55 protein-coding genes (1 of these 55 cut by a window edge) are annotated in these 57,671 nt (G+C 42.8%); 23 read left to right on the plus strand and 32 right to left on the minus strand.

Features of this window, described 5'->3' with window-relative positions; all coding sequences use genetic code 11:
• Positions 1 to 319: 319 nt before the first annotated feature.
• From ACY3FQ_RS13105 to ACY3FQ_RS13130, 6 genes are all read left to right on the plus strand, one after another.
• Positions 320 to 1,222: an MlaA family lipoprotein gene (locus ACY3FQ_RS13105; protein WP_201950093.1), complete on the plus strand. Its 903-nt coding sequence runs from the start codon at positions 320 to 322 to the stop codon at positions 1,220 to 1,222.
• 98 nt (positions 1,223 to 1,320) lie between these two features.
• A complete protein-coding gene (gene gigA / locus ACY3FQ_RS13110; RefSeq protein ID WP_078388698.1) occupies positions 1,321 to 2,289 on the plus strand; it encodes an RsbU family protein phosphatase GigA in 969 nt (322 codons plus the stop codon).
• A 112-nt stretch (positions 2,290 to 2,401) separates the two neighbouring features.
• Positions 2,402 to 2,923, plus strand: coding sequence for an anti-anti-sigma factor GigB (gene gigB, locus ACY3FQ_RS13115; protein WP_087011570.1), 522 nt, complete (start codon positions 2,402 to 2,404; stop codon positions 2,921 to 2,923).
• Positions 2,924 to 2,946: 23 nt separating this feature from the next.
• A complete protein-coding gene (locus tag ACY3FQ_RS13120; protein ID WP_114836808.1) occupies positions 2,947 to 3,771 on the plus strand; it encodes a carbon-nitrogen hydrolase family protein in 825 nt (274 codons plus the stop codon).
• A gap of 344 nt (positions 3,772 to 4,115) precedes the next feature.
• Positions 4,116 to 4,541, plus strand: coding sequence for an organic hydroperoxide resistance protein (locus ACY3FQ_RS13125; RefSeq protein ID WP_078388700.1), 426 nt, complete (start codon positions 4,116 to 4,118; stop codon positions 4,539 to 4,541).
• Positions 4,542 to 4,823: 282 nt separating this feature from the next.
• Positions 4,824 to 5,237 carry a hypothetical protein gene (locus ACY3FQ_RS13130; protein ID WP_489774160.1) on the plus strand — a complete coding sequence of 138 codons (414 nt, stop codon included), beginning with the start codon at positions 4,824 to 4,826 and terminating at the stop codon, positions 5,235 to 5,237.
• A 46-nt stretch (positions 5,238 to 5,283) separates the two neighbouring features.
• Here the strand turns inward: ACY3FQ_RS13130 and gspE are convergent, their stop codons facing one another.
• Positions 5,284 to 6,771: a type II secretion system ATPase GspE gene (gene gspE, locus ACY3FQ_RS13135; RefSeq protein ID WP_126037922.1), complete on the minus strand. Its 1,488-nt coding sequence runs from the start codon at positions 6,769 to 6,771 to the stop codon at positions 5,284 to 5,286.
• Between the two features lie 114 nt (positions 6,772 to 6,885).
• On the opposite strand from gspE, the gene ACY3FQ_RS13140 reads away from it, so the two are divergent.
• Complete coding sequence (locus ACY3FQ_RS13140) at positions 6,886 to 7,698, plus strand: DUF432 domain-containing protein (RefSeq protein ID WP_039890186.1); 813 nt, start codon at positions 6,886 to 6,888, stop codon at positions 7,696 to 7,698.
• A 9-nt stretch (positions 7,699 to 7,707) separates the two neighbouring features.
• Positions 7,708 to 8,631 (plus strand): mechanosensitive ion channel family protein, encoded by a 924-nt coding sequence (locus tag ACY3FQ_RS13145; protein WP_004692251.1) that lies wholly within the window; start codon positions 7,708 to 7,710, stop codon positions 8,629 to 8,631.
• A 49-nt stretch (positions 8,632 to 8,680) separates the two neighbouring features.
• Here the strand turns inward: ACY3FQ_RS13145 and ACY3FQ_RS13150 are convergent, their stop codons facing one another.
• Entirely contained in the window at positions 8,681 to 11,377 is a 2,697-nt protein-coding gene (locus ACY3FQ_RS13150) for a DUF2339 domain-containing protein (protein ID WP_489774428.1), read from the minus strand.
• A 162-nt stretch (positions 11,378 to 11,539) separates the two neighbouring features.
• On the opposite strand from ACY3FQ_RS13150, the gene polA reads away from it, so the two are divergent.
• Complete coding sequence (polA, locus tag ACY3FQ_RS13155) at positions 11,540 to 14,305, plus strand: DNA polymerase I (protein WP_005400736.1); 2,766 nt, start codon at positions 11,540 to 11,542, stop codon at positions 14,303 to 14,305.
• A 140-nt stretch (positions 14,306 to 14,445) separates the two neighbouring features.
• Here the strand turns inward: polA and ACY3FQ_RS13160 are convergent, their stop codons facing one another.
• The 5 genes from ACY3FQ_RS13160 to ppx are packed head-to-tail and all read right to left on the minus strand — an operon-like array spanning position 14,446 to position 19,561.
• The gene (locus ACY3FQ_RS13160; protein WP_004979206.1) at positions 14,446 to 15,015 is read right to left on the minus strand and encodes a YggT family protein; all 570 of its coding nucleotides are present in this window, start codon (positions 15,013 to 15,015) and stop codon (positions 14,446 to 14,448) included.
• 25 nt (positions 15,016 to 15,040) lie between these two features.
• Positions 15,041 to 15,871: a pyrroline-5-carboxylate reductase gene (gene proC / locus ACY3FQ_RS13165; RefSeq protein ID WP_004692257.1), complete on the minus strand. Its 831-nt coding sequence runs from the start codon at positions 15,869 to 15,871 to the stop codon at positions 15,041 to 15,043.
• Between the two features lie 28 nt (positions 15,872 to 15,899).
• Positions 15,900 to 17,246: a tRNA lysidine(34) synthetase TilS gene (tilS, locus tag ACY3FQ_RS13170; protein WP_005400737.1), complete on the minus strand. Its 1,347-nt coding sequence runs from the start codon at positions 17,244 to 17,246 to the stop codon at positions 15,900 to 15,902.
• The gene (locus tag ACY3FQ_RS13175; protein ID WP_005400738.1) at positions 17,183 to 18,007 is read right to left on the minus strand and encodes an acetyl-CoA carboxylase carboxyltransferase subunit alpha; all 825 of its coding nucleotides are present in this window, start codon (positions 18,005 to 18,007) and stop codon (positions 17,183 to 17,185) included. Before ACY3FQ_RS13175 ends, tilS begins: the two co-directional genes overlap by 64 nt.
• A 30-nt stretch (positions 18,008 to 18,037) precedes the next feature.
• The gene (gene ppx, locus ACY3FQ_RS13180) at positions 18,038 to 19,561 is read right to left on the minus strand and encodes an exopolyphosphatase (RefSeq protein ID WP_004692262.1); all 1,524 of its coding nucleotides are present in this window, start codon (positions 19,559 to 19,561) and stop codon (positions 18,038 to 18,040) included.
• 263 nt (positions 19,562 to 19,824) lie between these two features.
• On the opposite strand from ppx, the gene trxA reads away from it, so the two are divergent.
• The 3 genes from trxA (at position 19,825) to ACY3FQ_RS13195 (ending at position 22,419) form a co-directional block, all read left to right on the plus strand.
• On the plus strand, positions 19,825 to 20,151 hold the full coding sequence (trxA, locus tag ACY3FQ_RS13185) for a thioredoxin (protein ID WP_004692264.1): 327 nt from the start codon (positions 19,825 to 19,827) through the stop codon (positions 20,149 to 20,151).
• Between the two features lie 330 nt (positions 20,152 to 20,481).
• Positions 20,482 to 21,750, plus strand: a complete 1,269-nt coding sequence (gene rho, locus ACY3FQ_RS13190; protein ID WP_004692266.1) for a transcription termination factor Rho — start codon at positions 20,482 to 20,484, stop codon at positions 21,748 to 21,750.
• Positions 21,751 to 22,161: 411 nt separating this feature from the next.
• Positions 22,162 to 22,419 (plus strand): hypothetical protein, encoded by a 258-nt coding sequence (locus ACY3FQ_RS13195; RefSeq protein ID WP_005400740.1) that lies wholly within the window; start codon positions 22,162 to 22,164, stop codon positions 22,417 to 22,419.
• A gap of 140 nt (positions 22,420 to 22,559) precedes the next feature.
• Here the strand turns inward: ACY3FQ_RS13195 and ACY3FQ_RS13200 are convergent, their stop codons facing one another.
• The 3 genes from ACY3FQ_RS13200 to pheS form a co-directional block, all read right to left on the minus strand.
• On the minus strand, positions 22,560 to 22,856 hold the full coding sequence (locus tag ACY3FQ_RS13200) for an integration host factor subunit alpha (protein ID WP_004649746.1): 297 nt from the start codon (positions 22,854 to 22,856) through the stop codon (positions 22,560 to 22,562).
• Entirely contained in the window at positions 22,853 to 25,234 is a 2,382-nt protein-coding gene (pheT, locus tag ACY3FQ_RS13205; RefSeq protein ID WP_005400741.1) for a phenylalanine--tRNA ligase subunit beta, read from the minus strand. Before pheT ends, ACY3FQ_RS13200 begins: the two co-directional genes overlap by 4 nt.
• A gap of 137 nt (positions 25,235 to 25,371) precedes the next feature.
• Positions 25,372 to 26,352, minus strand: coding sequence for a phenylalanine--tRNA ligase subunit alpha (gene pheS, locus ACY3FQ_RS13210; RefSeq protein WP_004979194.1), 981 nt, complete (start codon positions 26,350 to 26,352; stop codon positions 25,372 to 25,374).
• Between the two features lie 157 nt (positions 26,353 to 26,509).
• Here pheS and ACY3FQ_RS13215 point away from each other — a divergent pair, with 157 nt between their 5' ends.
• Positions 26,510 to 27,526, plus strand: coding sequence for a hypothetical protein (locus ACY3FQ_RS13215; RefSeq protein ID WP_005400743.1), 1,017 nt, complete (start codon positions 26,510 to 26,512; stop codon positions 27,524 to 27,526).
• A 61-nt stretch (positions 27,527 to 27,587) separates the two neighbouring features.
• Here the strand turns inward: ACY3FQ_RS13215 and ACY3FQ_RS13220 are convergent, their stop codons facing one another.
• From ACY3FQ_RS13220 to rpmI, 4 genes are all read right to left on the minus strand, one after another.
• Positions 27,588 to 27,800 carry a KOW domain-containing RNA-binding protein gene (locus ACY3FQ_RS13220; RefSeq protein ID WP_004692273.1) on the minus strand — a complete coding sequence of 71 codons (213 nt, stop codon included), beginning with the start codon at positions 27,798 to 27,800 and terminating at the stop codon, positions 27,588 to 27,590.
• Positions 27,801 to 27,929: 129 nt separating this feature from the next.
• Positions 27,930 to 28,481 (minus strand): P-loop NTPase family protein, encoded by a 552-nt coding sequence (locus tag ACY3FQ_RS13225; protein WP_005400744.1) that lies wholly within the window; start codon positions 28,479 to 28,481, stop codon positions 27,930 to 27,932.
• Between the two features lie 152 nt (positions 28,482 to 28,633).
• Entirely contained in the window at positions 28,634 to 28,993 is a 360-nt protein-coding gene (rplT, locus tag ACY3FQ_RS13230) for a 50S ribosomal protein L20 (protein WP_004692276.1), read from the minus strand.
• An 11-nt stretch (positions 28,994 to 29,004) separates the two neighbouring features.
• Complete coding sequence (gene rpmI, locus ACY3FQ_RS13235; RefSeq protein ID WP_004278281.1) at positions 29,005 to 29,199, minus strand: 50S ribosomal protein L35; 195 nt, start codon at positions 29,197 to 29,199, stop codon at positions 29,005 to 29,007.
• Positions 29,200 to 29,420: 221 nt separating this feature from the next.
• On the opposite strand from rpmI, the gene ACY3FQ_RS13240 reads away from it, so the two are divergent.
• Positions 29,421 to 30,674 carry an MFS transporter gene (locus ACY3FQ_RS13240; RefSeq protein ID WP_005400745.1) on the plus strand — a complete coding sequence of 418 codons (1,254 nt, stop codon included), beginning with the start codon at positions 29,421 to 29,423 and terminating at the stop codon, positions 30,672 to 30,674.
• Positions 30,675 to 30,778: 104 nt separating this feature from the next.
• On the plus strand, positions 30,779 to 31,510 hold the full coding sequence (locus tag ACY3FQ_RS13245; protein ID WP_010325944.1) for an energy transducer TonB: 732 nt from the start codon (positions 30,779 to 30,781) through the stop codon (positions 31,508 to 31,510).
• Between the two features lie 104 nt (positions 31,511 to 31,614).
• Here the strand turns inward: ACY3FQ_RS13245 and ACY3FQ_RS13250 are convergent, their stop codons facing one another.
• The 3 genes from ACY3FQ_RS13250 to ACY3FQ_RS13260 all read right to left on the minus strand — a co-directional run bounded on the left by ACY3FQ_RS13250 (position 31,615) and on the right by ACY3FQ_RS13260 (position 33,074).
• Positions 31,615 to 32,043 carry a YqaA family protein gene (locus ACY3FQ_RS13250; RefSeq protein ID WP_005400747.1) on the minus strand — a complete coding sequence of 143 codons (429 nt, stop codon included), beginning with the start codon at positions 32,041 to 32,043 and terminating at the stop codon, positions 31,615 to 31,617.
• A gap of 1 nt (position 32,044) precedes the next feature.
• On the minus strand, positions 32,045 to 32,338 hold the full coding sequence (locus ACY3FQ_RS13255; protein ID WP_039890203.1) for a hypothetical protein: 294 nt from the start codon (positions 32,336 to 32,338) through the stop codon (positions 32,045 to 32,047).
• A gap of 115 nt (positions 32,339 to 32,453) precedes the next feature.
• Positions 32,454 to 33,074 carry a glutathione binding-like protein gene (locus ACY3FQ_RS13260; protein WP_078426838.1) on the minus strand — a complete coding sequence of 207 codons (621 nt, stop codon included), beginning with the start codon at positions 33,072 to 33,074 and terminating at the stop codon, positions 32,454 to 32,456.
• A 325-nt stretch (positions 33,075 to 33,399) separates the two neighbouring features.
• Here ACY3FQ_RS13260 and ACY3FQ_RS13265 point away from each other — a divergent pair, with 325 nt between their 5' ends.
• Positions 33,400 to 33,852 carry an Hsp20 family protein gene (locus ACY3FQ_RS13265; protein WP_489774165.1) on the plus strand — a complete coding sequence of 151 codons (453 nt, stop codon included), beginning with the start codon at positions 33,400 to 33,402 and terminating at the stop codon, positions 33,850 to 33,852.
• A gap of 162 nt (positions 33,853 to 34,014) precedes the next feature.
• Here ACY3FQ_RS13265 and infC read toward each other — a convergent pair whose 3' ends face one another.
• Both infC and thrS read right to left on the minus strand, forming a co-directional pair.
• Positions 34,015 to 34,566: a translation initiation factor IF-3 gene (infC, locus tag ACY3FQ_RS13270; protein WP_078425166.1), complete on the minus strand. Its 552-nt coding sequence runs from the start codon at positions 34,564 to 34,566 to the stop codon at positions 34,015 to 34,017.
• Between the two features lie 5 nt (positions 34,567 to 34,571).
• The gene (gene thrS / locus ACY3FQ_RS13275) at positions 34,572 to 36,494 is read right to left on the minus strand and encodes a threonine--tRNA ligase (protein ID WP_005400751.1); all 1,923 of its coding nucleotides are present in this window, start codon (positions 36,492 to 36,494) and stop codon (positions 34,572 to 34,574) included.
• 509 nt (positions 36,495 to 37,003) lie between these two features.
• On the opposite strand from thrS, the gene ACY3FQ_RS13280 reads away from it, so the two are divergent.
• Complete coding sequence (locus tag ACY3FQ_RS13280; protein WP_005400752.1) at positions 37,004 to 38,647, plus strand: acyl-CoA synthetase; 1,644 nt, start codon at positions 37,004 to 37,006, stop codon at positions 38,645 to 38,647.
• Between the two features lie 79 nt (positions 38,648 to 38,726).
• On the opposite strand, the gene yjgA is transcribed toward ACY3FQ_RS13280, so the two are convergent.
• From yjgA to mazG, 9 genes are all read right to left on the minus strand, one after another.
• Positions 38,727 to 39,260: a ribosome biogenesis factor YjgA gene (gene yjgA, locus ACY3FQ_RS13285; protein WP_005400753.1), complete on the minus strand. Its 534-nt coding sequence runs from the start codon at positions 39,258 to 39,260 to the stop codon at positions 38,727 to 38,729.
• A 2-nt stretch (positions 39,261 to 39,262) separates the two neighbouring features.
• The gene (locus ACY3FQ_RS13290; protein WP_010325935.1) at positions 39,263 to 39,532 is read right to left on the minus strand and encodes an HPr family phosphocarrier protein; all 270 of its coding nucleotides are present in this window, start codon (positions 39,530 to 39,532) and stop codon (positions 39,263 to 39,265) included.
• Positions 39,529 to 40,380 (minus strand): RNase adapter RapZ, encoded by an 852-nt coding sequence (gene rapZ / locus ACY3FQ_RS13295; RefSeq protein WP_005400754.1) that lies wholly within the window; start codon positions 40,378 to 40,380, stop codon positions 39,529 to 39,531. Before rapZ ends, ACY3FQ_RS13290 begins: the two co-directional genes overlap by 4 nt.
• Before the next feature lie 26 nt (positions 40,381 to 40,406).
• The gene (gene panC, locus ACY3FQ_RS13300) at positions 40,407 to 41,249 is read right to left on the minus strand and encodes a pantoate--beta-alanine ligase (protein WP_005400755.1); all 843 of its coding nucleotides are present in this window, start codon (positions 41,247 to 41,249) and stop codon (positions 40,407 to 40,409) included.
• A 3-nt stretch (positions 41,250 to 41,252) separates the two neighbouring features.
• Complete coding sequence (gene panB, locus ACY3FQ_RS13305) at positions 41,253 to 42,062, minus strand: 3-methyl-2-oxobutanoate hydroxymethyltransferase (protein WP_004692301.1); 810 nt, start codon at positions 42,060 to 42,062, stop codon at positions 41,253 to 41,255.
• 36 nt (positions 42,063 to 42,098) lie between these two features.
• The gene (gene folK / locus ACY3FQ_RS13310) at positions 42,099 to 42,587 is read right to left on the minus strand and encodes a 2-amino-4-hydroxy-6-hydroxymethyldihydropteridine diphosphokinase (protein ID WP_279691841.1); all 489 of its coding nucleotides are present in this window, start codon (positions 42,585 to 42,587) and stop codon (positions 42,099 to 42,101) included.
• Positions 42,584 to 44,053: a polynucleotide adenylyltransferase PcnB gene (gene pcnB / locus ACY3FQ_RS13315; protein ID WP_279691839.1), complete on the minus strand. Its 1,470-nt coding sequence runs from the start codon at positions 44,051 to 44,053 to the stop codon at positions 42,584 to 42,586. Before pcnB ends, folK begins: the two co-directional genes overlap by 4 nt.
• A gap of 137 nt (positions 44,054 to 44,190) precedes the next feature.
• Positions 44,191 to 44,589, minus strand: coding sequence for a ComEA family DNA-binding protein (locus ACY3FQ_RS13320; protein WP_005400758.1), 399 nt, complete (start codon positions 44,587 to 44,589; stop codon positions 44,191 to 44,193).
• An 18-nt stretch (positions 44,590 to 44,607) separates the two neighbouring features.
• The gene (mazG, locus tag ACY3FQ_RS13325) at positions 44,608 to 45,369 is read right to left on the minus strand and encodes a nucleoside triphosphate pyrophosphohydrolase (protein ID WP_005400759.1); all 762 of its coding nucleotides are present in this window, start codon (positions 45,367 to 45,369) and stop codon (positions 44,608 to 44,610) included.
• Positions 45,370 to 45,487: 118 nt separating this feature from the next.
• On the opposite strand from mazG, the gene ACY3FQ_RS13330 reads away from it, so the two are divergent.
• Positions 45,488 to 46,255 (plus strand): SDR family oxidoreductase, encoded by a 768-nt coding sequence (locus tag ACY3FQ_RS13330; protein WP_005400760.1) that lies wholly within the window; start codon positions 45,488 to 45,490, stop codon positions 46,253 to 46,255.
• Between the two features lie 40 nt (positions 46,256 to 46,295).
• Here the strand turns inward: ACY3FQ_RS13330 and ACY3FQ_RS13335 are convergent, their stop codons facing one another.
• Genes ACY3FQ_RS13335 through cysM form a run of 4 tightly spaced genes read right to left on the minus strand, consistent with a single transcriptional unit; the run spans position 46,296 to position 51,804 of the window.
• A complete protein-coding gene (locus ACY3FQ_RS13335) occupies positions 46,296 to 48,602 on the minus strand; it encodes a RelA/SpoT family protein (protein WP_004979149.1) in 2,307 nt (768 codons plus the stop codon).
• 33 nt (positions 48,603 to 48,635) lie between these two features.
• Complete coding sequence (rlmD, locus tag ACY3FQ_RS13340) at positions 48,636 to 50,024, minus strand: 23S rRNA (uracil(1939)-C(5))-methyltransferase RlmD (RefSeq protein WP_005400761.1); 1,389 nt, start codon at positions 50,022 to 50,024, stop codon at positions 48,636 to 48,638.
• Positions 50,025 to 50,030: 6 nt separating this feature from the next.
• Positions 50,031 to 50,852: a 3'-5' exonuclease gene (locus tag ACY3FQ_RS13345; protein WP_058868955.1), complete on the minus strand. Its 822-nt coding sequence runs from the start codon at positions 50,850 to 50,852 to the stop codon at positions 50,031 to 50,033.
• A gap of 22 nt (positions 50,853 to 50,874) precedes the next feature.
• Positions 50,875 to 51,804: a cysteine synthase CysM gene (gene cysM / locus ACY3FQ_RS13350; protein WP_279691832.1), complete on the minus strand. Its 930-nt coding sequence runs from the start codon at positions 51,802 to 51,804 to the stop codon at positions 50,875 to 50,877.
• A gap of 153 nt (positions 51,805 to 51,957) precedes the next feature.
• Here cysM and ACY3FQ_RS13355 point away from each other — a divergent pair, with 153 nt between their 5' ends.
• The 5 genes from ACY3FQ_RS13355 to rsfS all read left to right on the plus strand — a co-directional run.
• On the plus strand, positions 51,958 to 54,771 hold the full coding sequence (locus ACY3FQ_RS13355) for a GacS-like sensor histidine kinase (protein WP_279691830.1): 2,814 nt from the start codon (positions 51,958 to 51,960) through the stop codon (positions 54,769 to 54,771).
• A gap of 113 nt (positions 54,772 to 54,884) precedes the next feature.
• Positions 54,885 to 55,673, plus strand: a complete 789-nt coding sequence (locus ACY3FQ_RS13360; protein WP_005400765.1) for a crotonase/enoyl-CoA hydratase family protein — start codon at positions 54,885 to 54,887, stop codon at positions 55,671 to 55,673.
• A gap of 34 nt (positions 55,674 to 55,707) precedes the next feature.
• Positions 55,708 to 56,583: an NAD(P)-dependent oxidoreductase gene (locus ACY3FQ_RS13365; RefSeq protein WP_005400766.1), complete on the plus strand. Its 876-nt coding sequence runs from the start codon at positions 55,708 to 55,710 to the stop codon at positions 56,581 to 56,583.
• Positions 56,584 to 56,598: 15 nt separating this feature from the next.
• The gene (locus ACY3FQ_RS13370; RefSeq protein ID WP_489774170.1) at positions 56,599 to 57,393 is read left to right on the plus strand and encodes a hydroxypyruvate isomerase family protein; all 795 of its coding nucleotides are present in this window, start codon (positions 56,599 to 56,601) and stop codon (positions 57,391 to 57,393) included.
• A gap of 75 nt (positions 57,394 to 57,468) precedes the next feature.
• A protein-coding gene (gene rsfS / locus ACY3FQ_RS13375; RefSeq protein WP_004692321.1) for a ribosome silencing factor crosses the window boundary here: on the plus strand, positions 57,469 to 57,671 show its 5' portion. It continues 202 nt past the right edge of the window; only the first 203 of its 405 coding nucleotides appear in the window; the start codon lies at positions 57,469 to 57,471; its stop codon lies beyond the right edge, outside the window.

The following is a 57,671-nucleotide window of genomic DNA, read 5'->3' on the forward strand; positions in this document are numbered from 1 at the left end:
AGTTTTGTTAATTATTTTTAAACTTATTCAAGACTTCCAGATTCTACCGCTTGGGCTAAATCCTTGTTTCTCAACAAGTTTTAATCAACATCACCGCCGATGGATGTGCATTCTACAGTATTTCCAAACCAACACAACCCCCTTTATTCAATTTTTTATAAAAAAACTTCCACTTGTTTATTTATTCAGCAAAATGGCGTTTTTTTACTAACATTTCTTAAAATTTGATTTAACAATGAGCAATAAAGAGCTGTTAAGATAGTTAAAACATTATTTTTTTAATTCACCTGCTGATTATAAAGTTCCGGAACTCTTTTATATGCAACACATTCGCCACTTATGTGCTGGTCTACTCTTTGTAGGCTTTACAACATTTGCATTTGCTGAAGATGTAGCGCCTGCGGCTGCCAGCGAAATAGATACCAGTGCTGATCCGCAAACAGCTCAATCTTCTTCGCTTAAAGAATTAAAGAATATTAAAGCAAAAGATTTAAAAGTAGATGCCAATGCAGCACAACCTGATAATGTAAAAGATCCGCTTCAACCTTTAAATAGACAAATTTTTGCCGTCAATGATGCTTTAGACGGTGCGATCGTTCGCCCAATTGCGGTGGAATATAAAGAAAAGATCCCTTCTCCGATTCGTGACTCTTATAGTGGCTTTCGTAAAAACCTCGGTGAGCCTTGGAATGCGGTAAACCAACTTATACAAGGTCGTCCCGGCCGTGCCGCAAAAACTTTAGGTCGATTTACCATTAATACGGTAACTACTTTAGGTTTTGCAGATCCTGCTTCGCGCTTAGGTTTAGAAACTGAAGATGAAAACTTTGGTACGACTCTTGGCTATTGGGGGGTTCCATCTGGCCCATACCTAGTACTTCCTGTTTTTGGGCCAAGTACTTTCCGTGATGGCTTTGGCTTGGTTGTTGATGGCTATGCGCGCCCACAAAGATACATATTAGAAGATGAAGAAGGCCTGTATTGGGCGGAACAGGCTTTACGTGGTATTGATGTACGATCACAACTGATTGATATTGAAGGTGCGATTCAAGGCGACAAATACTCCTCAATTCGTGATATTTATTTACAACGTAAAAACTTCATTATTGCTGAGAAAAAAGGCCAAGAAGCTGAAGGAATGTTTATTGATGAGGTCGGTGATGATGATTCTTCTAGCTCTCCATCAACCAATGAATCGCATCAAATGCTAGATACGGAATAACAATGTATTGCAGCTAGAGTTGAATTTTTTTTCTCTAGCTGTAATTTGCTTGTTATAGTAAAGCAATAGCTTAATGCTAAGGATAAGCCATTTTTTTTATGTATTTCATTCAACCTTCTCGCCATATTCCATATTTAGAACAGGTGCTAGACACACTACCAAGTGTGCAAATGATTCGCATAGAAGACATTGATCTTTATGACCCGACTATTATTGCTATTGCCGATATCCAAGATTATTTAGATTATAAATGGACACTGCCTACCATTGTCCTTGCCTTTGAAAATGAAGGTAGTGCTTTAGCCCAAGCTTGGGAACTCGGTGCTTTAGCAGGTTGGATGTGGAATAAACTCCCCAGCAATCCTCAACAATCCTTACTCAAAATTGATGCACAATATAAACGCAATCAAGACAGTCGCGATCTGCCTTCCGCAGCAGAATTACAAAAGCGACTTTTACCAAATCCTATAGAACTCCAAAACTACACCGTTGAAACGTTTTTTCAGCCTTCTGCTTATTTGTCTGGAGACTGGTTTGATTATTGGAAAATTAGCGATAAAGAAGTGATGTTCTATTTGGCTGATGTATCTGGTCATGGGGTCACCAGTAGTTTATTAACCTCTTGGATGGCGGCTTTTCATGGTCGTGCCAAAACACCGCGTGGGTTAATTAAGAAACTCAATGGCATGTTGGTTCAAGAGAATATTGAAAAGCACATCACCATGATTGCAGGGATTTTAAACCTCGAAACCCATCAACTTCGTTGGTCGAGTGCAGGACATTACCCCCCCGCAATTATCTTTGAGCCAAATCAAGCTCCTAAAATATTACATACCAGTAGTTTTCCTTTAGGCCTTACTGAAGAACTGGAAGTTGAAGAGCATGAATGTGTACTCAACCGTCATGCCCGCTTCATTATTTGTTCCGATGGCGCACTCGAACCCTTCAATGGCGGACTGAATGATCAGTTCACACAATTGGTCTATCATTTGCAAAATCAATCCTTTGAAGCACCAGAACATGTTGCAGACGATATTGCTATATTAAGTTTACGTCGAATGAATTAACTAAATTATCAATAACTTATTACAATATCCTATCTTCTAAGACTGTTAGATACTTGAGTAAGTATTTGCCCTATGGGATAATTTCCTATCCTTCTCTGCAAATGGCATTTATATGTCAACAGGTCATGTTGAATATGCAAGCTTGAATGGAACGCATATTTTTAAGCTTATTGGCGAAGTGCGTGCCCAATCTTGTATCAGTCTAGACAAACTTTTAAACCGTATTGAACAACAGTCAAATGTTGTTGGTGCAATCGTAGATTTAACCCAAACTACATTCATCGACAGCACTGTGTTAGGCATTTTGGCAAAGTTAGGCTTAAAGCTTAAACAGATCCATAATATCCAAGCTGTCATGTTGTCCACCAACTCTGATATCACTACCTTAGCCAACAGTATGGGGCTAGGGCAGGTTTTTGTGATTTTAAACTACTGTGGCGATCCAAATGTTTGTACCCTCGAACTGATGGAAGAGCATATTACACATCGTAATATGTTAAACACCGTACTAGATGCACATAAAACTTTGATGGAACTAAATCAAAGTAATCAAAATATGTTTGAACCTTTGGTCAAACAGTTGCAAAAAGAACAAGACAACCTCGATCAAGTGTCACAGCAACAAAACGCATAACAACAAATTTTGTAGGCCCATTTATGACTTTACTTTCTGTTGTACAGATGAACTCTCAAAATGACATTGAAGCAAACTTTCTTGTCATTGAGTCTCTCATTCAACAAAGTAAAGCAAATGGTGCTGAACTTATTGTGTTCCCCGAAAACTTCGTTTGTTTTGCCGCAGGCAAACAACGTGAGACCGCAGCACAGTTTGAAGACATTCAAAAGCGTTTAGAAAATCTTGCTCATCAATATCAGATCTGGATCGTCGCGGGTACTCTCCCATGCCCGTTCCGTCCAGATGGTTCTGTTATTGAGGATGGTCGTGTTCGTACAGTCAGTCTTTGCATTAGCCCTGAACGTACTGAAGCACGTTATGACAAAATTCATTTGTTTGACGTACAAGTTGGCGATGCTGTGGGTGGCTACCAAGAATCGAAGTTTTTTGAACCTGGTACAGATGTCGTTGTGGCAAAAACGCCTTTTGGTAATATTGGCTTGATGGTTTGCTATGACTTACGCTTTCCTGAATTGGCTTTAACTTTACGCGCGCGTGGTGCAAATATTTTGACTGCTCCTGCTGCATTTACCTACACCACGGGGCAAATGCACTGGCAGTTATTATTACAAGCCCGTGCGATGGATAGCCAAAGCATCGTGTTAGGCGCAGCGCAACAAGGTTGGCATGGTGAAAAGAGACAAACTTGGGGACATGCAGCAGCAACCAATAGCCGTGGTCAAGTTTTGGATTTGATTCTTAACCCAGGCGCGCAGTTGATTACTGTACCTTTTGACTTGGCAGAACAAGTTCAAATCCGTGAAAGCATGCCGTTGATGCAACACCGAAAATTAGTGCAGTTTTAATCACGCTGCGATCGTTTAAAACAAGGTTATTCTTCGAACAAAAACTTCATATTGATTCACTACTGCTCTTTCATTGAGTATCTCTAGCTCTCATAAAATACATGACTCTATTTACCTTTAAAAATTAATAATCGCTCGAATCGCTCTCAGTTTTCATTCACATCGACAAGCCCTGATTGCGAATGTTAAAAAACGATAATAGCATTCTATATCATTGATTTTTAATTAACTAAACCTTCAACCTAATCGTAAGCACACTCTGTATAAATTTACAAAAACACTGCTTATTCTTTCTGCAATTTAGGACAGGATAAGAACTCAAATACAATATTCTGGGAATCACAATGTCTTTAGAAAAAGTAGTTTATACAGCACATGCTAAAGCGACAGGTGGCCGTGATGGTCGCGCAACCTCTTCTGATGGAATTTTAGATGTAAAACTCACCGTTCCTAAAGAAATGGGCGGCGCAGGTGGTGGAACGAACCCTGAACAGCTTTTTGCCGCAGGTTATTCTGCATGTTTTCTAGGTGCAATGAAGTTTGTTGCTAACCGTGACCAATTAAAAATTACACCTGATGTTTATATCGAAGGTGATGTAGGTATTGGCCCGATTCCAACAGGCTTTGGTATTCAAGTGACCTTGAACATTCACTTAGAAGGTTTAGAGCATGCAGAAGCGCAAAAATTAGTGGATGCAGCACATATTGTTTGCCCTTATTCAAATGCAACACGTGGCAATATTGATGTGACGTTGAATGTGATTGTTTAATTTTTAAATGAACATCCACTTAAAAATAAAGACTAATTTTTAGGTGGATTTAATTTATTCAAATATTCTATATTGACTTAAACAATGTAGAAAAACACCTAAAATGAAGCGTGACAAATCAAATGATGAAACTTTTCTTCAACTGACTAATATTGCAAATAATTTTAAATCGATTGAAGAAAATTATCTCCTTTCCTATCCTTTTTTTTAAATTACTTCCAAAATTTAGAATCTATCAATTTAGAGAATTTGGTTATCGGAATAAGTTTTACTTATTCTTGGATGCCCACGATCCTAAAAGCGCTAAATCTTAAAAATACAGAAGAAGTTCTCTTCATCTTAAATGAAGTCAAAAAAGGAAAACTTATCGATGAACAACAACTTACAACGCTAAAAACTACCTTTAACAATTCACTTGTTGGTACATCACAACTCTTACATTTTATAAACCCAAAGCAATATGCGATTTGGGACAGCCGTGTTTTTAGATTTCTAAACAATGTAGAACCACATAAATACAGACTAGAAAAGCCCAGAGCTTATATTGAGTATTTAAAGCTGATCGAAGAGCTAAAAAATGAAAAAGCATTTACAGCATTTTTTGATTTAATAAAACAAAAAGTTGGTTATGACATTACGGAATACAGAGCACTGGAACTTGCATTTTTTAAAGGCTCTCAATTTCAAAATAAATGAACCCGTTAAAATTTCATTTTTTAAATTTAATCTTTAGCTGTATTCATTACTCTGCCGCTTCATTGGTCACACGTAATACCTCTTCCAGTGTGGTTTTCCCCGTCAACACTTTACGCAAACCATCATCACGAATAGAGCCTGAGTGTTGTCGTGCATAACTTTCTAATTCATATTCAGCGGCATTGCCATGAACTAAACGACGCATTTGATCATCCACAGCGACAATTTCATAAATTGCCGTCCGTCCCGTAAAACCCGTATGTGAACAACGTTCACAGCCATTCGGTTGAGGTAACTGAAGTTCTGTTTTTGGATTCAAATGCTGAAACAGTTGTGTTTCAAAAGTATCGGCTTCATGCCATGTCACACAGTGACTACATAAGGTTCGCACTAAACGCTGTGCAATGACACCAATCAAAGAACTCGACAACAAAAACGGCTCAATGCCCATATCTTTTAAACGGGTCACCGCACCAATGGCCGTATTGGTATGCAGTGTAGATAAAACCAAATGCCCTGTGAGCGATGCTTGGACCGCAATTTCAGCCGTTTCCAAATCACGAATTTCACCCACCATTACTACATCAGGGTCTTGACGCAGCATGGCCTTTAAGGCTCTCGCAAAAGTCATATCGACTTTGGTGTTAACTTGCGTCTGTCCAATTCCTTCCAGTTGATATTCAATCGGGTCTTCTGCGGTCAAAATATTTTTCGAACCATCATTGAGGTCCGAAAGTGCCGCATAAAGCGTTGTAGTTTTACCTGAACCTGTCGGCCCTGTGACCAAAATAATGCCGTGTGGGCGATGCACCAATTGGGTTAAACGCTCATAGTCAGGTTTCAATAAGCCCAAATGTGTCATGTTCAAACGACCGGCTTGTTTATCTAATAAACGCATCACCACACGTTCGCCATGTGATGATGGCAAAGTCGAAACACGCACATCCACTTCACGACCGGCTAAACGCAGTGAAATACGCCCATCTTGCGGAATCCGTTTTTCTGCAATATCCAATTTGGCCATGACTTTAATACGAGACACCAACAGCGGTGCTAGTTCACGGCGTGGCTGCACAATTTCACGTAATTGCCCATCGACACGTAAACGCACCGATAGTTTCTTTTCAAAAGCTTCAATATGAATATCTGATGCGCCAACACGAATGGCTTCAGACAATAACGCATTAATCAAACGAACAATTGGAGCATCATCTTCTTGATCCATCAGATCTTCAGCTTCAGGCACTTGGTCAGCTAAACTGAGTAAATCGGGATGATCTTCTAAACCTGCGGCCACTTGTTGTGATTCGCCACTGTCCCCTGCATAGCTACTGCTTAAAAGCTGGTGAAATTCTTCATCACTACACAGTTGATGTTGTGCTGCCACACCTAAAAAACGACGTGCCTCTTGCAAAGCCAACAACGGCGTACTTTCACGGCGCACAATAAAGGCTTGATCGCCTTCGTAACGCAACAGCACGCCATGACGCTTCGCAAAACTATAGGGAATTTGTAATTGTTTAAGCACTTGCATCTTAAAATTATAATAATGATGAAAAATATTATTTTGAGTGTACTCTAAGCATATGACAGCGTGAAGTCTGTTTTTCACTGATTTGCAATATAAGGAAATGTGCTGTTGCCTAATATGAATGAACTGTTTGAATCGGATAGCCCCAATTTAAAATGGTGGGGGGAATACAACTTTGAGTTGAATCAAGCTCGTGCGTGGCAGTTCGGCTCATTACTTTTTCGCCTCACCCGCGGTCTACAAGAATGGCGTTTAGAGTTCCATCGTCCTCAAGTTCAGTATGACTATGAGCAAAAATGGCATGCGATAGAGGACCCACATTTCGCCTTTCCACAACCCGTTGAAATTAAACGCTACATGTTTAAAAACACTCACCATACGATCCAACTGATGCCACGTTTGGCCGATCGTTCAGTGGTGATTAAACCTGTCGATCCGATTTATATTCCAGCAGGTCAGCGCGGGACGTTGTATATCAGCACTCCGTTATGGATTTCGGGTTTTATTGAAGGTCAGCGCGATCCCCTATTTGATATTCCTGTGATTTTACCCAAAGAAACTTGGTTTGGGCCAAACCACCGTACAGGTGAAATTGCCTACGCTACGGCTGTCGATGGTCGAACTGAATTGCATCAACTCAAACCACGTGCATTTCGTGCAGTGACGCCCATTGAGTTCCACAACACCAGCCATTTACAACTGCGTTTTGACCGCATGAACGTACCTGTTTCAGCCCTGCCTTTATTTTATAGTGAAAGTACGGGACGACTTTGGACATCGCAAATTAAAGTCTTACATGAAGGCGCCGATCGGCCACCGCGAATCCGTATCGAGAACCGTACGCCTCCGCATGCAGGCAAAGTGATTTATGTGCATCCACCGCGCTCTTCGGCGAGCGCATTATTTAATATGTTTGATTCATTCTTCTAAGGGGGACAGATGCCAAACTCAAATATTCCCCAAGAAATTACCAGTAGCCTAAAAGGCATTTTTACCAACATCAATACAGAACGACTAACGGAAATCTTAATTGCCTTAGTGCTGTGTTTTGTTGGGTTTCTCTTGGCACGTCTGGTTTCAAATACCTTTATCCGAACCATTGGCACCAAGTTTAACGCCCACCAACGACTGGTCTGGCGTCGTGGTATTTTTTACTTTATTTTTCTAATTTTTGTGATGGCCAGCCTCAAAGAAGCTGGTTTTAAACTCAGTGTGTTCTTAGGCGCCGCAGGTATTTTGACGGTTGCTTTGGGTTTTGCCTCACAAACCTCAGCATCCAACTTAATCAGTGGGTTGTTCCTGATTGGTGAAGGTTCTTTTGAAATTGGTGACACCATTTCAATCACCCTTATTCGTGGCAATACCATTGAAGGTGAAGTCATTTCAATTGACCTCCTCTCGGTTAAGCTACTCACTCAGGACAACATTTATGTACGACTGCCGAATGAACAACTGATTCGAGCGCCTGTTCACAACCTCTCTAAGTTTCCAATACGGCGTATTCCCATCACCCTAGCGATTAACTTTCATGAGAACATCATTAAAGTACGTGAAGTGCTGATTGATGTGGCTAATAAATATCCTTTGGTGCTTGCAGACCCTAAACCTGCCGTCACCGTCACCGCCTTTCGTGAGTCTTCGATTGAGTTACTGTTTGCCGTGTGGTGTCAGCAAGAACACTTTTTGCAAGTGCGTGATGAAATGCAGGAACGTATTCGTAATGGTTTCTTAGATAACCAAATCGAAATTCCTGTGCCGAAAATGGGTTTTGTCGATCATCCGCTTTCGCGTCCATTATCCAATGAAGAAATTGATCAATATGCCAATGCGCAAGCCTTGAAACGAGAACCGAATATCAAATAAATAGCCTCAGCTCCTTATGATCCCTGCAGACATAAGGAGCTGAATTTGTTTAATTGGTCTTTTCCTCAAGTTCAGGCATCGGTGCAATATACGCAATCACCAACATCACCAAACCTGCACCTAAAAATGAAATCACGCGGGTGAGTGTCCCAATGTGAGATAAGTCAAACAAGACCAATTTCAGCGTCACAAGAACTAAAATACACCCACCAAAAATCCACAATGAACGCAAGTTCCGTTTGGTCGCCGTCAGCATGCAAATGAAAGCCAAACTGACCCAAAGCAAAGTAAAGCTCAGTTGCACCAAGGCGTTTTCCCACATTTCCCAGTCATTATAGGGTGTTGCAAAATAGACATGCAGCGCACGTAGCACCACATAACTACTGAGCCAAAGTAGACTCGACATCATCAAAATGGCACCCAGACTTTTTTCCAAACCCGCTTTCATTTGTAAATTCAGCATCCAAATGAAACCGATCAGCATCGCAATACTGACCAAGTCAAATGGGTTGAAAATGGGTAGCCAGTACCCTGCAAAAGCTTGTTGGCTAAAGATCTGAGAACACACGATCCAAAACAACATGAGCACTAAGGTATTGCGTGCTTGCCAAAACTGTCTCCATCGCGTTTGAGTCGATTGTGTGTAGCACCATGCAGCAAAGGCCAGCGGCAAAATGACCATGCTTAAATACGGCATACTTGGAATGAGGGTTAAGCTGGTCAGCGCTAAACTCAGTAAAGCACCCAAACTCACCCACTCCTGCTCATCCTCTACGCCCTGTAACGGGCGAAGCCACAGCAACGTGAGTAATCCACTCGTTAAAGCAAACAATAGGCGATCTAAACCAGTCGACCACATAATGATGCCATCATGGCTCAAGCCCACCAAGAAAATAAAGGCAACTGCATACAACGGAATCAGGCCAATCCATTTGGGTAATAGCCATGACCAACTGGCTTTACGGTAGAGCAACCATTCATTCAGCACTGTATATAAAAGTACGATGATCAGCAGCGCCATCGTCACCTGACTTTTACTGTGGATTTCATCCAAAAGTAAAATAAACAACATGCTGGTTGCTGAAAGCAGTTGTAAGCAAAAAAAGGCAATGGTGGCAAAAGACAACTGTTGTCTAAAGCGCTCTACACTGTTGGCAACGGCAACCACAGCAAAATAACTCAGACACAGCGCCCAATAGACTTCCGTTGGAAAACGATTGAGCTCCACCACATAGTACAGACTTGAGAGCCCTGCCACGGCCAGTAAGCCCATCGCCAAATAACGACTCAGTGCAGAATTTCGATATAAGGCATACATAAAAATTAGTGCACCCTCAACACTCCACCCCACCACACCCCACTGATCAGGCAGCAAAATAGGGGGAATCAGCGCCAAGAAAACCAAGGTCAAACTGAGATAACTTTGTGCAATCAACTCAACACTGTGGGATCTTTTTAGCAGTTGATAAAGCACGGCATAGAGCGCTGCAAAGCCCAGACTAAAGCCTGCCTGCCAAGTCGTTTCTTCAAAATACATCACATACAAAAAAGCAAAAGCAACAATGGGTGCAGCAAAAATCAAAGCCACATCCAAGATCGGTTTCAACTTAAACTGAGTTAAATCCTCACGCGCCAAAAGTTGGCTATAACGAAAACTCAACCAAATAAAGACCGTACTATGTGCCAAAACCAACAAGGCCAGCATGCCTCGCTCAGGCGCTTTACCCTGATAAAAGGCATAAGCGCCGCCTACGACCACCGTCATTAAAAAAGCAATTTGATTGAGGACTTTCCACGGCCTGAACGTGCTTAAAACCGCGACCGCAATATTGATAACCAAATAATAGGCCACTAGCTCTATCGCAGTGGCATTTCGTACAGGCAAAGTAAAAGGTGCTAAATAAGCAATGATCAGCGCCATCAACGCCAGCTCAATCGACTGCTGTTTTAAACTGAGCCAGAGTGTAACCGCCATCACCACCACAAAGCACAGGCTCGCAATCGCTAAACTTGCAATCACACCGTTGTAGTAAGCAAAAAACAAAGTCAAAAATAAGCCTGACAGTCCAAGCGCTTCCAAAGCCAAAGCAAAACTGCGGTTTTTGTGCCGAAGCACATAACCAAAGATCACAACGCCCACACTTACCGCAGCAACGAGGCTCAGCTTAACAGCGAGACTCAACTGCCAATGTTCGGTGGCAAAGCGTAATAATAAAATAAGCCCAATCAGCAATATCACAATCGCAACTTTTAAGACAGGATTGCCCTGCCAAAGCCAGCGTTTCACTTGCTCACTGAGACTTAAATCATCTGTATTGTTTAGAGTAGTGGGTAAAGAGGGAGCGTTTTCAGATTCTGGGAATCGGTCAGATATCACCTGATGTGGCTGTGCTTGCACGGATAACAATAGATATTCTAAACGACGCAACCATCGAAAGAAAAAGAACAACCAACCACTGATCCCCAATCCAATGAGCCCACCCCATTGCCCCACCATGCCGACTAAAATGACGAAAGCAGCAAGGTAAAGCGGCACTTTTGACGTTGGCTGGAAAGTAATGTCCCGTTGTTCCGCCAAGGTCGTACTGGGGTGTTCAATACTATCAACATAGTGCATAACACTCATGATCAAAGCAATTCCACACAATGCACTCAACAGCGGTACAGCCAGAAACCATGCTGCAATAGCAACAATCGTGAGCCCCATTAACCACATCATGCGAATTTCACGCTGTCCAGTTTGCATCCGTTCTCGATCTCTTTTTCTCATCTTCAAATAATACATCAGCTTGTAGTGCATCTTTAAGCGCATAACCGTAACCATCTATGCCAATCGGTACATCAATACACTTTGTTCTGCGTCAAAATCACGTACAATAAACGGGTTATTTGGATAAGGAATCTTGCAATGCCACCATTTGTCTTGGTCGATGGCTCATACTTTTTATTTCGTGCTTTTCATGCTTTGCCACCGCTCACCACGTCAACTGGCTTACATACCAATGCAATTCGTGGGGCAATTTCTGCCATCCAAAAACTGATGCGTCGTACCCAGCCAACACATATGGCGGTCATTTTTGATACGCCAGAACCAACTTTTCGTCATGTGCTATCACCAATTTATAAAGGTGACCGCCCAAGTATGCCTGAGGAGTTATCAGAACAAATTCCATACTTGCATGCCTTAATTCGTGCTTTGGGTATCCCCTTATACATGCTCCCAGGTGCCGAAGCAGATGACATCATCGGGACTTTAGCCAAACGTGCGGAAGCCGCGGGACAGCAAGTGCTGATTTCCACAGGCGATAAAGACATGGCACAGTTGGTGACCGATAAAGTCACCTTAGAAGACAGCTTTAAAGACAAGCCGATGGATGTGAATGGCGTGTTTGAAAAGTTTGGGGTGTGGCCAAACCAAATTATTGATTATCTGACCTTAATGGGCGATGCCTCTGACGGCATTATGGGCGTTCCGGGTGTCGGGGCTAAAACCGCAGCAAAACTGTTAACAGAATATGGCTCGATTGGTGGCATCTTAGAAAATGTCGATAAAATTAAAGGCAAAGTCGGTCAAAACATCAAAGAACATGCTGATGGCATTGCGCTTGATCATCAACTGGCAAGTATTGTCTGTGACTTAGAGACAGGACTGACCTTTGACGATCTTAAACTCCAAGATCCAAATACTGAAGCCTTACGTTCACTGTATACCGAACTGGAATTCCGCCAGCAGTTACAATCGCTCGATCATCCAAACAATCCCAATAGTGCAACCTACAAACAAGCGACGCAACACATTGCCAAATCAGCACAATCTGAAACCGTCATCAATACAGAAGATCAGGCCGTTCAAAGCAGCGTCGATGACCAACTGGGGCAAGCGAATTACCATACTGTGCTCAGTGCAGAACAGTGGACTCAATTATTCAAACGTTTAAGTACAGAAAAACGTTTTGCCTTTGATACCGAAACCACCAGTTTAGACTATCGCGTAGCACAAATTGTTGGTTTCTCGGTCGCGTTCGATGCGCAAGATGCATATTACGTTCCACTTGCGCATGATTATGAAAATGCACCTGCGCAGTTAGATCGTGAACAGATTTTGGCGCAAATTAAACCTATTTTAGAAGATGAGTCGGTTCAGAAAATTGGTCATCATTTGAAATACGATGCCCATGTCTTAGAAAATCATGGCATTGAGCTAAAAGGTTGGTATTTCGATACCATGTTGGCATCTTATGTACTCAATGCTGTGGCAACTCGTCACGGGATGGATGATGTTTCACGCCTCTACCTCAGCCACTTAACCACGACCTTTGAGCAAGTGGCAGGTAAAGGTGCAAAACAGAAAACCTTTAACCAAATTGAGATCGAAACCGCCGCGCACTATGCAGCTGAAGATGCACATGTGACCTATCGCCTGTTTGAAGTGCTCGATGCCAAACTACAAAAGCATCCCGAACTGGTCAATATTTTGCACAATGTCGAAATGCCAGTTGCCCGTGTCCTGACCATCATGGAAGAAAATGGCATTGAGCTCGACTTAGGTTTCCTTGATCAACTCGGTATTGAGTTTGCCAATACCATGGCCAATCTTGAAAGTCAGATTACCGAACTGGCAGGACAAAGTTTCAATGTCAGCTCGCCGAAGCAAGTCGGTGAAATTCTGTTTGATAAACTCGGACTTAAGGGCGGCAAAAAAACCGCAACGGGTCAGTACAGTACCTCTGAAAGTGTTTTAGAAAAGATTGACCACCCAATTACCGAGCTAATTTTGGACTATCGTGGGTTATCCAAACTAAAAAGCACCTATACCGATGGCTTATTAAAACAAGCCAACAGTGATACCCATCGTGTGCATACTAGTTACCACCAAGCACTGACTGCAACAGGCCGCCTGTCTTCGACCGACCCAAACTTACAGAACATTCCTGTGCGTGAGGAAATTGGACGTCAAATTCGTAAAGCCTTTATTGCACCACAAGGTCGCGTGCTCTTGGCAGCCGATTATTCACAAATTGAACTGCGTTTAATGGCGCATTTCTCCCAAGATGAAGCCTTGGTCGATGCTTTTAAGCATGGACAAGATGTACACCGTCGTACAGCGGCTGAAGTCTTAGGTGTCGCACTTGAAGATGTTACTTCAGACCAACGTCGCCAGGCCAAAGCAGTCAACTTCGGTTTACTCTACGGTATGTCTGAGTTTGGCTTAACCCGTCAACTCGGTTTTAGCCGTGAAGAATCGCGTGGCTATATTGCGAAATACTTCCAACGTTATCCGGGCGTGCTCGACTATATGGAACGTACCCGTCAAATTGCACGTGAACAAGGTTTTGTCGAAACCATTTTGGGCCGTCGCTTGTATACGCCCGATATTATGGCAAGCAATAAAATGATCAAACAAGCGGCTGAACGTGCCGCAATTAATGCACCGCTGCAAGGTTCTGCTGCGGACATTATTAAAATGGCGATGATTGCTGTTGATCAAATGCTGCCTAAAGATCAAACCAAAATGCTACTACAAGTACACGATGAATTGGTTTTTGAAGTCGATGAAAGTATTGCAGATGAACTGGCTTCGAAACTGGCAGACGTGATGCAATCTGTTTTGCAAATTTCTGTGCCATTGTTGGTTGAAGTCGGCAAAGGTCGAAACTGGGATGAAGCCCACTAAAACATTTGCGCCTTTCTCCTAGAAGGAAGGCTGGTATGGAGGTCATTTGCCTCCTAGAAGAAATATCAACGTCTTCACCTAAAAATTTCAACCACAAAAAAAGGACTCGCAATCGAGTCCTTTTTTTATTCGCTACAATCTTATAAACCAGTGAGCAGGACAATCGCCACTTCATTCATAATCATTTCAGCAATATACAGAGCCAAGAACGCTACGATTGGAGAAAGATCAATCATCCCCATATTGGGCAATAAACGGCGAAACGGTGCCAATAATGGTTCAGCAAGCTCTTGTATCACTTCGATATAAGGCGAGCGTGACTGGGTAAACATCACGACCCAACTTAAAATAATCGTTGCAAAAATCAGGTAACGACAGAAACGAATCAAGTCCTGAATCATGGTCACAAAAGTCAAAATAACCAAATGCACAGGACTATTCGGCATCGCTCCAGAGAGATACATGACACCAAAAATTTTCAGTAAATACAATAAAACCAAAAGTACTAAAGCCGCTAAGTTAACACGACCTTTCGCTACATTTGGAAAAATACGACCAAACATATCCACAATTTTTGTGGCTTTTACGGTCGACATCACCACTGGGTTATAAAAGTTAACCGCTGCCAACTGCATGAGAAAGCGGAAGAACACCAGTAAAATTGCAACGTTAATAATGATGCCAAAAATTAGCGCAGAGTTTGCACCCATACTTGAACTTTCCTAAATAAAACGATTATTTGCTACTTTCACTCAGCTCTTGAGCAAGTTCCTGACTGCGCTTTTGAGCAGCAGCCAATGCAGCTTGGATATTTTGTGAAATTTGTGCACGATCAAACACTTCAAGTGCCGCTTGGGTTGTACCATTCGGTGAAGTGACATTCTTACGCAATTCAGCTGGTGTATTTGAGCTCGTGATTGCCATTTGTGCCGCACCCAATGCAGTTTGCAACGTCAACGCCGTTGCTACTTTTTCATCTAGACCGAGGTTTTTACCTGCACGGATCATGCTTTCCATCATATAGAAAAAATACGCAGGACCTGAACCAGACACCGCAGTCACAGCATCAATTTGCGCTTCCTCGCCTACCCATAAAGTCAAACCTGTCGCAGCAAGTACTTGGCTCGCCAAATCACGGTCTTCTTTATCTACAGCCTCAGTGGCATATAAACCATGCGCACCTGTTTGTACTAAAGCAGGTGTATTTGGCATTACACGAACAATACGATTACTGCCAGCTAATGCAGCAATCGTTGCAATTTCAGCACCCGCAACAATCGAAATAATCAACTTACCGTCAAATAAACCGTTTAATGGCTTTAAAACATTGGCTAAAACTTGAGGTTTAACCGCTAAGACCACGACATCGGCTTCACGAATAGCAGATGCGTTATCCTCAGTCACCACCAAGTCTTTTTCAGCCAATAAATGACGAACTTGTTCAACAGGATCAGAAACCGTAATGCGAGTTGAAGGTAAACCACGTGAAATCAAGCCACCAATGAGGGCTTGAGCCATGTTACCACCGCCGATAAAACAAATATTACGATTCAACACTGCGCTCATGATTATTTCTCTATCCTGAATTTTTTAACTAAGCGATTAAATTTGGTTGCCATCCACCCGCTTCACAATAAGCCGACTCGACCAACCAAAATCCTTTAGGCGTAAAAACACCAAGCATAACATTATCTATGCTTAATATTTGTATTGTATGACGTTGCCACGGAAAAATTTGTGCGCTCTGAATGGCTTTTTTCAACGGCCAAGCCCCAACACGCCCATACAAATGCAATTTTTCCCCACCTAAGCGCGGTTTTATCTGTAAAGGCTGCTCCAATAATGCAGAAGACAGTCCATATTTTTGTGTTTCAATGTGATATTGCCCTGAAGCCAATGCATAAGCTTGATCTAAACTAAAACGCTGCTCAATTGACTCAATCGTCTGGAATTGTTCCGCCAAATACTCTGCTTTACTGACACGAAAGAGCTGTTGTTGATAGCGCACATAATAATATTGGTTCCAGTGCAATGCGGCTTGGGCATCCACTTTGGATTCAATCACTTCATCAAACAAGCGTTGCACCATATCAAAAGCGGGGCGATATAAATCCTCACCTTTCATCCAAGCGGACAACAACTGTCGCTGTCTCGGTGCAGATAATTGACGAAATGGGGTTAAATTTAAAACCGCAGCATTCCCGCAACTGGCCCAATCTTGTGTCAACACATCAGCCAAAATCGTTTCGGCATCTTGCATCAAATAACTGGTGCGTGCCAAAGCTTGCTGCATTTTCGGAAAGCGTTTTTCTAAGATTGGCCACAATTCAGCTCGGCACCATGCCCGATCATAACTGGTATCAAAATTGGTTTGGTCTTGAATATTTCTTAGCTGCATCTCAGCGGCCCACAGCTCAATTTGCTGTCTGGACAAAGCCAATAGCGGGCGCCAAATTGTAAATTGCTCTCGTATGTCGATGCTCTGCATGGCGGCAAGTCCATGAATTCCCGCACCAGAGAGTAAACGGAGTAAAACGGTTTCAGCTTGATCTTGTTGATGATGAGCGAGAACTAAAATTTCATTGGCAAGAAGATGCTTCTGAAAGGCAGCATAACGTGCACTACGTGCTTGGCTTTCTACATTGCCTGTATCAACATCCACCGCTTGAATTACACATGGGACATCCAAGACATAGCATTGTTCTTGAACAAAGCTACCCCACTGCGGGCTGACATCCTGCAATTGATGATCAATATAGATGGCGCGAATGCGCTTGGGAAATAAATGAGACATCAAATGTAGCAGCAGCATGGAATCCATGCCACCACTACATCCGATTAAAAAATGAGGCTGTTCAGGTGTATCCTGAAACTCAGTTAAGACGCTAGCCCTAAATTGTCGCTGCCAAACTTCATTAAACGTTGGTAACGTGCTTCGCATCGTTCATTCGCATCCATTGGTTGCAACTCAGCCAATGCATCTTTTAAAACGGTTTTTAAAGCATGCATGACTTGTTCCGGGTTGAGATGAGCGCCTTCACCTTCATCGACCACATATTCAACAATACCAATTTTCTGTAGTTTTTCAGCAGTCAATGCCAAAGCTTCGCTGGCTTGCTCTGCTTTTTCAGCTGTTTTCCATAAAATAGACGCACAGCCTTCAGGTGAAATGACTGAATAAATACTATGGGATAACATCACCACACGGTCAGCCACACCAATACCCAGTGCGCCGCCTGAACCGCCTTCACCGAGTACAGTTGCAATTACAGGCACTTTCAAGCTTGAAAGTTGTGCCAAAGACGTTGCAATTGCTTCAGCCTGACCACGTTCTTCTGCACCCACACCTGGATATGCACCCATGGTGTCAATAAATGTAAAGACGGGTAGATTAAAACGTTCAGCCATATCGAGTAAACGTTGTGATTTACGGTAACCTTCTGGGTTACTCATACCAAAGTTATGTTGTAACTTTTCACGCGTACTGCGACCACGGTGTTGACCCACAATCATGACTGGCTGACCATCAAAGCGAGCTAATCCACCGATCATTGCACCATCATCACCAAATAAGCGATCACCATGCAAAGCATCAAATTCGGTAAAAATTTCACTCACATAATCTAAAAATTGCGGACGCTCAGGATGACGTGCAATTTGAACCGTCGTCCATGCTTTGGATTGCGCAGCTTTATTCTTCATAGCTCAACCATAAATCCCTAATTGACCAATTTATTCATCGACAAATTGTTCTGATTGGATATCCAGCTCAACATCCCAATGCTTAAATTGCGCTTGCTCATCATGCAAGTCTGCAACCAGCAAAGGCCATTGCGCGGCATTACCAGAAACACTCAGCTGCCATTGTTGCGCATTGCCTACTGTTAATTCAATGGCAGGAAGCATCTGATCGCTACGACTATGATTCAGTAAAACTGCGAGGCGAAGTAACAAACAAAGATAGACTAATTTGTTGCCACCGACCTTCATCACATCAACACGTGCGTCACTGCGCAGCTTACGACGGTGATGGGCCACCAAATGCGATAGATGGTTTTGATCAATTTGCGAGAAGCCCGCAATGTCTGAATGTTGCAATAAATATGCACCATGACGATGGTAGCCCGCATGGCTAATTGCTAAACCAATTTCATGCAGATAAGCTGCACGACGCAGTAAATCACTGTCTTCTGTGGTTAATTTCAGTGAATCCGCCACACCATCGAACAAATGCTGAGCCATGTTCACGACTCGTTCAGCTTGTTTTGGATCGGCGTTATAACGGCCCATTAACGCTTGTACAGAACGATCTCGAATATCTTCATGTTGAAAACGTCCCAGCAAGTCATACATCACCCCTTCGCGTAGGGCACCATCTGAATACACCAGTTTATCCAGTTCGAGTACATCAAAAATGGCATACAAAATAGCGATTCCGGCTGGCAAAACTGCTCGACGGTCTTCTTTTAGACCATCAAACTCCATCTCAGCGACATGTTTGTATTTGAGCAATTTTTCTTTAAGCTTATCTAAGCCATCACGGGTGAGTTCTTCTTTTTCATTACTCCAACCCATATTCACAGTAATTTGACGACACGCTTTGATGGTTCCGCTCGAACCAACCACTGTATCCCAACCCGCTTCTTTATAGGTATTCGCAATACCAGACAGTTCCTTACGTGCTGCCACCACGGCTTTATCAAAACTTTTTTGGTTAATTTCACCATCGACAAAGAAAGCTTTGGTAAATGCTACACAGCCCATTTGTAAAGATTCGGTATGAATGGGCTCAAATTCTTCACCAATAATCAGCTCTGTTGAACCACCACCGATATCAATCACAAGGCGACGTCCACTGTTTACCATGGTATGAGATACACCTAAATAAATCAGACGAGCCTCTTCACGACCTGCAATAATTTCGATGTGCTTCGGCAAAATTTCTGCCGCTTTTTGAATAAATTCATGTCCATTTTTAGCTTGGCGTAGCGCATTGGTCGCCACAATTCTTAAACGATTCGGCTGAACCGAACCTAAACGTCCGACAAAGCGAGATAAGCAGGCCAAACCACGTTGCTGTGCGGCTTCTGTTAAGTTTTTATTTTCATCTAAACCCGCTGCTAACTGTACTTTTTCTGACATTGACGCAACTTTTTTCACTTCGCCATGGTCCACTCGCGCAATCGCTAAGTGGAAGCTGTTCGACCCCATATCGATGGCAGCAAGTAACTCTTCATCAATCAAAAAATCAGACATGATTTAATATAAACCTATACAGAATTGTGCTTAGATTAATTCACCTCCATGCAATTTAAAAGCCATTTATGGTCAGAAATTGACGAGCTTTTAAAATTTCGGCATATATGACAATTGTGTTACACGATCAGTAACATCGTGAGCTTCAATTAGACAAATTCAAACTAAAGGTTGAAAATTTAGTAATCCATCTACTCAGTGATAGCAGGCTATGACATACTATTAGCCATAAAACTATCCAAAAATTGAAACTGGAGCTATCCATGTCTGGCAATATCGTAAATACAACTGATACAAACTTCGACGCTGATGTACTTCAATCAGACGTTCCTGTGCTTGTTGACTTCTGGGCAGGCTGGTGTGCGCCATGTAAAGCAATTGCACCTGTATTAGAAGTATTGGCGAACGAATACGAAGGTAAAGTGAAGATTGTTAAGGTTGACGTGACTTCTTGCGAAGCAACAGCTGTGAACTATAACATCCGTAACATTCCTGCATTACTCATGTTCAAAAATGGTGAAGTTGTTGCTCAACAAGTGGGCGCTGCACCAAAATCGAAATTGACTGCTTTCATTGAAGAAAACATTTAAGCATCCGTTTAGATTGAAAATGAAATACGCTGCCTAAACAACAGCGTATTTTTTTCGGCTATAAATTGACAAGTCTGTCTTTCTCTCTTATATTGCATGATCAAGAGATAAAGGATTATTCAATCCTGTCATTTTCTTAAAAGACACAACACATAAGATCGCCGCTCGGCAATACAAATTGTTTTGACACGTTTCTCTTCAAACAATGAATCAGTCCTCTGAATTGTTATAGTTCAAATACAATTGCGTTACTTCATTGCATGTCTGCGGCTAAATGTTGCTTCCTTTTCATCCTGTAATTTAGAATTTTTGATTCTTATCTGACCTCCTATGAATTTAACCGAACTCAAGAAAAAACCGATTGGCGAACTCATCAAAATTGCTGAATTTATGGGCCTCGAAGGAATGGCTCGTAACCGTAAGCAAGACATTATTTTTGCCATCTTAAAGCGCCATGCGATGAATGGCGAAGAGATCTTTGGGGATGGCGTTTTGGAAATTCTGTCAGATGGCTTCGGCTTCCTACGCTCTGCAGCGGGTTCTTACCTTGCAGGCCCAGATGACATTTATGTTAGCCCATCTCAAATTCGTCGTTTCAATCTACGTACTGGTGACACAATTACGGGAACCATTCGCCCACCCAAAGAAGGCGAACGTTACTTTGCACTGTTAAAAGTGAACCAAATTAACTACGACACTCCAGAAAACTCACGTAACAAAATCTTGTTTGAAAACTTAACACCACTTTTCCCAACCGAGCAATTGGTAATGGAACTTGGTAACGGGACGACAGAAGATTTAACCGCACGTGTAGTTGACTTGGTTGCACCTATCGGTAAAGGCCAACGTTCAATTATCGTAGCACCGCCAAAAGCGGGTAAAACCATGTTGTTACAAAACATCGCTCAGTCGATTGTGCGTAACAACCCTGAGTGCTTCCTGATCGTTCTTCTCATTGACGAACGTCCTGAAGAAGTGACAGAAATGGAACGTACTGTTCGTGGTGAAGTCATTGCGTCAACGTTTGATGAATCTCCTGCTCGTCACGTTCAAGTGGCTGAAATGGTGATTGAAAAAGCAAAACGCTTGGTTGAGCACAAGAAAGATGTTGTGATTCTACTCGACTCCATTACCCGTTTAGCACGTGCTTACAACACGGTTGTGCCTTCATCTGGTAAGGTTTTAACTGGTGGTGTGGATGCACATGCGCTGGAACGCCCTAAGCGTTTCTTCGGTGCAGCTCGTAATATTGAAGAAGGTGGCTCACTAACCATCATTTCTACAGCCCTGATTGAAACTGGCAGTAAAATGGATGAAGTGATCTACGAGGAATTTAAAGGTACAGGTAACCAAGAAATTACACTGGATCGCCGTATTGCAGAAAAACGTGTCTTCCCTGCGATGAACATCAAAAAGTCGGGCACCCGTCGCGAAGAGCGCTTAATGTCTGAAGACAATCTACGTAAAGTTTGGATTTTACGTAAGTTACTTCATACTCAAGATGAACTTGCAGCAATGGAATTCCTACTTGATCGCATGAAAGAAACCAAAACCAACGATGATTTCTTTGATCAAATGAAGCGTAAAGCAACTAGTTGATCCGACCTGCTTCACCTAAAAAGGCTGTCTTAACGACAGCCTTTTTTATTTGGTTGACTTAGCTTACACAAAGCAACATTTCATCCCATTCTCTGTAAACTTATTTGCAAGTTTTTGATAAATAAAAATTTGAAATAAAAACCCTCATCTTTTTAAATGTTTATTTAGTACTTCTCCAATACAAACCTCATCATTGATTGTTATTTTCTGTTAAAAAAGCCCTGTTTTTAGACCTTTTTTATCACTTTTTTCATCCCAGCTAGTAGCAATTCAAAATGCGCAGTGATAGCATATTTGCAGACCAGTTAGGCTGCTCCTGCATTGTTAGTCCCTAACAAAATTAGGAACAATAAAAGCGCACAACAGACTAACGTCGGTTTTTTTTAATCTCATATTTTAGAGAGTGATGCCATGTTATTCAAAAAAATCGCTATTGCTGCTGCAGTTGCTACTACTTTAGCTTTCGTTGGCTGTGCTAAGAAAGAAGAAGCTCCTGCTGCTGAAGCTGCATCTGAAGTTGCTGCTGCATCTGAAGCTGTTGAAGCTGCATCTGAAGTTGCTGTAGATGCTGCTGCTGCTGCTTCTGAAGCTACTGTTGCTGCTTCTGAAGCTACTGCTGCTGCTTCTGAAGCTACTGTTGCTGCTGCTTCTGAAGCTAAAGCTCACTAATCTCTTAGAGATTAGTCAAAAAGAGAGCCTGTGGCTCTCTTTTTTTATGCTCAAATTTTATCAAAAAATGACATTCTATTATTTTGCAAAAATTGAATCAGCCAAACGATCACCCAAAATTTTAAGCAAAAAAAAGCAGATCAATCGATCTGCTCATTTCCCACACGCTGGCGGAATTTCTGCCCTGCGCGGAAGGTCACTACACGGCGTGCAGAAATCGGAATTTCTTCACCCGTTTTCGGGTTACGACCTGGACGTTGACGTTTATCACGCAACTCAAAGTTACCGAAACCAGAAAGTTTAACTTGCTCACCAGAGATTAGCGCTTGGCTAATCTCATCAAAGAACAACTCGACCATTTGCTTAGCTTCACGACGGTTTAAACTCGTGAGCTCACTTAAATGGTCAGCCATTTCCGCTTTTGTTAATGCTGTCATGAAGCCCTCAATGTCGCCTGATAAGTGTTTTCCAACACTTGTAAAATATGATCCATACCAGATTTAATTTCAGCATCTTCAAGCGTACGTGATGGGTGTTGCCAAAGAAGTGCAAATGCCAATGAGCGCTTACCATCTTCAACGCCTTGCCCAGTGTACACATCGAACAACCAAGTCGAGTCCAAAAGCTCAACACCTGTTTTTTCGATAAGTTGCTGAATTTCACTTACATTTATCTTATCACTAATTAAAAGCGCAATATCACGTCTAACCGACGGAAAACGTGATAATTCTGTAAAATTAGATACATAAGTTTGCAAAACAGCCGATTGATCAAGTTCAGCCACCCAAGTTGTGCTCAAATCCAATGCATCTTCTAAAGATGGATGTAATCGACCAAAGTAACCAATAGATTGACCATCGACTAAAACCTCAGCAGACTGTCCTGGATGCAACCAGCTACGTTCAGAGCGAACATATTCAACCTGCACACGACCTGCTGCCAATACTTCTTCAATTTCACCTTTGAAATCAAAGAAATCCATAGCTTGAGGTTTAGCATGCCAAGTTTCTGACGTTTTTGCACCTGTTGCAATCACTGCAAGGGTTGGAATTTGTTTCAAATCATGAATAGATTCAGCGTCTTGATAGTCAAAACGCAAGCCTAATTCAAAGAAACGTACACGGCTTTGTTGGCGGTTTACGTTGTATTGCACACACGGAATCAAACTAGAGAGCAGTGTTGAACGCATCACCGCTAAATCGCTTGAAATCGGGTTAGCCAAAGCCAAAGGATTCACAGCCGCATTGAGTTGCTTCTCAAGCTTTAAGTCTGCAAAGCTAAAGCTAATTGCTTCTTGATAACCCAAAGTCACGAGAGTTTGACGAAGCTGAGCCATTTCAAATTGGTCTTGATATTGAGCCAATTTCGCTTCAATTTTTGGCAAACTGATTTGAATATTGTCATAACCATGAATACGCGCGACTTCTTCAATTAGGTCTTGGTAGATTACCATATCATAACGGTGTGAAGGCGGCACCACAGACCACTGACCTTCTGCTTTAACCGTCACAGCACAACCTAAACGGGTTAAAGCATCCGCAATAAATGCAGCATCTACGCGATAACCGAGCAATTGATCCACTTGTACTTGTTCTAGCTCAATCGCTTCACGCTTCGGTAAAACAGCCGCTTGTTCCGCAGTCGTAATCGGACCGAACTCACCACCCGCCAATTCTGCAATCAATTGTGATGCGCGGTGCATCGCGAGCATTGGGAGTTCAAAATCCACGCCACGCTCATAACGCTGTGATGCATCAGTATGTAAGCCAAAGCTACGGGCACGGCCTGCAATGGCTAATGGAGCAAAGAATGCAGACTCTAAGAAAATGTCTTGGGTTTCATCGGTAACAGATGAAGACAAGCCACCCATGATGCCTGCAATCGCCAATGCTTTTCCATCATCCGCAATCACCATGACTTTTTCATTGAGCTCAACTTCTTGTTCATTCAGTAAAACCAATTTCTCCGCCATATTCGCTTGACGAACTTGAACTGAACCTTGAATTTTTGCCGCATCAAAAGCATGTAGCGGTTGACCCAACTCCATCAGTACATAGTTAGTAATATCAACCAAAATACTGTGCTGACGAATCCCTGAGCGAACCAAAGCGCGTTCCATCCACTCTGGGGTTGCTGCTTTGGTATTCACATTTTTAATTACACGACCTAAATAGCGTGGGCAGCCTTCAGTGCTCACCACAACTTTTTTCTCATCAGCAATGCTCGCAGCAACGGCATTAATTTCAGGTGCAGTCACAGTCAGTTGGTTAATCACCCCAATTTCACGGGCAATACCACGAATACTGAAACAGTCACCACGGTTTGGCGTGATGCTGATATCAATCACATGATCATCTAAATTTAAATATTCACGAATATCCGCACCTACGGGTGCATCAACGGCTAACTCTAAAAGACCATCAATTTTATCTTCTAGATCAATTTCAGACGCACCACATAGCATACCTTGTGATTCAATGCCACGAAGTTTGCCTTTCTTGATTTTGAAATCGCCTGGAAGCACAGCACCAATGGTTGCCACAGGGGCTTTCATACCAACCCGAACATTCGGTGCACCACAAACAATTTGTAAAGGTTCCCCTGAACCAATATTCACCGTGGTCACACGTAAACGGTCTGCATCAGGATGTTGTTCTACCGTCAACACTTCACCAACAACCACGCCAGTGAACGGTTTTGCCGCAGGTGATAAATCATCAACCTCTAAACCCAACATGGTCAGTTGATCAGATAAAGTATTGCTATCAACGGCTGGGTTAACCCATGTACGCAACCAATTTTCGCTAATTTTCATAAATTCAATGTCCTTAATCTCCCCTAACCCCTCTTTTAAAGAGAGGAAAACACACCACCGTTTTAGGTAGACCAGTCCCCCTTTATAAAGGGGGATTTAGGGGGATTTCAATAATTCTAAAATAACTGTTTAAACTATTAAGCAAATTGGCGTAAGAAACGCACATCGTTTTGGTAGAACATACGTAAGTCATTGATGCCATAACGAAGCATCGCAAAACGTTCCACACCCAGACCGAAAGCAAAGCCTTTGTATTTTTCAGGATCAATCCCTGCTGCCTGCAAGACATTTGGATGTACCATGCCACAACCAAGCACTTCTAACCATTTACCACGCTCATCCATAATATCCACTTCAGCACTTGGCTCTGTGAATGGGAAATAAGATGGACGGAAACGCACTTTTAAATCCTTTTCAAAGAATTCGTTTAACAGATTAACCAACAAACCTTTCAGTTCTGCAAAGCTGGTATTTTCAGCGACATACAGACCTTCAATTTGATGAAACATTGGCGAATGCGTTTGGTCAGAGTCACAGCGGTATACACGACCTGGACATACAATACGAATCGGGGGTTGCTGGGTTTCCATGGTACGAATCTGCACACCAGAAGTATGGGTACGTAACAAATGTGTCGCATCGAAATAGAATGTATCGTGCATTGCACGCGCAGGGTGATGCCCTGGAATATTTAAAGCTTCAAAATTGTGGTAGTCATCTTCAACTTCTGGCCCAGTTTCAATCACAAAGCCCGCTTTGGTAAAGAACTGACAAATACGCTCTTGTACTTGAGTAACGGGGTGAATACTACCAATCGTTTGACCACGACCCGGTAAAGTAATATCCACCGTTTCACTTGCAAGTTTTTGCGCCAACGCCGCTTGTTGTAATTGTGTTTGGCGTTCAGTTAAAGCACCGGTAATCGCTTCGCGGACTGCATGAATTTGCGCACCAAAATTTTTACGCTCTTCAGGGTCCATTTTACCTAAAGCTTTTGATTGCTCAGCGAGCTGGCTTTTCTTACCCGTAAACTGCACTCGTACTTGATCGAGTGTAGCAAGGTCCTCTGCTGCTGCAATCGCAGCAAGCGCTTCAGTGGTCAGGGCTTCCAGTGACATAGTAACTCTCAAAGCAACAATTTATAAAATTAATAAAACCCCATATTCTATCAGTTTTTAAGCACGTTGATGAAGCTCTACGATCAGGAAAATTTGTTTAGTACATGGTTTTATAAACAGGTTAAGATAGTGTCATCACAGAAGAGAACAACAAACGATGTCGCTTGATCCTATTTGGCAACAACAACTTACTTTAGTTACTTATGGCAATGAATATTTACGCCACAACCTAAGTTTCCAACGTTGGTTAGAACATGCCATTTTTGACCGACATTGCTTTCAGTTTCGTGATCTGAATAGCCAACATTTACTGGCTCAGCATTTTCAGGTCTGGCTTGAAGCCTTAAAAAAACAAGGGGTCAAACAGCTCAGTCTGCATAGCTCAACATTGCTAGCAGATGAAAAGAACCCCAACCCAAATGTTGAACTGCTTGCGACGCCACATATTATTGTGAGCCATCAAGCACAGCAAAAAACTGCTTGGATTTTTGGTAAAGAACTGGCGGAGTGGTACAGCGCTGAACACGATTTTATAATTCCAAAAACACAACAAAGCTCAATCCGTAGTGAAAATTTATGGCGTTTTGAACTGAATCACAAACTCAGCAAACGCATTGAAGCGGATTTACAAACGCCGAAATGGGATGAAATCGAAAACTTTACCGAACAAGAACTATTTAGTGCGCCATTTGCACAAGATTTAGTAGAGCCAGAGACGGCAAACTTACCTTACTATGGGCAACAAGATGCCACAGATGCAGTCCACCGGCTCGCTCTTTTACCAACAGATTACGCTGCTGATTATGCACACCAAACGCTGTATCGTTTAGATACACTATCAGCATTTATCCAAACTAAAATTCAACATCCTTATAATGCAGAAGGCCAAGTACTCACGCCAGATGAGCAATTGAACTTACGTCATTTTGAGCAAAAGATTGATGATTTAAGTACCAAGTTTATCGTAAAAGTGGCCAATCACTATCAAACCGCGCAGCTCACACCCAAAGACACAACTACACCACTTGATACTCGCAATCAATCAACACCTAAATTAAGTGCGATAGAGGCCAAGCCGCATGAAACACACCACAAATCGGGGAAAACCGGGGTATTTGCTTTAATCATAATTACGATTTTGATTTGTGTAGTGGGCTATTATTTTGGCTTATAAGCTATTAGAGGTATATCAAAGCGCTCCTCTCTAAGAGCGTTTTTTTATGGGCTCAATTTCTTCAGGCGGTAATAAGAAGGTTAAAAGGCCGGATTTTGATTTGCACCTTATGCTGATTGGCATGTTGATTAATATAATGATTAACCGAAACAACCTCGCCTTCGAGCTCCGCATCAGGTCCATACATAATTTTGACTGACTCACCTTTTCTGGGAATCATTTGTAATTCCACCGTGATACTTCCCTGTCCCATCCCAGTAATTTCTGCAAGCATATCCTGCTCCTTTTCTTTTTAATCTTTTTATTTATTAGGCATCGACCACCTTTGAGATTAAAGCAGATTTATGTAACTAAAGCTTAACAATTCATCTTGATCGCTGAGTATGCACTGATATTTTTTTATTTAAACGTTATGCTTTTCAACAGCCAACTGGTCTAAAAAACGACTCACCTGTTTTGGTGTCTTTAAATGAATCCACTGTATATGTTGATATTCAGGCATCTGCATCATTTTTAAGTATTTCTGTCGGTTTTTAGCATGTGTTTTGATCATCCACCAAATAATCGAGTCCCGACCAAACATCCGCAGCAAACTTTCCCGATTATTCGAGTTTTCCCATAAATCCTGTTGCGCCCATGTCCGCTGAACCGCACGCTTCACAGAACGGTAAAGATTGACTGGAAACGGTAAGTCCAACCAAATGACAGTATCAATTTCCGCCCATTTCACAGGAATGGCGCGGGTATAGTTACCATCGATCACATAGCCCTGTGTCGCCTTTTGTACTTCCGACTCAATCTTGGCAAAGAACACCTCATCGGGACATTCTTGCCAGTCGTCTAACCAAAACAAATTATCCAACTCGATATAATGCAAATCTAACTTTTCGGCCAAAGCTCTGGAAAATGTAGATTTTCCTGTAGCAGAAGTTCCTACGACATTGATTCTTTTCATTGTACTGGCCTAACGCTGATGCGGTCTTTCTTATCATATGTAATTATGGTTGTATCACAGTCTCACCTTTGACCCATAAAAAATTTGATTCAAAAAATAATCGGCCATAAAAAAGACCGCTAAAAAGCGGTCTTTCTTTAAGTCTTAAAGACTTATGCAGCTAATGCATCTTTAGCTTTAGAAGCTAAAGCAGCAAATGCGACTGCGTCATGCATAGCGATGTCAGCAAGTACGCGACGGTCGATAATCACTTGAGCTTTTTTCAAGCCAGCGATCATACGGCTGTACGATAAACCATTTAGACGAGCACCAGCATTAATACGCGCAATCCATAGAGCACGGAATTGACGTTTTTTCTGACGACGGTCACGGTAAGCGTATTGACCCGCTTTGATTACTGCTTGGAACGCTACGCGATATACGCGTGAACGAGCGCCGTAGTAACCTTTAGCACGAGCAAGAATTTTTTTATGACGGCGATGAGCCTGTACACCACGTTTTACACGAGCCATTTATAATCTCCTTAGATGTATGGGCACATACGACGAACTGAAGCAACGTCACTCACGTGAACCATTACACAGCCGCGTAATTGACGAATACGCTTAGCAGATTTTTTGGTCAAAATGTGGCGTTTGAACGCTTGTTTACGCTTGAAACCGTTAGCAGTAGCTTTAAAACGCTTAGCTGCACCACGGCGAGTTTTCATCTTAGGCATAACAACCTCTTTTGAACACCTGTTCGGAACGTTTGCACCATTGCAAAACGACCTGCAGGTAAGGGAGCGAATATTCTAATCGAACTTTGTCTAAAACAAAAGCAAATAATCAACAATAAAAGCAAGCTTAGTTTATTTCCCGATAAGCTTTAAGCGATGAATTTATAACCGAGGTTTAGTCCAAGTCGTATAATGCCTCATCCATTCCATACTGTACCCTTATGAACGCTACACAGGATGCTTTTGTCGCACTCCGATACCGAGACTTCTCTCTTGTTACACTCAATCAATTTTGCCTGACGCTTGCCATTTTAATCCAGGAAATTATTGTGGCGTATTCTTTGTATAAAATCACCAAAGATCCTCTCACTCTAGGTTTGATTGGCCTAGCAGAAGCAATCCCCTTTATTGCGCTCTCCTTATGGGGCGGCTATTTTGCCGATCGCTTTAATAAGCAAACCATCATGAAAATCTGCTTGTTCTTTGCCATTCCTCTACCCTTGGTTTTATGGGGTTTATTTCATGCTTATGGCTTAAAGCACATTGAACTCTCCACCCTGTCATGGGGTGTTTATGCCGTGATCTTTGGCCTAGGAACAATTCGGGGGTTCTACAATCCATCCGCAACATCACTCAAACCCTTTTTGATTCCTCGGGAACTTTATGCCAATGGCGCCACATGGACCATCATTGGTTGGCAAAGCGGTGTGATTATCGGCCCGATGCTCGGTGGATTTATGCTGGCGTTTTTAGGCCGTGAAACCAGTTTCATCAGTGTCGCGGTACTACTCAGCCTATGTTTCATCTTAGTCAATCTTTTAAGCAAACGCACTTTTCCTAAAATAGAAACGGAACGTGTACTACAAAGTTTAGGTGAAGGTTTTCGCTTTATTGCTAAAACTAAAATCGTCCTCTGGGCTATCTCACTCGACTTAGTCTCGGTACTGTTCGGCGGTGTGATTGCTTTACTCCCGATCTTTGCTGAAGATATTTTGAAAATTGGGCCTGAAGGCTTGGGCTATTTACGGGCAGCACCATCGATTGGTGCACTCATTACCATGATTGCGCTGACGCGTTTTCCGCCCACCCAACATGCATGGCGCAATATGCTGCTTGCTGTTGCAGGTTTTGGCCTATTCACCTTATTGTTCGCATACTCAAACTACCTCTGGCTGTCTTTATTTGCTCTTGCGATGACGGGTGCATGTGACAGTATTTCAGTGGTAATTCGTCAGACTATTTTACAAATTTATCCTCCTGAGAATATGCGAGGCCGTGTTGCAGCGGTAAATGGCATGTTTGTGTCGAGTAGCAATGAACTGGGGGCATTTGAGTCAGGTCTTGCAGCAAAATATCTAGGCCCTGTGATTGCAACGATTTTTGGCGGTAGCATGACACTCTTGGTGGTCGCACTCAGTTGGGCTAAAACCAAAGACTTATTTGGTGTAGACATCACCCAAGCTGAGCAAAAATAGTTTTAATTTAACAATATAACTTGCGAGTCTTTCTAATTCAGGAAATACTCGCAACAATTATTTAAGTCATGCGCACTGGATGCGTTATAAAAGAAATCGACCGTATGAAACCACTCTTCTTGCTCGCATTATCTACACTGCCCTTTCATCTCAGTCATGCAGCTCAGCCACCATTAGAACTCACCATTCAAAAAAGTTCAGCTCAATCGGCGCATTTGACCACGCGTATTCAATGGGTAGATTTTCCCAAACCCCAATATAAAAATAGCGATTTAAATCAAAAAAACCGTGCAGCAATTATTCGTGTGTATGCAGATGAAACAGGTGATGTGACCAAAGCGACAGTCCAAGAAACGACTGGACTCAAAGCTTTAGATGAAAAGCTGGTAAATGCCGTGCTTCAAGCCAAAGTAAAACCGTTTATGGAGGACGACACCGCTTTAGCTGTCATTGGTTATCAAGTTTTTAATTTAAACTTAACCCCAGATGATGCCGAAGCATGTAACTATAGCTTTGACTCGAAAAACTGGCGTGCGCAACAGCAGCAGCAAAAAGTGCCTTTTCAATATCAGGCTCAACCTAAGCTTGCGCTAGATTCAACGCAGTTAAATGATCATGACCGTCAAATTAAATTTAGCTTTAAAGCCGATAAACACGGCAACATCAAGAAGCCTAAAATTATCAAAGGTTCAGGTATCTACGCGCTTGATCAACAGGTTTTACAAGCCGTTGCAAATAGCAAAGTCAGTGTTAAACGCACAGCAAGTACACTGTGGCTCTATAAAAAATCTAAATTTAAAGATGCGATTGAATTCGATCTGAATGCTTGTCGTTAAAAATTTAGCGTGACACGAGTTTTCACACACTCGTGTCATCTCTAGATCAACTTTGAACCCATTCCGCACATATAAGCATGTGGCCAGTTGGTCTCTGAAAATAATTAGAACTGACTAAACATCCAATATACAAAAAGATAGCGTCCGATTTTCGCAATACTCACCATCACGACAAAACGAACAAAGTTTTCTTTGAGCAATCCTGCAATGAGGGTAATCGGATCACCAATGATGGGCACCCAACTAAGTAATAAAGACCAAAAACCATATTTTTGATAAATGCCCTGCGCCTGCAACATCTTTTGCTCTGAGACGGGAAACCATTTTTTATTTTTGTATTGCTCAACTTTCAAGCCGAGCCACCAATTCACACAGCTACCTAGAATATTGCCTAGACTGGCGACAGCTACCAATAACCACACTGAATACTGCGTCTGAGCCAACAATCCTACCAAGACAGCCTCTGACTGCAAGGGTAGCAGTGTCGCTGCCCCAAAAGCAGAAAGGAAAAGTAGTCCTAAGGCCCACATCATTTTATGATTTTAAACCCAGCTTTTTCTTGGTTGAGCTATAAGCAAAACTTGACCAGATCAATGCCAGAATCAACAAAGACCAACGTGACCATGAATATTTATCGGCAATCGGTTCAATTGCAGCTCGAAGTACCGCCTGATCTTTGGTATTCAGCAGTTCAATGATTTTTTGAATGTGTACCGCTTCAGCTACAAATAGCACCAAACATCCTGCAATCCCCACAATAATACTGAGATAGATTTTAGGATTCACTTCAATAATACGGGTTAAATTGAGGAAAAACTCTTTTTTCATTACGCTGATGTCCAAACAACCTTTCAACAAAAAAGCCACCCATCGGTGGCTTTAAAGAATGGCTTATACCTTGAAGGCGATAAGCTTAACACAGTTCAAGTCAGCGCTTCTGTAACTAATTAACTTGAAGCGCCAATGCACTCTGAACTGCGGGGCGCGCTTGAATACGCTCCATATACGCCTTCACATTTGGATAGTCATTTATATCAATTTGCTGCCACTCATAACGCAGAATCCATGGAAAAATCGCCATATCCGCTATCGAATACTCTCCAGCCACATAGTTTTGACCAAAAAGCTGTTTGTCTAGTACACCATACAAACGCTTGGTTTCATTGACATAGCGTTCAGTTGCATACGCAATACGTTCGGGAGCAAATTTACTAAAGTGATGGTTCTGTCCAAGCATTGGACCGAAGCCACCCATTTGCCACATCAACCACTGCTCAACCTCAACACGAGACTGTTCATCGCTTGGATAAAACTGCCCTGTTTTACGCCCTAAATACTGCAAAATCGCCCCTGACTCAAACACAGAAATGGCTTCACCTTTGGGACCATCTTGATCCACAATCGCAGGGATTTTATTGTTGGGTGAAATGCGTAGAAAGTCGGGTTGGAACTGATCATTTTCTAAAATATTGATGGGAAAGACTTGATACTCCAAACCCATCTCTTCTAATGCGATGCTAATTTTATGTCCGTTGGGTGTTCCCCAATAGTACAAATCGATCATGTGGTTATCCTGTTACTTTTCTCGTTTTAGTTCATATTGTCGAGGTTTGATACTGTTTATAACATGATTCCAGCCTAGAAACATTAGGTTAAACTGAAATTGAAATCTTAAAATATGCATGACTAACTTCATATAAATAGAATAATTATCAACCAAAGAGAATGTTTAAAAAAAATCTTATTTTTTAATCTTGAAATTTCATAGAGCATCCAAATATTAAAAGTACAGCAAACATCCACACCGATTATTGCTGTGACAACCATGCTAATCGAGTCGCATAGGTTGCTTATTTATATCACTTTTCCTAATAGTGGAGGTTTTATCAATGAGTAATTTAAGCTTAATGCCATTATTCCGTCGTAGTATCGGTTTTGACCGTTTAAACGATTTGTTTGATCATGCAATGCTCAGTGAAGCACCACATTATCCTGCGTACAATATTGAAAAAGTCGGTGATGATCACTACCGCATTGTCGTAGCTGCGACTGGTTTTAACCAAGATGAGCTCGCGATCGATTTAGAGAATCATGTACTTAATATTTCAGGTCAACATGCTGATCAGACCAAAGACAATCATGCTGAGTTCTTGCATAAAGGCATCACACAGCGCTCATTTAAATTATCTTTACGTTTAGATGAACACATTGAAGTACAAGAGGCCAATTATGAAAATGGTTTACTCACCATCCAGCTACGACGGATTGTTCCAGAAGAAAAAGCGCCATGCCGAATTCCAATCGGACAAAAGAAATTAACAACTGAAAACACTTCGGCATAGTCAATCAAAGCTATAATCACCTTGTGTACGTTTAACTCTTTGTTCTCGTTCATGTTCCATAAAATAAGCCTCTTAAAGGTGTAAACTTATTTCAGGACGGGACAATCAACAAAATAAAAAAAGCACTGCATAGGCAGTGCTTTTTTTAAGATCAATGGATCATTACTTTTTCTTTTTAGGACCAAGCAACATACCCATTTGACGACCTTCCATTTTCGGTGCTTGTTCAACTACGCCCAAGTCAGCCACATCTGCTTCAACTTTTTGAAGTTGAGCCAAACCAAGCTGTTGGTGCGCCATTTCACGACCACGGAAACGAAGAGTAATTTTTACTTTGTTGCCTTCTTCAAGGAACTTAGTGATTGCACGTAGTTTTACGTTGTAATCACCAACATCAGTACCCGGGCGGAGTTTGATTTCTTTCACCTGTACTTGATGCTGTTTTTTCTTCGCTTCTTTCTGCTTTTGCTTTAGATCAAACAAATGCTTGTTGAAGTCCATGATTTTACAAACAGGCGGTTCAGCGTTTGCTACGATCTCAACAAGATCAAGCTCAACACTTTCAGCAGCGCGTAATGCTTCTGCCAAGCTAACAATACCTTTTTGCTCACCATTTTCGTCTACAAGACGGACTTCTTTCGCACGAATTTCATCATTCAAAGCAGGACGGTTTGATTTGTTACCGCCCTGTTGATTACGGTCAGGCTGTTTAATCGCTGTTACTCCACAATGTACCGGCCGCGTTCGGCAACGGCTGCTTTTACTAGGTCAACGAAAGCGTCGATTGACATAGTACCCAAATTTGTTCCAGAGCGGGTACGCACGTTCACTGTACCTTCCTCTACCTCACGGTCCCCAAGTACCAGTAAGTAAGGAATACGCTCTAATGTACGTTCACGAATCTTAAAGCCGATTTTCTCATTTCTCAAGTCTGAAATCGCACGGAGACCGTTTTCTTTAAGTTTAGCGACGACTGACTCACATGCTTCCGCTTGTGAATCGGTAATGTTCATCACACATGCTTGGATTGGTGTTAACCAAGGTGGCATAAAGCCCGCATAGTGTTCGATTAGTATACCAATAAAACGTTCAAAACTGCCAAGTATTGCACGGTGCAACATTACAGGTTGATCACGATCATTGTCTTCAGTGACATATGACGCATCTAAACGTTCTGGCAAATTGAAGTCACATTGGATTGTACCACATTGCCATACACGGCCTAAGCAGTCTTTCAGTGAGAATTCAATTTTCGGACCATAGAATGCGCCTTCACCTGGTTGAAGTTCCCACTCCAAACCAGCAGCATCTAAAGCATCTGCTAAAGATTTTTCAGCCATATCCCAAAGTGCATCATCACCCACACGTTTTTCTGGACGTGTAGACAACTTCATTTGCACGTCTTCGAAACCGAAGTCTTTATACACATCTAAAGTCAGTTGAATGAAGTCAGCCACTTCTTGACCAATTTGCTCTTTGGTACAGAAAATGTGTGCATCATCTTGCGTAAAACCACGAACACGCATAATGCCGTGCAGTGAACCCGATGGTTCGTTACGGTGACAAGAACCGAACTCAGCCAAACGAATTGGCAAATCACGGTATGATTTTAAACCTTGGTTGAACACTTGTACGTGACAAGGACAGTTCATCGGTTTAATTGCATAGTTACGACTTTCTGAATGCGTCGTGAACATACCATCCGCATAGTTTGCAGCATGGCCTGATTTTTCCCAAAGCGTGAAATCAACCACTTGCGGGGTACGAATTTCGAGGTAACCATTATCTTGTTGTACTTTGCGCATGTATTGTTCAAGTACTTGATAAATGGTCCAACCGTTTGGATGCCAGAACACCATACCTGGTGCTTCTTCTTGCATATGGAACAGGTCTAAAGCTTTACCAATTTTACGGTGGTCACGCTTTTCAGCTTCTTCAATACGTTTGATATAAGCTGCAAGCTGTTTTTTGTCTGCCCACGCTGTACCATAAATACGTTGTAACTGTTCATTCTTCGCATCCCCGCGCCAATAAGCGCCTGACATTTTAGTCAGTTTGAATGCTTTTAAAAATTTAGTATTTGGCACGTGTGGACCACGGCACATATCCAAATAATCTTGATGGTAGTACAAGCCCATTTCTGTTTCTTCAGGCATGTCTGCAATCAAGCGTAATTTATAATCTTCACCACGCGCTGTGAATTCTGCAATCACCTCATCACGTGGTGTCATTTTTTTGATGACATCATAGTCTTGATCGATGAGCTTTTTCATGCGCTCTTCAATGGCTAGCATGTCTTCTGGCGTAAATGGCTTTGCGCTAAAAATATCGTAATAGAAGCCATCTTCAATGACAGGACCAATCACCATTTTCGCTTCAGGGAACAATTGCTTAACCGCATGTCCCACCAAGTGAGCGCAAGAGTGACGAATGATTTCGACACCTTCTTCGTCTTTAGGCGTAATAATTTGAAGGCTGGCATCCGTGGTAATCAAGTCAGATGCATCAACTAAACGACCATCGACTTTTCCTGCAACTGTATTTTTCGCAAGACCCGGACCGATGCTCAGTGCAACGTCCATCACAGATACAGCTTGATCAAATTGTTTTTGATCGCCATTTGGCAAAGTGATAATTGGCATAAAAAATCCTTAAGGAGTGATGCCCCGTACCATGGAGCATATCACCGCGAGATTATGATCGAGGTAAAACCTCAAAAGATAAAAACGGTGGATAAATAAAATCAGTCGAATTTTACACGTGTTATCCACAGGATTAAACCTTTTCCCCTATAAAATTCACGTTTCAGCGCATTTTGAATTTATTTGCCAGTCCCACAGCATCACTAAAATGAGGGAATTGATGTGCCGCAATCCTTATCGCTACATTTTATAATGACTCTATCGGTCACTTTTTATTGAACAATACAGCAACACAAGCATACACATTTTGCTTAAAAAGCAGGCTAAAATCTAACTAAAAGGGTTTATATCGCACAGAATCCATAGATTCAGTTTAGATAAACTAAACAAAAAAAATTCAATAAATTCATCTAAAAAGAGCAACTCGACTAAAGCATAAATGCAAGATGGCTGAAAAATGCATATCTTTTAATCAATGGAAAAATAATACTGAATTTGGAGTGATCAACATGGTGAGTGCTTATGATGAGTTACCAAGAACCCCCGCAAACTTTGTGGCTTTGTCACCGCTGCGTTATTTAGAACGAGCTGCTTATATTTACCCTCATCAAGATGCCATCATTCATGGGCACCGCCATATTTCATGGCGTGAAACTTACCTTCGCTGCTGCCAATTTGCCTCACAATTACAAAAACTGGGAATCACAAAAAACGATACTGTCTCTGTTTTGCTGCCCAACATCCCTGCAATGATCGAAGCACATTTTGCAGTACCCATGACAGGTGCGGTACTAAATACGCTGAATACACGTTTAGATGCAAAAACGATTGCCTTCATGTTGGAACATGCCGAAACCAAAGTCCTTTTGGTCGATCCTGAGTTTGCATCGGTTGCACAAGAGGCTTTGGCTTTGGTCAAGCGCGACATTTTTGTGATTGATGTTGATGATGCTGAGTACGAAAACTGTTTTGCAGCTCCGATTGGTCAAATCGAGTATGAAGACTGGTTAACCGAAGGCGATGAAAACTTTGAATGGCATCTACCTCAAGATGAATGGGATGCCATTAGCCTAAATTACACCTCGGGAACGACAGGTAACCCCAAAGGAGTGGTCTATCATCACCGCGGGGCTTATATCAATGCAGCCAGTAATATCATTGCTTGTGGCATGACACCTCGTGCGACCTACTTGTGGACCCTCCCCCTGTTTCACTGCAACGGTTGGTGCTTTGCATGGACCATGGCAGCCAATGGCGGCACCAACATCTGTTTACGTAAAATTGACCCTGAACTCACTTTTAAACTCATCGCTGAACACAAAGTCGATTATTTCTGCGGTGCGCCAATTGTGTTATCAATGCTGATCAATACCCCTGAAGAGCAACGGATTCACTTTGAGCATCGCGTTGAAGTGATGGTGGCAGGTGCTGCACCTCCTGCTGCAATTATTGAGGGCATGCGTCATATTGGCATCAATGTCACCCATGTCTACGGTCTCACTGAAACCTATGGTCCTTCTGCGCTTTGTGCATCTCAAGCGGGTTGGTCTGACTTATCGATTCAAGAACAAGCGCAGCTGCACTCACGCCAAGGTGTACCATACCCACTGCAAGATGGCATGAAAGTCCTTGATCCAGATACCATGCAACCTGTCCCACATGATGGTCAAACCATGGGCGAAATTATGTTCCGTGGCAACATTGTGATGAAAGGCTACCTCAAAAACCCTGAAGCCACCGCAGAAGCCTTTGCAGGTGGTTGGTTTCATACAGGCGATCTTGCAGTCTGCCAACCCGATGGCTATGCCAAAATTACTGACCGCTCTAAAGATGTCATTATTTCTGGAGGTGAGAATATTTCATCATTAGAAGTTGAAGAAATTCTCTATCAACATCCTGCTATTTTAACGGCTGCGGTGGTCGCGAAACCCGATCCTCGTTGGCAAGAAGTGCCCTGTGCATTTATTGAACTCAAAGCAGGTAAAGAAACCACACCTGAGGAAATCATTGAATTCTGTAAGCAACATCTGGCACGTTTTAAAGTACCGAAAGATGTGGTGATTACAGAAATTCCAAAAACGTCGACTGGCAAGTTACAAAAATTTGTTCTACGCGATTGGGCCAAAGAGCGTGCAACTGGCGAGTTTAGCTAAGCATTCAGCAGTCTATTCAAGCAAATATTCTCACATAAAAAAAGCGACCTTTAAGGTCGCTTTTTTACATCTAAATGACTTAATTATCTGAAATTAAAGCCACTTGCTGAATGTAGTTAAACAATTTTAAACGCGAAGCTTTAAGTTGTTCTTCATCAGCCTGCTGTTTCATATCACGGTGAATACGCAATACATGCTGACGAATGGTATGACGTTCCGCGGCATTATAAGTTTTGGAAAACTCATTAATGACCACATCACCATCTTTGATCATACGATCAACCCAACGCTGCAATTGAGCGGTTTTTTTCGCGCCTTGTTGCGGTGTCAAATAAGACAAAATCACCGTTTCATCTTCATTACGCAACAACTTACCAATACGTAAAAATTGGCGACGACGAGCTTCATTTGATGTAATTAGTTTCACATCCAAAAGGGCTTCAATCAAACGCTCTTCAACAGGTAAGTTTTGAATTTGTTTAGTGTTCAACTCTGCAAGTTGAGAACCCAAAGATGCCATACGTTGTACGGCTTTTTTCTGTTCAGTTTTACTTGCACGTCCTTCTAAAGATTCAAAGTCTTCTTCAGTAAAACTATGCGGTCGACGTGCCACGATTAATCTGCCTCGTAAAATTTTGCTGCAAATAGTGCCTGAATCTCAGATAAAGCTTGTTCTTCATCTGCGCCTTCAAGCACTAAGCGTAAAGTGGTGCCCTTTCCTGCGCCTAGCATCAGGAGGGACATAATATTTTTGGCATCCACCAATTTATCTCCTTTTCCAATTTGGATTGAAGAACGGAATTTGGTGGTCACTTCAATGAGCTTGCCAGATGCACGCGCATGTAACCCTAGTTTATTAATTACGTCAACAGTTGTGTCAATCATGCCCAGTGCTTCATTTCTCGATGGAGGACCTGAATAGACCATTTTGCCTCAAGGGCTTTTTTTAGTCTATCCACAATATATACAGAGCGATGCTGCCCACCCGTACAACCAATTGACACGGTCATATAGTGACGATGCCCTTCAGCAAAAGCTGGTAACCATTTATCTAAAAACTTATAAATATCTTGGAACATTTCGTGGGTTTGCTCACTTTGTTCCAAAAATTTTTGCACAGGGGCATCCAGTCCTGAATACTTCCGCAGTTCTAAATCCCAATGGGGATTAGGTAAATGTCGAACATCAAACACATAGTCAGCATCCAACGGAATACCGTGTTTAAAGCCAAAAGACTGCAAAATCAAAATCAGGTTATCCGACTGCCCCAACTTTGACAGCAAGGTATGCTTTAAATCGTGCACACTTTTATCGGTGGTATCAATATGCACAGTTGAGCGCAAATTAATCGGCAATAAAAGGGTTTTCTCTTCTTGAATGCACTGATTCAAACTTTGAAAGCGTGTCGCCAACGGATGCGGACGACGTGAGGCACTAAAGCGCGCAATCAGCTCTTGGTCACGCGTGGTCAAATAAATAATATCGACCGTACCATGCCTTTGTAATTGTTCAAACACTAAGTCGAACTCTTGCAAATCTGCACGTGTACTGCGTACATCCACACCAAGCGCCAACTGCTCAAGATTATTTCCCCGATCCAGCTTGGCAACAATCTCTGGGAGTAAAGCCAAAGGCAAATTATCAATACAGTAATAACCGAGGTCTTCCAACACCTGTAATGCAGAGGATTTACCCGAACCAGACTGTCCTGTAACAATTAAAATGCGCTTCATCTTAATCCTTTGAGAGGTGAGCTTGACTAAATAGATTTCACTTTTAAGTTATCAATTAAACGAGTTGCCCCGAGTTTTGCCGCAACAAAAAGCACCACATCTTGGTCAAACGCATCCATTTTTTGCAATGCAGGTGTGCGAGCTTCCACATAATCCACAACAAAACCAGCCTGTGTCAATGTCGCCTTTATATTTGCTAACACATCCGCTAAAGCTGTACCGGCTTGTAGCGACTGTTCTGCCGCTTTTAAGCTTTGATAAATGGTCGGTGCCTTTTGACGGTTTTCTTCGCTTAAATAACCATTACGGGAACTTAAAGCCAAACCATCTTCAGCACGTGCAATTGCCACACCCATCACTTCAAGCGGCATATTCAAATCACGAACAAACTGACGAATCACAACCAACTGTTGATAGTCTTTTTCACCAAAGAAAGCAAAATTAGGTTGCACAATATTGAACAGTTTCGTCACCACAACGGCGACACCATCAAAATGACCTGGGCGTTGTAGACCACACAAATCATTGGTGATATCTGAAACAGTAATATTGGTCAAACGTGGACTGTTGCCATACATTTGCTCAACCGATGGTGCAAACACGATGTCACAACCAACCTCGGCCAACAAGCGCTGATCTTGCTCCAAGGTGCGTGGGTAACTGTCAAAATCTTCATTGGGTCCAAATTGAATAGGATTCACAAAAATGCTAACTACAACCACATCACAGAGTTTTTTCGCTTCGCGTACAAGGTTCAAATGTCCCTGATGCAAGTTCCCCATGGTCGGGACGAAACCAATACTTTTTCGAGCCGTTCGCGCAGGGTTCAATGATGCTGATAGGCCTTGGATCGTGGTTTCAGTTTTCATGTTTTACAGCTCGACTTGGAATGTTTGTTCTTTCGCAGGGAATGAGCTATCAAGCACCGCTGCATGGTATGCCTTGAACGCATCCAAAATCGCTGTTTCCCCTGCTTGTTCTTTCATAAAGTTACGCACAAATTTTGCAACACGACCAAAAGTCAGTCCAAGCATGTCTTGTACTACCAAAACTTGACCATCGGTATCCACACCTGCGCCAATGCCAATGACAGGTACATGTGGGAACAACTCACTAATTTCTTTACCGAGCTGCGCAGGCACACACTCTAATAACAGCACCGCAGCACCCGCATCAACCACCGCTTGGCAGTCCGCAATCAGTTGGTCTGCCGCTTCACGTGTGCGTGCTTGTAATTTATAGCCACCAAACACATGTACAGACTGTGGGGTTAAACCTAAGTGTACACATACAGGAATACCGTTGCGTGTCAAAACCTGAACCGTTTCAGCCAGCCATGCTCCACCTTCGACTTTGACCATTTGCGCGCCCGCTTGCATCACTACTTTTGAGCTTTGCAAAGCATCATTTAAGGTGGCATAGCTCATAAACGGTAAATCGGTCATGATCAAGGCATGCTGGTTACCACGGCGTACAGCTGCGGTATGGTAAGCCATATCTTCAACCGTAACAGGCAAAGTGGAATCACGACCTTGAATCGCCATACCTAGTGAATCACCAATTAAAATGGTATCAATTTCAGCAAGTTCCATTGCCTTTGCCATACTTGCATCATAGCAAGTCAGGCAGGAAAATTTGCGACCTTCTGCTTTAAATTTTCTTAAGTCATTTAAACTAATCATCAAACTATTCCTTTCAACATCTTTAGCTCGGCTAAATTAAATCTCTGCCCAATTGCCTGCATCCAGCACGCTCAACGTGGGTTGTTGTACAACAGGCAACAGTTTCAACGCAATACCATCAATGTGTAATTCTGGGTCTAAATCCAGTAGTGGAATCAACACAAAATCACGTTCCATCACACCAACATGTGGCACGGTTAAGCGTTCATGCTGAATTTTCTCTTCTGCATAGATCAGTAAATCTAAATCTAAAGTACGTTCACCCCAATGGCGTAAACGTACACGTCCCGACTCTTGTTCAAAACGTTGCAATTCATCCAGCAAGGCCAACGGCGCCAAGTTTGTGCTGAGTTGCACCACGGCATTTAAATAATTGGGTTGGTCTTGCGGCCCCATCGGTGGGCTTTGATACAGCTTGGAGGTTTTTACATCTCCTAGACTGGCCAACTTGTGCACCGCTTCAGTCAAAATCACTTTAGAGTCGCCTAAGTTGCTACCTAGACCAATGTACGTGACGATGCTCATTGTATCGGTCCAAAAATCACGCTGCTTAAATCACGCTGAACACGCTTACGTTTTAAAATCGGGTGATCTGCACCAATCTCGGTTGAGCTGTGACCTGTTCCCTTACCAGTCTGGGTACGAGCTTCAGCATGTTGCTTCGGTTTACGTGCACGGCGACTGCGTGATTCTTGCTCTTGCACCAAAGGCTCAATTTCATGACTTACCGTTTTGGCAATCGCCGCTTCTTCAGCACTTGCTTTACCACTGCGACGTGATTTTGCACGTTGGCGATTATATTGACTGATGGCACGTTCTTTTTCATCGGTGCTCATTAACTGATACGCGTCCCACCATTGTCCCATGCCGAGCGTACCCTCATCACCGGATTTTTCGCGAAGTAACAAGAAGTCAAAGCCTGCACGGAAACGTGCATGGCTAGATAAGGCTTGAATTTGCTGTGCTTTCGGATTGAGTAAGCGAGTTTGCATTTCCCACACTTCACGAATGAAGGTTTCGGCAAAGCGCGGAATAATAGTCCGCGTGGCTTGGCGTTTTAATACATCCAGTCCTGCTTGTGCACGCGCTTCAGCTGCAACCATACCCTTACTGCTATAAAACTCACAACGTTCTAAGAACGGTTGCCATAACAATACCGCATAGAAAAATGCAGGGTTGATGGTTTTGCCCACTTGAATACGCTGATCGGTATTCTTAGCGGCACGTTCAATAAATGGGGTAATATTCGGTTGGATATCTGCAAATAACTGCTTCCAAATGCCGAAGTCAATCAGCATTGGCAACACACGATTTAGATGTCCCATCGTGAACAGCTTCTGAGATTCATCATATAAACGGTGCGGCGAAACATCACGCAGCAACTGCGTCATTTCCAAGGTGAAAACGTCGAGAATTTGCTGATCGATTGAGAAACCTAATTTTGCAGCAAAACGCAAAGTCCGTAGCATTCGCACAGGATCTTCTTCAAAACGCGTTTGTGCATCACCCAGTAGACGTAAGGTTTTATTTTTAATGTCATCCACAGCATGACAGAAATCTAAGACAACGCCCTTACGTGGCTGATAGTACATTGCATTAATTGAAAAATCGCGACGGGCAAAGTCTTGCTCAATCGTGCCCCAATTGTTATCACGCAAAATCATGCCTTGCGCAGAGGTGACTTCTTTCTTCGGCGGTGCACGGAAAGTTGCAACTTCAACCAACTCACGACCTGAATAGACATGAGCCAGCTCAAAACGGCGCCCGATAATACGGCAACGTCGTCCGAAAACTTCTTTTACCTGTGACGGTGTTGCATTGGTCACTGCATCAAAATCTTTGGGATTTAGGCCAAGCATCATGTCGCGGACACCGCCACCGACGATATACGCTTCATAGCCTGCCTTAGTTAATGCATCGATCACATCTAAAATGTAAGAAGGTAATTGAGCGGTTGATAAACCACATTTTGACGCGCGCAAAGTTTGCAAAAGCCGCTGTCTCCTACGCCTAAACGTAAAATTCTAAGATGACGCTAATCATATATCTAACACAATCAAAGGGCAATTTGATTATCGAAAGCAAAGCAGGATTCTGATCAATTCACCAATAAATGACACCGCTTTTTTCACAAGCCCAAACGGGTTTTATTTTTTGCAAAAATTGCAGGTCCAATCCCGCGCACCTGTTGTAGCTCATCTATCGTCTTAAATGGCCCTTGTTTCTGGCGATAGGCCACGATTGCCTGTGCCTTTTTTAAGCCCACACCCTGAAGTTGCTGTAATTGATCGACACTGGCTTGATTTAAACTAATTTTATTTGTGCTCAACATAGGTTGAGCCTGAACAGGAGACACAGCACGTTTCACGCGCTTTGGCGCTTGAATACGATCATCCCACGCCTGCTGCTCTGCTTTCCAGTTCAGGTAGTTCTGATCAAAAGACTGTGCATAACTACTGGGTACCCAAGCCAGTAGACTCAGTAATAACAACGCAATGATCAACAAACTTACTTTTATTTTTATCAATTCAAGCCACCATTTTTATTATTTCAGTTGTAATTTGGCTTGCTCCCACAGTTGATCCATTTCTTCTAAGGACATCTGCTCAATCTTTTTTTGTTGTTGCAAAGCTTGATCTTCAATGAAAGCAAAACGAGTGCGAAATTTATGAATCGTACTCAAAAGCGACATTTCGCTTGAGACGCCCAGTTTACGTCCAACATTGATCATTGAAAATAAACAATCGCCAAATTCATCTGCTATTTCATCGGAATTTTGCTGTTGAACGGCATCTTTCAGTTCAGCTAACTCTTCTTCAAGCTTGGCATATGCACCGGCCACATCAGGAAAGTCAAAACCGATCTGTGCTGCATTTTTTTGAATCTGTTCCGCTTGTTGTAAGGCTGGACCATGTTTGATGCTGTCTAATCGTGACTGTGCCTTACCCTGCTTTTCCTGTTGTTTAATTTGCTTCCAAAGCTCGCCTACATCTTCGGCAGACAAAGCTGAAAACTGCTGTGCTTGAAAGACATGGGGATGACGACGAATCAGTTTTTCTGTGATGGCATGAACCACATCTTGAAAATTAAAAGCCCCTTGCTCGGCATACATCTGTGACTGGAACACCACCTGTAACAGTAAATCCCCCAACTCATCGCGTACCTCATCAGCTTTACCTGAACGCACAGCAGCTTCAACTTCATAAGCCTCTTCAATGGCATAGCGGGTTAACCTTTCTGGAGTTTGCTGTTGATCCCATGGACACTTTTCACGTAATTCACGCATCACGTTAAGCAATTGTTCCATGTTTATCTCTCTTCAAAAATCAAATTGATAAAAATTACATTATGACGGCATTCATTTGTTATGCTCAATCCAATCACAACAATAACATCAAGAAAAAGAGCAACAAGGAGCAGTTTCAATGCGCAGTATTTTGATTAGCGGTGCAGCCCAAGGTATTGGTGCAGCCATCGCCCGCTTATTTTATGCACATCACTACAAAGTCGGGATTTATGACATCAATAGCGCTCAAGCCGAACAGCTGGCAGCTAGCCTCGGCCCAAATGCCAAAGCAGGACAGCTCGATGTTTCCAACTATCAAGATTGGCAAACTGCTTTAGCCGAGTTTGTCCCATGGGCGGGCGAGCTCAATGTTTTGGTCAATAATGCAGGAATTCTATTCTCAGGGCCTTTTGAACACACAGAGATCAGCGCACATCACAAAACCATCTCGATCAATGTTAATGGTGTACTGAATGGCTGCCATGCTGCATTGCCCTATCTCAAACAAGCGAATTTTGCCCGCATCATCAACCTTTCATCGGCTTCAGCCATCTATGGTCAAGCTGATTTGGTCTCGTACTCTGCCAGTAAGTTTGCAGTACGCGGTATCACCGAAGGCTTAGATACCGAATGGCAGAAATATGGCATTCGCGTATTAGATGTCATGCCGCTATTTGTACAAACTGCCATGGTGCAGGATATGCAAGCGAAGAGTATTCAAAACATGGGGATACACTTAACTGCAGAAGATGTAGCGCACCACGTTTTTCAACGTGCTGTTGCAAAAGATACGGCACTCACTGCAACGCATCAAGCCGTGGGCGCCAAAGCCAAGCTTTTATTTCAACTGAGTAAAATCAGTCCCCAATTTCTCAATCGCCTGACCAATTTATATCTTTCTAAATAAAAAAAAGCCTGCAATTGCAGGCTCTTTCTTTTCAATTCGCTTAGTTACCTTGCACCAAACGACGCGCACTAATGATGCCTGGTTGTTGCTCCAATCGTGCCAATAGTTTTGATAGTTGCGATAAACCTTTCACTTCAATCAACAATTTCATATTGGCAATACCGTCTGCTTCAGAGATGGTGTTGACCTGACGAATATTGATTTGATCGGAGAAAATCACTTGAGTCAAATCTTTGAGCAAACCACGACGATCATAAGCTTCCACCACGATTTGCACACTCTGACCACGCGTTGGCTGCATTTCCCAATCGGCTTCTACTGCACGTTCAGGTTCATTTTGAATCATGCGTAAGTAGTCAGGACACGCCACTTTGTGAATGCTCACCCCACGGTTCAAGGTGATATAACCCGCAATTGACTCGCCATGCACAGGCTGACAACACTGCGCCACATGCAGCTCAACGTTATCTAAACCATCAATCAGAATGCCATGCGCTGACAAGGTATGACTAGCACGTGGATTCAACGTCGGCTTCAGCACCAGTTCAGGTTCGTCCTGATCCAAATGCATATGGCGGTTCACCTGATTGATCAAGGCATGCAGGCTAATGTCACCATTGACCAGGGCAATCAGAATGTCTTCACCCGCTTTAACATTGAAATGATTGCAGTAATCATTCAAATCAATACTTTTTGGGTGAATTGCTAAACGTGAAAGTTCTTTGTTGAGCAGGTCACGACCCACTTCCAAGTTTTTACTGCGGTCTTGTTGGCGGAACCAATGGCGCAGCTTGTCACGCGCACGTGCCGTCTTGATATAACCTAAAGAGTTCACCAACCAATCACGGTTTGGCTCACGGTCTTTCTTGGTTAAAATCTCAACTTGCTCACCCGTTTTTAAGGTATAAGTTAGCGGAACATAACGCTGATTCACCCGTGCGGCATAACACTTATTACCGACTTGAGTATGCACATGATAAGCAAAATCGAGTACGGTCGAACCACGTGGTAGCTCTTTAATATCGCCATCACGGCTAAACACATAAATCTTCTCAAAATCCTCAAAATCTTGAATTTGCTCAAAATTTTCAGAGTCTTCATCAGACTTATGTACATTCGCATCATTGCGCTCTTGATAGTGTTCAAGGACTGCACGCAATGAATGTAAACGATGGTTAAAAGAGCGATCGGTATTCTTACCACCCTCTTTATAGTTAAAGTGCGAACACACCCCAAGTTCTGCTTCTTCATGCATGCTCTTGGTACGAATCTGAACTTCCAGTGACTTATTTTCCGCAATCACAGCCGTATGCAGTGAGCGGTAACCATTGGCTTTCGGATTGGTAATATAGTCATCAAACTGATGCGGAATATGCCGCCAAATTTGGTGCACGATCCCCAACGAGTGATAGCACTCAGGAACCGTTTTAACCAAGACCCGAACGGCACGAATGTCATAGAGCTGATCGAAGCTCAGGTTCTTACTTTTCATTTTTCGATAAATCGAATAAATGTGTTTTACCCTGCCGCTAATTTCAGCTTCAATGCCATGCTCATTCAAAGATGCACGCAATGTATCAATCACAAACTGAATATATTGCTCACGCTCCAGTCGCTTTTCATTCAGCAGCGTCGCAATTTCTTTATAGCGATCGGGTGCTAAATAGCGAAAGGCTAAATCTTCCAGTTCCCACTTTAACTGCGCAATCCCTAAACGGTGTGCCAGAGGTGAGTAAATGGTTAAGATTTCTCGTGCTACACGCTCTTGACGTTCTTTAGATGAAGTCGCCAATTCACGCAGTGCATAAGTTCGCTCAGCCAATTTGATCAGTACAACGCGCACGTCTTCCGTCACTGAAATCAACATTTTATAAATGCCGTTTAAGTGCTCGCGCTGATTGTTATTAAAGTGATCTTCGAGGCGTTTATTCTGCTCAATGAGGTCGGACAACTTACCCATGGCCAAAGTGCCTTTGACCAGTGCATGCACTTGTTCGCCAAAATGCTCTTGCACTTCCGCCAATGGAATCACGCCTTCGCGTACACCACGATAGAGCATCGCAGCAGCCAAGGTGTCTTCATCGACATGTAGATGGGCCAGAATATCCGCCATTTCAATACCGGTATAAAAGGTATTGGAACGATGATTAACCGTGGTTTCTAACTCTTTTTGTAAAGTCAAATTGGCAACTTCTTCGAGTTGCTCAAGCTTCGCATCATCTAATATGCTTCGAACACGATCTAACCATTCAGCCAAATCATGTTGAGCTTGTTCGGCATGCTCTACAGTCGCCTCCTGAGACAACTCATTGAGTCGCCCAGGTAGTTGCTCACGTACTGTGACCATACCCTTCTCCTACACTTTTACGCTTCATATTCTTTAATCGTTTATCTCATTATCTTTTTCAAACAATGCTATCGACTCAACGTGACCTGTGTGAGTAAACATGTCCATCACACCGGCTTTGACTAATCGATAACCCTGTTGTACCAACAGCCCCGCATCCCTTGCGAGTGTCGCTGGATTACACGACACGTAAACGATTCTTTTTGCACCAAAGTTAGGCATATAATGCATTATTTCCTCTGCGCCTGCACGTGGAGGATCTATCAATAATGCATCAAATCCTTGATTTGCCCAAGAATGATGCGAGAAATCTTTTGTTAAATCTTGTGAAAAGAACTTCAACTGGCCAAGAGCATTACGTTCCGCATTTTCTGCACCACGTTGAACCATTTCTTCACTGCCTTCAACACCAACCACTTGTCCTGTTTCACCCACGCATCGAGCCAAAGGCAAAGAGAAATTTCCTAGACCACAGAACAAATCGAGAACACGTTCTCCTTGTTTTAAATCTAGCAAGTCACATGCCAATTTCACCATTTGCGGGTTAATGGTTGAGTTTACTTGAGTAAAGTCGTGTGGGTTAAATCCAAATGCCACATCAAAATCATTTAAACGATAATGTAAACGCATCTCTGCATGTTCATCATCCATACGCTTTAGACTGTCTGGGCCTGCAGCTTGTAAATACAACTGCCACCCTCTGTCTAACGCAAATTGTTTTAATCGGTTGACATCCTCTGTGTTTAATTTTTCAGTATGTCGCACCGTGAGGGCGATGTCACAATCCCCCATGGCCAATTCTATATGACCAATAGCCGCTTTGGCTGTTAGACTTTGGAGTAACTGCTTTAAGCGTGTGATCGAACCAAACGCTTGATCTAACACCAAACAACGATCAATTGAAGTCAATTTATTGGTTTGACGCTCTCGAAAACCCACGACCAATTGGTCTTTGTGCGGCAAATAACGTACCCCAATGCGTGCTTTACGACGGTAGTCTTCACGTAAAGAGCGCAAAGGCGGCAACCATTGTTCAGGTTGAATCCCCGCAAAATGCTGCAAATGTGATTTAAGCACATCTTGCTTTAAGCGAATTTGTTCATCGGGATGAATATGCTGCATATTACAGCCACCACAGCTTTTAAAATGCGGGCACTTCGGCTCAACACGAAAAGTAGAGGCTTCACTGAGGAGTTGAACAGCATCGGCTTCCTCTAAACGCTTTACCGCATGGGTAATCTGCGCTTTAACCGTTTCACCCGGCAACGCATAGCTAATAAAGACTTTTTTACCCTGCTTGTCCGCAGGATGGTCTGGATGCGAACCATAGTGCGCTATGCCGCGTCCTTCATGCGAAAGTGACTCAACCTGAAAAATATAACTGGGCTGTTGAGTTGGACGAGGTTTGGCTCTATGTTTCATGTGTACCTAAAGATGGGAAGGAGAAAAATCGGCAGCGGTAAAAGCCGTCTGCTGTGAGGTCTCACGCCACACCGACAAAAAGTCTTGATGCTGCGGTTGAGCCTGTAAAAACTGGATGGTTTGATGAATAAAATGACGGTGGTCTTGAGCTAGCAATTGCCCTTTGAGTAAGAGCCAACGCAAATACACCAGCCATGTATTTAGCACATCACCTTCACAATAACTGGTGAGTTTGAGCCATTCCTGCGCCCGAACATATTCAGGTACATGATAAGCCCCATCGCCTCGTTTACCGGGATACCCCAATAAATGAGCAACATCATCTAGCTTTTGGAAATGACGTCCATTAAACATTGCCATCACATCCATCAGGTCGATGTGACGCTGATGATAACGGTTCTGATAGTTATTATAGCGCTTTTGTGTGTCAATTTCGCCCTGATCGAACAAAGCAGGTGCAGTTAAACCATGATACATAGCACGAAGCATGATTACAGGTAAGTCAAACTGAGCACCATTCCAGCTCACTAAAGTTGGTAAGCGCTTATCAAATATGGATAAAAACTTACTGAGGATTTCTGCTTCCGAATATTGCTCACGGCTAAAAGAAAAAAGTTTCATCTGGCCTTGGTCATCCAGCCACAAGCCTGAAATACACACAATTTCATGCAAAGCCAAACGCTGAAAATCCATGCCTGATTCTTGGCGACGCAACTTGGTCAGTGCCGCCTCCAAATCAGCCTCAGGCAAATCTAAACCATATAAATGCGCCCCCGATCTCAAATCAGTCATTGTTTCAATATCAAAGGTGAGCACAGGTAAGCGCATAGCAGGACTCTCTTTTATTGTTTTATTCAGGATCGACCACAGAGAAAAGACCCGTCGATAAATAACGGTCACCGCGGTCACAAATAATGCACGCAATGACTGCACCAGGATTTTCTTCAGCAATTTTAATCGATGCCCACACCGCACCACCTGAAGAAGTTCCTGCGCTAATCCCTTCTTTTTGCGCCAATTTACGCATGGTTTTTTCCGCTTCAATTTGCGGAATATCAATAATTTGATCAATCCGACTGCGGTCAAAAATCGTTGGTAAATATTCTTCAGGCCAACGGCGAATCCCTGCGATACTTGAACCATCCGATGGCTGTAGACCAATAATTTGAATGTCGGGGTTCATTTCTTTGAGATATTTAGAGACCCCCATAATGGTACCTGTAGTGCCCATTGAACTCACAAAGTGAGTGATTTTTCCACCTGTTTGCTGCCAAAGTTCAGGCCCAGTCGTTAAATAATGTGCTTCAACATTATCAGGATTACCAAACTGGTTGAGTACGTGCCCTCTGCCTTCTTCTTGCATTTGCAAAGCCAAATCACGTGCACCTTCCATGCCCTGCTCTTTGGTCACTTCAATCAGTTCCGCGCCATAAGCGCGCATTGCATCTTTACGTTCTTGGCTCATGTTGTTGGGCATAATCAGTTTCATCTGATAGCCACGCATCGCAGCAACCATTGCCAGTGCAATGCCGGTATTTCCACTGGTCGCTTCAATCAAGGTATCGCCTGGCTGAATTTGCCCTCGCTTTTCCGCTTGCATAATCATGTTATACGCGGGACGGTCCTTGACAGAACCTGCGGGGTTGTTGCCTTCTAACTTTGCCAATACTGTTGCTTGAGTGTGACTTGCCAGACGCTGTAAACGCACCAGTGGAGTTTTTCCAACATAGTGATCTAACAAAAATTCGTCTGCTTGAAAATCAGTGGATGTAGTACTCATTCTTTGCACCTTGATCGAGGTGCGCCTATTGTATGGAAAAATGCCAGTCCCTGCACCCATTTAGCGTGCTTTTTCGTGAAAGTGATTAAAGCACCATCGATTTTTTATAAAGCGTGCTACACTTCAAAGCATAGGGAATAAATCACTTGCACCATGTCAAATATCAATAAAAAGTTATTTAATCGTCTGCACTTAAACCATGCTTATGGACAGCTCATTGCACTTATTTTCGTGCCGATTATGATTTTGGCCTGTGTAGGTGCATTACTGGTTATTACCGAAACTTCAAATGCCGCCAAAGCCCAGCAGCGACAAATGGCGATAGCGATTTTAACGCGCTACCAGCTGGATGCGGAAGCGGCGATCAATTTGGTGAATGCCTCCCCTTGGCAGTATGAAAATGCACGTTATTTGATGCAAAAGATGTTAGATGAAAAACATCTGATTCGTGCCGCAATTATTGACGACAAAGGCAATAACAAACTTAGCATTGGCTACCAAGACCAAGCGCCGTGGCCTGCGCTGAAAAAAAATACTGATTTTTTTGGTCCAATGAATTTTAAAGGCAATACAGTATATGGTTTGCCCATCAACCAATTTACAGGGACGCCTGCACAGTTGGTGGTTGAATTAGATAACCAGCCCTTACAAATTGCCCGTTATCGCGTGTTGATCGTGTTGATTGCGACAGGTCTGTTGACACTCTTATTGCTTTTACTCTGTTTAAATTTCTACTCGCGTCGCTGGATTGCGCCGATGTATGAAATTCGCATGCAGCTGCAACGTTTAAATGCCGACACCCTCGATCAACATATGCTGATTAACAGTACTGGTGAATTACGTTTGCTACAGCGCGATATTGCCAATGTGGTGAAACGTCTACATTTTAGTTTTTTAGAATTAAAAGAACACACTGAGCAGACGGAAGACGATTTGCGTCGAACCCTCGACACATTAGAGGTGCAAAACATCACCTATCGTCAAGCGCGTGACCAAGCCATTTCAGCAAGTCAGTCTAAGTCTGTGTTCTTGGCCAATATCAGCCATGAACTGCGCACGCCACTGAACAGTATTGATGGTTTTATTCACCTGTTACTGCGTCAAGACAACCTCAACAATGATCAAAACCTGTATTTACAAACCATCCGAAAATCATCTGCACACTTACTGGCACTGATTAATGATGTTTTAGATTTTTCAAAAATTGATGCAGGTAAAATAGAACTCGATACTGCAACTTTTGATTTAGAAGAAGCAATTTTTGATGTTATGGATATGCTGTCTCCTCTTGCTGCACAAAAGCATATCGATATGGCCTTTTACTATGCCGACAATGTGCCAAAGCATGTGGTTGGAGATGCCCTACGCTTCAAACAAATTTTAACCAACCTGATTTCCAATGCCATTAAGTTTACTCCTGATGGTGAGATCATCGTCCGCGCAAGAATGGAACAAGATGATATTGGACAGTGCCTATTGCACTTTAGTGTACAAGACAGCGGTATCGGACTCAGTGGAACCGACCGTAAAAAACTGTTTGAGTCTTTCTCGCAAGGTGATGCTTCGGTCACGCGTCAATTTGGCGGCACAGGTCTAGGCTTAGCGATTTCCAAACAGCTGGTGCATTTGATGCAGGGGCAAATTGGATTTGAGGACAACCAAGAACGCGCGCCCACCGAAAAAGGTTCCACCTTCTGGTTTACCGCCATGTTTATGGTCAATGAAGAAGATGAGTACGTTGAACATCCTCAATTTAGCGACATGCAAGTGGTCTCGTATTTGGCGCATCCTGCAACGGCCAATATTCTGCGTCATTATCTTGAAGACTATGCTGTGGAACACATCGAATCGAGTTCAATTTTAGACTTGTTCAGCCACCTCAACAGACTGCCTCAAGATGTGGAAAATACATGGTTAATTGTTGATCACAGTGGTGATACCGAAGCCTTATTAAAAGAAATTCGTCAGCGTTATAGCGGTAACCTTGCGGTTTATGGTTACCAGATGTCACTCGATTTGACCACGCTGAATGAATATCGCGCACGACCATTATACCAACCGCTCAGTCGGAGTGCTTTGATTCAATTGCTCAGCAATCAACCGCTATTTGAAGAAGACGAAATGGAGTCCTTCAATGGTCAAGGCTTACATATTTTAGCGGTGGATGACCATCTCCCTAACCTGATTGTCCTTGAAGCACTACTAGGCGAATTGAATGTCACGACAACAAAAGCTTTAAGCGGCCAACAAGCCTTAGAGATTTTACAAGAGCGCGCTGAACACGACAGCAAAGCTTTTGATTTGGTATTTATGGATATTCAAATGCCTGTCATGTCGGGTGTCGATACCACACGTGCCATTCGTGCGCTGGAGTCAACCATTGAAAACCATAAGCGTTTGCCCATCATTGCCCTCACCGCACATGCATTGGCCGATGAAAAACAAAAACTACTGCAAGTCGGCATGGATGACTATGTCACCAAACCGATTCAAATTGATCAGATTATCCAAATCCTGACCCATTGGACCACTGATCGTTTCAACAAAGGCTCACCCGTTGAAAAAGCCATCGTGATTGAAGCACTTGATCCGAAGGTACTCGACTGGCAGCAAAGCTTACAGTTAGCCGCCAACAAAGAAGACTTAGCAGTCGACTTACTGCGTATGTTAATGGATAGTTTTGATACTGAGCTGCATGAAATGAAGCAGTTGATTGAAATGGAAGATTTCCCACAATTGGAGCATGTGCTACACCGTCTGTATGGTGCAACACGCTATGTCGGTGTACCCAACTTACAAGAAGCAACAGGGACATTTGAACAGTTTGTTTCAACCTTACGTAAAGAACGTCGTAAAGCCGATGAACAATTTGTTCAAGAAACCATAAAGCGTTTCAATGAACTCAAAGTTGTGATTGAACAAGTACAACATGCGGCACAGCAAATTTTAATCAAACATATCCCATAAAACATTCAAAAGAGCATGGCACGAAAGACAAATTGCGACGTGACTCTTGGTGTCATTTATCCGCACGAGAGCTATGCTATGCTCCATGCGAGCAAAAAATAAGAGTTCTCATCATGGCTTTACTTCGCATTGAAAACAAAAACGGCATTGCCACTGTTTCACTTAACCGCCCAGACAAACGCAATGCGATGAGTTTCGACCTGTTGCGCGAGTTGGTTAAAACTGCTGAAAAAATTAAAAAAGACCGCAGCATTCGTTGTGTCATCCTCACTGGTGAAGCGCAAGTCTTTAGTGCAGGCATTGATCTTGCCGATTTGAACAATCCGAAGAATCGTGCCTATGCCGCGTGGGAACTGATCAAACCTGGACAAAGCCTCTTTCAAAAAGCCTTCCTAATTTGGCAAGAACTGCCTGTTCCTGTGATTGCCGCGATTGAAGGGTTTTGCTTTGGCGCTGGCATGCAATTGGCTTTAGCGGCGGATATTCGTGTGGCACATCCTGCAACCCAAATGTCGATTATGGAAAGCCGTTGGGGACTGGTTCCGGATATGGGACTGACGCGCTCTTTGAAAGGTCTAATCGGACTAGATCTTGCCAAAGAATTAACACTTACGGCACGTATTTTCGATGCAACTTATGCCAAAGAAATTGGCTTAGTCACACATCTTGATGAATCACCGCTTGCTAAAGCCCAAGCCATTGCAGAAGAAATGTTACAACGCTCACCAGATGCACTTATGGCCTCAAAATATGTGCTGGATGCCATGCAGCATGAGCCTAAAAAATCCTTACGTTTGGAAAAAATTTGGCAACTCAAATTACTGTTAGGTAAAAACAGCCAAATCGCACGTAAAAAAGATAAACAACCCGACGTGCAGTATCTACCACGCCAATACAAATAAGAGTATTTAAGCACTGACAATCAAAGAGGGTCCCATGAGTTTCGATCGACACACTAAAATTGCATTTCTCGGCATGGGACTCATGGGCAGCCGTATGGCCACCCGCTTACTTCAAGCAGGTCTTGAGGTCGCTGTATGGAACCGCACCAGTAGTGCCTGCGATGCACTCATTGATTTGGGAGCGACAGACTTAGCGCTACAAAATATTGCCGAATATCCAGTAGTTCTGACCTGTTTAGCGGACGACAAAGCCGCACTCAGCGTTTATGAACAAATCGAACCGTTTTTGACGGCGAAGCAAGTGATCATCGACTTTTCCAGTCTTTCAGTGGAACAAACCCTGAGTCTTGCAGCACGTGCCGAACAAAAACAGGTGCAATGGATCGACTCACCTGTTTCAGGGGGAACTATTGGTGCGGAACAAGGTACGCTGGTCATCTTTGCTGGTGGCGATACACAGACGATTCAAGACTTGTCTTTGATTTATAATATCTTGTCTCAACGTGTCACCTGTATGGGTAACACTGGAACAGGACAAGCCACCAAAATTTGTAATCAACTGATTGTGGCAGCCAATAGCACTCTGATTGCAGAAGCAGTTGCTTTAGCAGCCAAAGCTGGCGTGGACACTCGCTTACTTGCACCTGCGCTTGCAGGCGGTTTTGCCGATTCGAAACCCTTTCAAATTTTAAGTCCACGTATGGCGACTCACCTGTTTGAGCCCGTACAGTGGAAAGTTCAAACCCTGTCCAAAGACTTGAACAATGCTGTGCAACTTGCTGCGCAGCACCAACTCGACATTCCTGTTGCAGCGCGAGCACTTCAGCAATTGCAAGCACACCAACAACAAGGCTATGCTGAAGCTGATCTTGCCTCAGTCATATTACAAGTAGAACAAAAAGCCAAATAAAATCAGGAGAAAATCATGACCAAACTTGCTGTAAATTTATCCATGATTTTTACCGAAGTGCCGCTGCTTGAGCGTTTTGCTTTGGCTCAAACCGCAGGCTTTAATCATGTGGAAATCCAATTTCCCTACGAACTCAGCATTGAACAAATTCAAACTCAGCTTACGCTTCATGACTTAAGCCTCTGCCTCATTAACGTTCCTGCGGGCGACTTAATGACTGGTGGAAATGGGCTCACAGGTGTCCCCGGCAAAGAGTTAGAGTTTCATCGCGCTCTTCAGTTAGCAGTACAATATGCCAGCGCACTCAAAGTGCCAAGTGTGAATATCCTTGCGGGTAAACAACCCCTAGATGCCGACCTACTGCCCTGTTTAAATACCTTGTCCAAAAACCTGAAACTGGCCTGCCACATGTTCAGTGAACATGACATTCAACCTGTCTTTGAAATGATCAACGGCACAGATATGCCACGCTTCTTAGTACAAAATATTGCCCAAGCACAGGAAATGCTAGAAGCAGTACAACACCCTGCGCTTAAAATGCAATACGACTGCTATCACATGGCCATGATGGGTGAAGATGTGTTGCAAGGGCTACAAGAAAATATTCAAGATATTGGTCATATCCAATTTGCAGACTGTCCGGGACGGCATGAACCAGATACTGCACAAATTATGTATGCAAATATTTTTGAATGGCTACAACACAGCAGTTATGACGGTTTTATTGCGGCGGAATATCGACCAAAAACTGTTTCAACTCAGTCCTTTGCATGGAAGGCAAAATACTTTGCTGCACATCCTCAAAGTTGAACCATTGCGGATTTGAAATTTTCGCCTAAAAACGCTATATTATAAGATGAGTTATTGTCCGGAAAAATTCCCTTTATGAATTTAGAACCATCGCCCAGCGCTTCTAATTCTCACGATTTCGCAATGAATACCCAAGCTGCCGACGTACAAGCTTGCTTAAAAGTTGTACATGAAGCCCTTGAAGATGTAAAAGCAAAAGATATTTTAGCGATTGATGTCAGCCTAATCAGCAACGTCGCTGATGCAATTGTGATTGCAAGCGGTACATCAACGCGTCA

The organism is Acinetobacter sp. AB03, from assembly GCF_058107045.1.

Excerpts from the sequence above, each read along its gene's own strand:
- ACY3FQ_RS13105 (WP_201950093.1), top strand. The coding sequence starts at position 320 with ATGCAACACATTCGCCACTTATGTGCTGGTCTACTCTTTGTAGGCTTT.
- gigA (WP_078388698.1), top strand. The coding sequence starts at position 1,321 with ATGTATTTCATTCAACCTTCTCGCCATATTCCATATTTAGAACAGGTG.
- gigB (WP_087011570.1), top strand. The coding sequence starts at position 2,402 with ATGTCAACAGGTCATGTTGAATATGCAAGCTTGAATGGAACGCATATT.
- ACY3FQ_RS13120 (WP_114836808.1), top strand. The coding sequence starts at position 2,947 with ATGACTTTACTTTCTGTTGTACAGATGAACTCTCAAAATGACATTGAA.
- ACY3FQ_RS13125 (WP_078388700.1), top strand. The coding sequence starts at position 4,116 with ATGTCTTTAGAAAAAGTAGTTTATACAGCACATGCTAAAGCGACAGGT.
- ACY3FQ_RS13130 (WP_489774160.1), top strand. The coding sequence starts at position 4,824 with ATGCCCACGATCCTAAAAGCGCTAAATCTTAAAAATACAGAAGAAGTT.
- gspE (WP_126037922.1), bottom strand. The coding sequence starts at position 6,771 with ATGCAAGTGCTTAAACAATTACAAATTCCCTATAGTTTTGCGAAGCGT.
- ACY3FQ_RS13140 (WP_039890186.1), top strand. The coding sequence starts at position 6,886 with ATGAATGAACTGTTTGAATCGGATAGCCCCAATTTAAAATGGTGGGGG.
- ACY3FQ_RS13145 (WP_004692251.1), top strand. The coding sequence starts at position 7,708 with ATGCCAAACTCAAATATTCCCCAAGAAATTACCAGTAGCCTAAAAGGC.
- ACY3FQ_RS13150 (WP_489774428.1), bottom strand. The coding sequence starts at position 11,377 with ATGCAAACTGGACAGCGTGAAATTCGCATGATGTGGTTAATGGGGCTC.
- polA (WP_005400736.1), top strand. The coding sequence starts at position 11,540 with ATGCCACCATTTGTCTTGGTCGATGGCTCATACTTTTTATTTCGTGCT.
- ACY3FQ_RS13160 (WP_004979206.1), bottom strand. The coding sequence starts at position 15,015 with ATGGGTGCAAACTCTGCGCTAATTTTTGGCATCATTATTAACGTTGCA.
- proC (WP_004692257.1), bottom strand. The coding sequence starts at position 15,871 with ATGAGCGCAGTGTTGAATCGTAATATTTGTTTTATCGGCGGTGGTAAC.
- tilS (WP_005400737.1), bottom strand. The coding sequence starts at position 17,246 with ATGCGAAGCACGTTACCAACGTTTAATGAAGTTTGGCAGCGACAATTT.
- ACY3FQ_RS13175 (WP_005400738.1), bottom strand. The coding sequence starts at position 18,007 with ATGAAGAATAAAGCTGCGCAATCCAAAGCATGGACGACGGTTCAAATT.
- ppx (WP_004692262.1), bottom strand. The coding sequence starts at position 19,561 with ATGTCTGATTTTTTGATTGATGAAGAGTTACTTGCTGCCATCGATATG.
- trxA (WP_004692264.1), top strand. The coding sequence starts at position 19,825 with ATGTCTGGCAATATCGTAAATACAACTGATACAAACTTCGACGCTGAT.
- rho (WP_004692266.1), top strand. The coding sequence starts at position 20,482 with ATGAATTTAACCGAACTCAAGAAAAAACCGATTGGCGAACTCATCAAA.
- ACY3FQ_RS13195 (WP_005400740.1), top strand. The coding sequence starts at position 22,162 with ATGTTATTCAAAAAAATCGCTATTGCTGCTGCAGTTGCTACTACTTTA.
- ACY3FQ_RS13200 (WP_004649746.1), bottom strand. The coding sequence starts at position 22,856 with ATGACAGCATTAACAAAAGCGGAAATGGCTGACCATTTAAGTGAGCTC.
- pheT (WP_005400741.1), bottom strand. The coding sequence starts at position 25,234 with ATGAAAATTAGCGAAAATTGGTTGCGTACATGGGTTAACCCAGCCGTT.
- pheS (WP_004979194.1), bottom strand. The coding sequence starts at position 26,352 with ATGTCACTGGAAGCCCTGACCACTGAAGCGCTTGCTGCGATTGCAGCA.
- ACY3FQ_RS13215 (WP_005400743.1), top strand. The coding sequence starts at position 26,510 with ATGTCGCTTGATCCTATTTGGCAACAACAACTTACTTTAGTTACTTAT.
- ACY3FQ_RS13220 (WP_004692273.1), bottom strand. The coding sequence starts at position 27,800 with ATGCTTGCAGAAATTACTGGGATGGGACAGGGAAGTATCACGGTGGAA.
- ACY3FQ_RS13225 (WP_005400744.1), bottom strand. The coding sequence starts at position 28,481 with ATGAAAAGAATCAATGTCGTAGGAACTTCTGCTACAGGAAAATCTACA.
- rplT (WP_004692276.1), bottom strand. The coding sequence starts at position 28,993 with ATGGCTCGTGTAAAACGTGGTGTACAGGCTCATCGCCGTCATAAAAAA.
- rpmI (WP_004278281.1), bottom strand. The coding sequence starts at position 29,199 with ATGCCTAAGATGAAAACTCGCCGTGGTGCAGCTAAGCGTTTTAAAGCT.
- ACY3FQ_RS13240 (WP_005400745.1), top strand. The coding sequence starts at position 29,421 with ATGAACGCTACACAGGATGCTTTTGTCGCACTCCGATACCGAGACTTC.
- ACY3FQ_RS13245 (WP_010325944.1), top strand. The coding sequence starts at position 30,779 with ATGAAACCACTCTTCTTGCTCGCATTATCTACACTGCCCTTTCATCTC.
- ACY3FQ_RS13250 (WP_005400747.1), bottom strand. The coding sequence starts at position 32,043 with ATGATGTGGGCCTTAGGACTACTTTTCCTTTCTGCTTTTGGGGCAGCG.
- ACY3FQ_RS13255 (WP_039890203.1), bottom strand. The coding sequence starts at position 32,338 with ATGAAAAAAGAGTTTTTCCTCAATTTAACCCGTATTATTGAAGTGAAT.
- ACY3FQ_RS13260 (WP_078426838.1), bottom strand. The coding sequence starts at position 33,074 with ATGATCGATTTGTACTATTGGGGAACACCCAACGGACATAAAATTAGC.
- ACY3FQ_RS13265 (WP_489774165.1), top strand. The coding sequence starts at position 33,400 with ATGAGTAATTTAAGCTTAATGCCATTATTCCGTCGTAGTATCGGTTTT.
- thrS (WP_005400751.1), bottom strand. The coding sequence starts at position 36,494 with ATGCCAATTATCACTTTGCCAAATGGCGATCAAAAACAATTTGATCAA.
- ACY3FQ_RS13280 (WP_005400752.1), top strand. The coding sequence starts at position 37,004 with ATGGTGAGTGCTTATGATGAGTTACCAAGAACCCCCGCAAACTTTGTG.
- ACY3FQ_RS13290 (WP_010325935.1), bottom strand. The coding sequence starts at position 39,532 with ATGATTGACACAACTGTTGACGTAATTAATAAACTAGGGTTACATGCG.
- rapZ (WP_005400754.1), bottom strand. The coding sequence starts at position 40,380 with ATGAAGCGCATTTTAATTGTTACAGGACAGTCTGGTTCGGGTAAATCC.
- panC (WP_005400755.1), bottom strand. The coding sequence starts at position 41,249 with ATGAAAACTGAAACCACGATCCAAGGCCTATCAGCATCATTGAACCCT.
- panB (WP_004692301.1), bottom strand. The coding sequence starts at position 42,062 with ATGATTAGTTTAAATGACTTAAGAAAATTTAAAGCAGAAGGTCGCAAA.
- folK (WP_279691841.1), bottom strand. The coding sequence starts at position 42,587 with ATGAGCATCGTCACGTACATTGGTCTAGGTAGCAACTTAGGCGACTCT.
- mazG (WP_005400759.1), bottom strand. The coding sequence starts at position 45,369 with ATGGAACAATTGCTTAACGTGATGCGTGAATTACGTGAAAAGTGTCCA.
- ACY3FQ_RS13330 (WP_005400760.1), top strand. The coding sequence starts at position 45,488 with ATGCGCAGTATTTTGATTAGCGGTGCAGCCCAAGGTATTGGTGCAGCC.
- ACY3FQ_RS13335 (WP_004979149.1), bottom strand. The coding sequence starts at position 48,602 with ATGGTCACAGTACGTGAGCAACTACCTGGGCGACTCAATGAGTTGTCT.
- rlmD (WP_005400761.1), bottom strand. The coding sequence starts at position 50,024 with ATGAAACATAGAGCCAAACCTCGTCCAACTCAACAGCCCAGTTATATT.
- ACY3FQ_RS13345 (WP_058868955.1), bottom strand. The coding sequence starts at position 50,852 with ATGCGCTTACCTGTGCTCACCTTTGATATTGAAACAATGACTGATTTG.
- cysM (WP_279691832.1), bottom strand. The coding sequence starts at position 51,804 with ATGAGTACTACATCCACTGATTTTCAAGCAGACGAATTTTTGTTAGAT.
- ACY3FQ_RS13355 (WP_279691830.1), top strand. The coding sequence starts at position 51,958 with ATGTCAAATATCAATAAAAAGTTATTTAATCGTCTGCACTTAAACCAT.
- ACY3FQ_RS13360 (WP_005400765.1), top strand. The coding sequence starts at position 54,885 with ATGGCTTTACTTCGCATTGAAAACAAAAACGGCATTGCCACTGTTTCA.
- ACY3FQ_RS13365 (WP_005400766.1), top strand. The coding sequence starts at position 55,708 with ATGAGTTTCGATCGACACACTAAAATTGCATTTCTCGGCATGGGACTC.
- ACY3FQ_RS13370 (WP_489774170.1), top strand. The coding sequence starts at position 56,599 with ATGACCAAACTTGCTGTAAATTTATCCATGATTTTTACCGAAGTGCCG.